This is a genomic window from Kribbella rubisoli (assembly GCF_004217145.1).
GTDB classification, from domain to species: Bacteria; Actinomycetota; Actinomycetes; order Propionibacteriales; family Kribbellaceae; genus Kribbella; species Kribbella rubisoli.
Genome location: NZ_SHKR01000011.1, coordinates 1694996 through 1749746 on the forward strand (window position 1 = coordinate 1694996; position 54751 = coordinate 1749746).

Below are 54751 nucleotides of genomic sequence, written 5' to 3' on the forward strand. Positions count from 1 at the left end.
ATCGGCCGTCCAGCGCCGCTCGACACGTGCGTCCGAGGGCCCGTCGTTCTCACCGGCGGTCGACACCATCCGCCGGACGATCTCGCGAACCTGCTCCGCAGCCGGCTGCGCGGACTCCCGCACGCCGGGCGCGATCGCGTGCTCGATCCAGTCGCTGTAGACACCCAAGTGTGTGGAGCTCATCCCCGCAGGCTCTCACGACCTGGGTGGCGTGAAACGGTGTATTTGTGTGTGACACACTGTTTTAGTGCGAGAAGCGGATCGGCGATCGGCGCTGGGATCGGTGTGGCTGCGGGACGAGCCGGAGCCGACGCGGGCGCGGCTGAGCCGGGACGACATCGTCAAGACCGCGGTCCGGGTGCTGGACCGCGAGGGCCTCGACAAGTTCTCGATGCGGATGATGGCGGCGGAACTGGAGGCCGCCGCGACGTCGGCGCTGTACTGGCGGATCGCGACCAAGGACGACCTGCTCGAGCTCGTGGTCGACGAGATCTTCGCGGACGCGCTCGTACCGCCGCCCGCGCGCGGCGACTGGCGAGACCACGTCACGGTCGTCGTCCAAGCGGCGTACGACGCGCTGTGGGAGCACCCGTGGGCGGCGCGGCTACTCGCATCCCACGGCGGACTCGGGCCGAACTACAACGCGCTCATCGACCGGGTCGAGTCCGTCCTGGACGCGGCCGGCTTCAAGGGAACGCACCTGGACGCCGCGGTGTCCGCGATCTTCCACTACTTGGTCGGCTCCGCAGTCACCGACGCGGCCTGGCTCTCCGTCGTACGCCGCAGCGGCATGAACGACTCCCGCTGGGCCACCGAGTCGGCGGGCCGGATGGGCGTCGACGCCGGCCACCTCGCCGCCTACCTCAACCGCACCAGCCGGTCCGGCCCGGAGGCCCGCTTCGCCTCCGGACTCCGGGTCATCCTGGTCGGCCTGAGACCGCGGCAACTCTCCTAGGACTCGTGCGCGACGTTGAGCTCCGCGTCGTACCTTGCATCGAACAGGGCGACCTTGTCGGCCGGGGCTTTGGCCATGCCGTCACCGTAGGACGTGTCTACAGATCTGCGAAGACCGAGGCCGGGTTCTCGAAGGCGTCGGCGACGAAGCGGAGGAAGGCGGCTGCTGTGCCGCCGTCGCAGACGCGGTGGTCGAAGACGAGGGACAGTTGGGTGAGTTTGCGGATGGCGAGCTCGCCGTCCACCACCCACGGGCGATCGATGATCCGGCCGACGCCGAGAATCGCGACCTGCGGATGGTTGATGATCGCCGCGCTGCCGTCGACACCGAAGCTGCCGTAGTTGTTCAGCGTGAACGTCCCGGACGTCAGCTCCTGCTGGGTGAGCTTGCCGTCCCGTGCCGATTCGGTCAGCCTTCGGATCTCGACATCGAGCCCGCGGGTGGTCATGGTGTGCGCGTTGGCGACGGCCGGTACGACGAGACCGCGGTCTGTCTGCGCGGCGAGGCCGAGGTTCACGCCGTCGTACTGCACGAGTTCCTCGCGCTCGGTGTCGACGTACCCGTTGAGCTCCGGGTATTTGAGCAGGCCGGCGACGACGAAGCGCGCCATCAGGGCGAGCAAGCCCGGTCCGGCATCTATTGCTGAGCGCAACGATGCACGGAGGTCCATGAGTGCGGTCGCGTCTACGTCGACCCAGGTGGTGGCCTCGGGGATCTCGGCGCGGCTGCGGGTGAGCGTTGCGACGACGGCCTTGCGGAAGCCGCTCATCGGCGTACGACGCAGCTCGGGGAGCCCTGTCCGTGGGGCAGGCTGGACTGCAGTCTGGGACGCTGCCGGCGCGTGCTCGGGCTGGACCCGGTGCGCGATCGCCAGCTCGACGTCGCGGCGGACGATCAGCCCATCCGGACCGGATCCGGCCAGCTCGCGCAGATCCACCTCGGCGTCCCGCGCCAACCTCCGGACCAGCGGCGAGATCACCAACGGCACGCGGCGCTGCGCGGGGCCATCGCTCTGCGGAACATTTTTCGCAGCAGGCGGCAGACTGTTTCCGGAAACCGCCGACCGCGGCCTCCGCCGACGCCCCGCTCCAGGGATCTCGCTGGTCCCGTAGCCCACCAGGACGTTCCCCGAGCCGGCGCGCTCTTCCTCGCGGTACGCCTCTCCCGCGGGATCAGCGACCGTGATGAGCGGCTTGCCGACCGGGATCGTCGTACCGGGTTCGCCGTGGAGCTCTTCGATCACACCGGCGTACGGCGACGGCAGCTCGACGATCGACTTGGCCGTCTCGACCTCCGCGACCGGCGTGTCGACGACGACCACGTCACCGACCTTCACCAGCCAGCGAACGATCTCCGCCTCGGTCAGCCCTTCACCGAGGTCGGGGAGAAGGAACGTGTTCACGAGTCCTCCCACTGCAGGTCGTCCACCGCGTCGAGGATCCGGTCGACGCTCGGCAGCTGGTACTTCTCCAGCTTCGGTGGCGGGAACGGGATGTCGAACGCGGTCACCCGCCGTACCGGAGCCGCCAGTGAGTGGAAGCACTTCTCGGTGACCCGGGCAACGATCTCGGACGACACACTCGCGAATCCGCTCGCCTCGGCGACCACGACCGCCCGGCCGGTACGCCGTACCGCCGCGCACACCGTCTCGTCGTCGAACGGCACCACCGAACGCAGATCCACCACGGTCAGCTGACGCCCTTCGGCCGCCGCAACCTCGGCCGCTTCGAGCGCGACCGGCAATGCGGGGCCATAGGCAATCAACGTCGCGTCCGCACCTTCTCGCCGTACGACGGCCTTGCCGATACCTGGCTGGTCCTCGGCGAGGTCGACCTCTTCCTTTGCCCAGTAGAGCTTCTTCGGCTCCATGAACACCACGGGATCGGGAAACTCGATTGCCTTGCGCAACAACCCGTAGGCGTCCGCGACCGTTGCCGGAGTCACCACAGTCAGCCCGGGCGTGTGCGCGAAGTAGCTCTCCGACGAGTCGCTGTGGTGTTCGACGCCGCCGATACCGCCGCCGTACGGGATCCGGATGACCATCGGCAGCTGGACGCGTCCGCGGGTCCGGTTGCGCATCTTGGCGACGTGCGAGACAACCTGCTCGAACGCCGGGTACCCGAACGCGTCGAACTGCATCTCGACCACTGGGCGCATCCCGTTCATCGCCATCCCGACCGCCATGCCGACGATGCCGGCCTCGGCCAACGGGGTGTCGAAGCAACGATTCTCGCCGAACTCAGCAGTCAGCCCGTCGGTGATCCGGAAGACGCCGCCGAGCGCGCCGACGTCCTCGCCGAACATCACGACCGTGTCGTCCGCGTGCATGGCGTCCCGCAGTGCCTGGTTGAGCGCCTGCGCCATCGAGATCTTCGTGTGCGTCATGGCGTCAGGCCTCCTCTCGCGCCAGCTCGTCGCGCAGGAACGCCGCCTGCTCGCGCAGTTGCTGGGTCTCCTCGGCGTACAGGTGCTTGAACAGGTCCGCCGGGTCCACCTCGGGCTCCGGCATCAGTCCGTCGCGCAACTGTCCGGCCACCTCGACAGCTTTGGCTTCTGCTCGCTCACGGGTTTGGTCGTCCAGCCAGTCCTGCTGCTCGAGGTACGTCGTCAGCCGCTGGATCGGGTCGCGGTCCAGCCATGGCGTGACCTCGTCGTCCTGGCGGTACCGCGTCGCGTCGTCGGCGTTGGTGTGCGCCTGCACGCGGTACGTGTGCGCCTCGACCAGCTGCGGTCCTTCGCCGTTGCGAGCCTTGTCCACCGCGTTCTGCAGGACCGCGAGCAGGCCGGCGAGATCGTTGCCGTCGACCCGTTCGCCCGGTACGCCGTACCCGATGCCCTTGTGTGCAAGGGACGGCGCAGCGCTCTGCTTGGCGAGCGGGACGGAGATCGCGTACTCGTTGTTCTGGACGAAGAACACGACCGGTGCGTGGAACACGGCCGCGAAGTTCAGCGCTTCGTGGAAGTCACCCTCGCTCGTACCGCCGTCACCGACGAGCGCCATCACTACCGTGTCCTCGCCCTTCAGCCGGGCGGCGTGCGCGACGCCGACCGCATGCGGAAGTTGCGTTGCGAGCGGGGTCGACTGCGGCGCGACCTTGTGCGCGTACGGGTCGTAGCCCGAGTGCCAGTCGCCGCGGAGCAGCGTCAACGTCTCGATCGGGTCGACGCCGCGGCTCACGATCGAGACCGAATCGCGGTACGTCGGGAACAGCCAGTCCCCCTCTTTGAGGACCATCGTCGCCGCGACCTGGCAGGCCTCCTGGCCGTGCGAGGACGGGTAGACCGCAAGCCGGCCCTGGCGGACGAGCGCACTCGCCTGGTCGTTGAAGCGGCGGCCGCGGATCAACTCTGTGTAGCCGTCGAGCAGAGCTTCCTTGGTGGGCAGCTCGTACGACGGGTGTTCGTGCGGCAGACCGTTCTGACCGATCAGACAGACGGGCTCCGCGGAGGGGAGCAATTGCTCCTCGACGGTGGTCATGGACCCTCCAGCGCAGGAGACGGACGGTAGCCACATCGTCCTGCCTCCTGGCCAAGTGGATCTATAGCTGGAAGAATTGAGAGACGTTTGGCCCGAGTCGTCGCCGTGGGAGGTCGCATAATGTCCGACGAGGTGATGGTCCACCGGGCCGGTCCTGGACAGATTGTCGTCGCTCCCGCGCTCGACGAGATCGATCGGCAGATCATCGAGGCCCTCGGACGCGACGGACGGCTGTCGATCCGGGCCCTGGCAGACGAGGTGCACATCTCCCGGGCGAACGCCTACGCGCGGGTCGAGCGCCTCACGAACACCGGCGTGATCACCGGCTTCACGGTGACCGTCGACCCGCTGCGGCTGGGGCTGGCGACGTCGGCGTACGTCACGCTCAGTCTGCGCCAGAGCTCCTGGCGAACCCTCCGCAAACAGCTCCAGGCGATCCCCGAGATCAAACACATGGCCCTCGTCGGCGGCGACTTCGACGCCATCCTGCTGGTCCGAGCCGCCGACAACGAAGGCCTACGCCGCCTGGTCCTGGAAAAACTCCAAGCCATCCCCGAAGTACTGGCCACCCGCACAGCCCTCATCTTCGAAGACGTCGGAACCCTCTAACACCCGCAGGATCTGCGGAGGATCAGGTCTGTTGGGAAAGTGATGGCCTCGACGGCCTCTTCGCCGTCGATCAATCGGCTGACGGCCGCGTGGGCCATGCGTTCCAGGGGCTGGCGGACGACTGTCAGCGGGGGCCAGCTGTACTCGGTCTCCGCCGTGCCGTCGAAGGCGACGACGGCTACGTCTTCGGGGACTCGCAGACCGGCCTCGTGGAGTGCTGCGAGGACCCCCACAGCTTGGAGGTCTGAGCTGGCAAAGATGGCGGTGGGGCGGTTTGTTGCTTCGAGCAAAGTGTTGGCGGCGGCTCGGCCACCTGCGCGGCTGAAGGTGGTGCGAGCGATTGGGCCAGGCTGCAGGCCGGCTGCCTCGAGGGCGTCTTGCCAACCGAGTTCGCGTTCTGGGTGGCCGGTGCCGCCGATGACCAGGCCTATTACCCGGTGGCCGTGTTCCAACAGGTGCTCGACGCCGTGTCGGGCGCCTTCGCGGTACGCGGGGCGGACCGAGCTGACCGTCGGCAACACGCGGTTTATTGCGATTGCCGGCACCTCGGCGTCGGTCAGGTCTGGGTCTTCGTGCGGCGCGACCAGCAACAGCCCGCTGACCTGGCGCGTGAGGAGTTCCGCGATCTTGGCGCGTTCGGTGGCCGGATCGCCGTCCGCGCTCGTCTGCAGTACGACGTACCCGCGGGACGCCGCCTCCCGGTCGATCGCCTTGGCCAGCTCCGCGAACAGCGGATTCCCGCCGTCCGGAGTGATCAGCCCGAACGTCCGCGTCGTACCCATCCTCAGCGCCCGCGCGGTCGCATTCGGGCGGTACCCGAGCGCGCGGATCGCCTCCAGCACCCGCTCGCGCGTCTCGGGCGCGACCTTGCGTGGGCCCTCGTTGACGACATAGCTGACGACGGCCGAGCTGACCCGGGCGTACTCCGCCACGTCGTTGCGCGTGACCGGTTCCTTCGGCATGCAGTGATGGTACGACGGTTGACCGCGCCGGAAAGCGATTGCTAGCGTGTGTCATCTACACGAGTAGAAGGAGACCGCCGTGGCCAGACGCTATGCCGTCGCCGGGACCGGATCGCGGGCGCAGTCGTATATCCGCGCGATGTTCCAGGCACACCCCGAGGAAGCCGAGCTCGTCGCCCTGCTCGACCCGAACCCCGGGCGGCTCGCGTTCCACCAGCGACTCGTCACGGAGCTCGGCGGCCCGGAGCTCCCGCAGTACGGCGCTGACGACCTGGAGCGGATGGTGAAGGAGCAGTCCGTGGACCGGGTCGTGGTGACGAGCCCCGACTACACGCACGCATCGGTCGTGTCGCAGCTGCTGCGCGCCGGCGCTGACGTGATCGTGGAGAAGCCGCTGACGATCAACGCCGAGGGGACGCGGCAGATCGTCGACGCGATGAACGAGTCGGGCAAGTCCGTCGTCGTCACGTTCAACTACCGCTACTCGCCGCGGAACAGCGCGCTCCGTCAGGTGATCGCGGACGGCGAGATCGGCAAGGTCACGAGCGTCGAGTTCCAGTGGGTGCTCGACACGCGGCACGGCGCGGACTACTTCCGCCGCTGGCACCGCGAGAAGCTGAACTCGGGTGGTCTGCTGGTCCACAAGGCGTCGCACCACTTCGACCTGGTGAACTGGTGGATCGCGTCCTCGCCGACGCGGGTGTTCGCATCCGGCGGGCTGGCCTTCTACGGCGACGAGAACGCCGCCGCTCGGGGCCTCGGGCAACGACCGGATCGCGGCACGATCGATGGTTCGGCCAACGATCCGTGGTTGCTTGACCTGCGCAACGATGACACGAACCGGCAGTTGTACTACGAGAGCGAGAAGTACGACGGGTACCTGCGCGACCAGGACGTGTTCGGTCCGGGGATCACGATCGAGGACAACATGTCCGTGATCGCGGAGTACGCGAACGGCGCGCGGCTGAGCTACTCACTCAACGCCCACTCGCCGTGGGAGGGGTATCGCGTCTCGGTCAACGGCACGCTCGGCCGCGCCGAGCTCGAAGTCGTCGAGCGCGCTGCGGTCGTCGACGACCAGATCGACCCGAGCTACCCGTCCGATCGCGTGATCGCCGGTGACGTTCGCACCAACGGCGAGCGCCTGGTCCTGCAGAAGCACTGGGCCACGGCGGTCGAGGTGGAGATCCCCCGCGGCGAAGGCGGTCACGGCGGCGGCGACCGTCTCCTCTACACCGACCTCTTCGTAGGACCTACCAACGACCCGCTCGCTCGCGCCGCCGACGTCAACGACGGCGTACGAGCCGTTGCCGTAGGCATCGCCGCCAACCAGTCCCTCGCGACCGGCCAGCCGGTCACGATCACCGACCTGAACCTAGGCGGCTGGCAGCAGTCGTAACCGGAGACCTGAAACCGTGGGCTGGGACCTGAAATATCAGGTCTCAGCTCACACCTTCTGGTCTCCGGTTACGGCTGTTCCACCCGCGCGGTCTACCAGTTGGCCGGTTGACCGGGGCGGTGCGTGCCGAAGGTCCACTCGTACTCCTCCGGGTCCGCGACGCGGCAGCGGTAGTTGCCCCACTCCGACAGCTCCGGCATCCAGACCGACTCCGCGCCGGCTGCGGTCGCCGTCGCGTACACCGCGTCGACCTCGTCCTGCGTGTCGAACGCGACGTACATCCCGTGACCGACGGTGTCGCCCTTGCGGGTCGGCCGGTCGTACCCCGGCTCGTCGGTGAAGAGCGTGAACGCGACGCCGCCGTACCGCATCTCGGCGTGCATGATCCCGCCCTTGTCGTCCGGGACCTCCATGGTCGTCTCGAACCCGAAGGCCTTCTCCAGCCAGCGCAGTGCGGCCGGCGCGTCGCGGTAGCCGAAGTACGCGTGGAACGTTGCAGTGTTGGTCATGCATCCAGCATTTCGGAGGTAGCGGACAGGGATCGTCCGCTACCTCCTGCGATTACTTCCGGAACTGTCCCGGGCCGAGGACCGACCAGCCCTTGGCTGTCGGGGTCTTGATCGAGCTGATCGGCATCGAGAACGTGTGCACCAGCCGGTTCGGCCGGCTGATCGCCCAGAACGTCGGGTGCCGCGGGTCCGAGCGATCCCACGCGATGCCCTGGCCCTGTACGTCCGGCAGGTTGACCGTCGCGATCCAGCGCAGCTCCGAGCCTGCCGTCGGCAGCTCCATCACGTACGCCTCGCCGAGGTCGTGACCGGTCAGCCAGAGACGACCGTCCGGACCCCACGAGCCGCCCGAGTTCGACATCGGCTTGAAGCGGTCGAGGATCTGCTTCGGGATCGTGTACGACGCCAGCGGCTCGAACTTGTCGTTGAGCTTCACGATCTGGGTGTTGTACGTCTGACCGTACGGCTCGCCGGTCTCGTCGGAGACGTCGTCGTAGTTGGCGAATCCGGCCCACCACGCACCGTCATGGCGGTCGAGCCAGGTGAGCGAGCCGCGGTAGATGCCGAACGAGTACGAGTCGATGTGGCGCATCGTCTTCGTGTCGAACACCTCGATCGAGCTCTCCATCGGCCAGTCGGAGTAGTTCGAGTGGACGGCGTACAGCTTGTTGCCGAGGACCATGCCGCTGTCCATGTGGATGATCGGGCCGTCCTTGTCGCCGGCGAACTGCAGCAGCGGCTCACCGGTACGACGGTCGTGCTTGGTGATCGTCTGGTTGTTGACCGCATAGAAGTACTTCGAGTCGACGGCGATCGCCTGATTCGCGTCGAACGCGGCGTACGACTTCAGCGGGGTGGCGTCGTACGTCGGCGGCTCAGCAACGACCGCAGCCACGGCGTCAGCCGTACCCGCAGCGTCAGCCGTAGCCGCAGCCGGGGCGTCAGCCGTAGCCGTAGCCGTAGCCGTCGTACCAGACGGTTTGGTATGGACGGGGTTCGCCGCCATACCAAACGGTTTGGTATGGGCCTGGGTCGCCGGACGAGCGGCCGAGGCGGGTGGGAGGGCGACCGCGGCGAGGACAGTCGTCGCGACGATGAGGGCGGGGAGCTTTCGCATCACAACCTCCGAGGGGATGGATCCTGCTCCCCCGACCCTCGTTTCGCCGTCGGAACACCGAATGAATCTGATGCGTCAGACAGCTTGCCGTCGGGCTGTTCGTTGGCGGCGGAACCACATCGCCAGCGCGATACACGGCACCACCAGCCCGCCGATGCCCAGCACGAGGAAGTCCCACTCGGCGTTGATGTGGTCGACCAGCCAACCGAAGTTCTGTCCGAAGAACCCGGTCAGGAAGGTCAGCGGCAGGAAGACCGTGGCCAGCTTGGTGAGCTGTTCCATGGACGCGTTCTGCCGGACGCTGACCTTGGTCTGCTCGACGCCGATCACCGCCATGTTCGCCTCGAGGACCGTGGCGAGCAGGTCCCGTTGGGCGGCGACCTCCTCGTTCACCAGGACGAGGTGATCGTGTACGTCGCGGAAGTACGGCAGGAGGGCGGTGTCGCGGGCGCCACGCTCGATCGTCGCGAGTACGGCGAGCAGCGGGTGAACGGCCCGGTAGAAGTCGGTGACCTCGCGGCGGAGGAAGTAGATCTGTTCGGTCGGCGCGACGGCGCCGGCAAAGACCGTCTGCTCGACGCGCTCGATGTCGCGTTCGAGCTCGGCGACGACCGGCCCGTAGCTGTCGACGACCTGATCGAGGATCGCCCACAGCACTGAACTCGTGCCGCACTCCAGCAGCTCAGGGCGCTGCTCGAGTCGGATCCGAGCGCCGTGCAGATCGCTGGCCACACCTTGACGGACGGTGATCACGAACGACGGCCCGACGAAGACGCTCACCTCGCCGAAGTCCACTTCCTTGCGGTCATCGTCGTACCGGGCGGTGCGGAGGATGACCAGCTCGACCTCACCGGCGTACGGCTCGACCTTGGGCCGGAGGTGGAAGGTCTGCGCGTCCTCGACGGCCAGCTCGTGCAGGCCGAAACTCTCTCTGGCTTGGGCGAGTTCCTCGGCCGTGGGCTCGAACATGCCCAGCCAGACGAACCCGCCCTGCTGACAGTGGGCAGCAGCTTCCTCGACCGACATCGCCTCGACGTGCTGGCGGCGTCCGTCCCGGTAGTACGCGCAGTCGATGATCATGGTGACCTCCTCCCCCGATCGTCGTACTCGCAGCCGATAGGAAATAGGGTTGGCCGGGAAAGCAGTGGTGAACATCCGTGAGGAGCTGCCGTGGGACTGCCAGTCGTACTGATGCCCGGCCCGATGCACCCGGCCGTCGCCGAGGGCCTCGCTGACCACTGCGAGCTGATCCGGCTCTGGGAGGAGAGCGACCCGGACGCCGTACTCGCGGCCCGCCGGGACGAGATCGTTGCCGTCGCCACCGGTGGTACGACGATCGACGGCGCCTTCCTCGACGACCTCCCAGCCGTACGGCTGGTCGCGAGCTTCGGCGTCGGGTACGACCGCATCGACGCGACCGCCGCCGCCGCGCGTGGAGTCGTGGTCACGAACACGCCTGGCGTTCTGGACGACGAGGTTGCCGACACGGCGCTCGGTCTGCTGCTGATGACCGTGCGCGAACTGGGGCGCGCCGAGCAGTACCTCCGCGAAGGTAAGTGGGCCGCGGGCCGCCCGTACCCGTTGACCCCCGCAACGTTGCACGGCCGCCGCATGGGCATCCTCGGCCTCGGCCGCATCGGCCAAGCCATCGCCGACCGCGTCCAGCCCTTCGGCGTCTCCGTTGCCTACCACAACCGCCGCCCGAAGGACGTCTCCTACCAGTACTACTCGTCGCTGACCGAAATGGCCGCCGACGTGGACATCCTGATGATCGTCATCCCCGGCGGCGACGACACCCACCACCTGGTCGACGCCTCAGTCCTCAAAGCGCTGGGCCCCGACGGCATCCTCATCAACGTCGCCCGCGGCACAGTCGTCGACGAACAAGCCCTCGTCGACGCCCTCCGCACCAACACGATCCTCTCCGCCGGTCTCGACGTCTTCGAACACGAACCAAAGGTCCACCCCGACCTCCTGACCCTCCCCAACGCCGTCCTCCTCCCGCACGTAGGCTCCGCCACCATCCCCACCCGCACCGCCATGGCCAACCTAGTCGTCTCCAACATCCGCCAATGGCTAACCGACGGCACCCCCCTCACCCCCGTCCCCGAATCCACCGACCTCCCGAAGTAGCCCCGCGCCCCGACGTACGGCGCTCACCCCGGCCTGCCGACGTACTGCGGTCACCCCCGCGCGCGCCGACGTACAGCCGCCAACCCCTACGCGCAACTGTGGGGCGCTCAACCCCGCCCGCCGACGTACGGCCGTCACCCCCGCGCCGACGTACGAGTCAGTCTCGCGCGCTACGCAGCCGATACTCCCGTCGCTCTGCTCCTCGACGGGACCGCTACGCTCCCTCCTCCTCGGCTCATCGCCGGTGCCTCCCTTCCGGGTCCCATCGAGCAGATCAGGACCCTCCTCGTCTGCGGAGCGAACGTGCCAGCACGTTGGCGCTTGATGTGGCCCACGACGGACGCGGCTCGTTAGATGAGTGCTGTATCGGCCCAAGGATCCGGGTGAATCGGATCGCTTGAGTTCGATGGCGTCTCTCGAGTGCGCGCGACGCTGTCAGGGGCATCGGTCGCCGCGGACTCGCCCCAGACCGCGAAATGGGCGGCTTCATGCATCAACGTTTCGTCGGCCGACCAGCGACTGGCACGCCGACCTGAACGCCCTTCGGTACGGCGCCTCCGCGTGGCAGGTCCCGTGGCAGGTCCCGTGGCAGGTGCTGCGGCGGTGCGGTCGTCTGGTGGCTGGGCAGGGGTGTCTGGTCGCAGGGTGGGTGACGCGAGGAGAATTGAGATGGGTGGTGTTGGTTGGGGTGGTGGGTCGGCCCAGGTGGGGCGGGATACCTGGACGTGTCCGTTGGTGATGGTGATGACCCAGTGGCCGTCGTGGAGGGCGCGATGGTGTGCCCGGCAGAGGAGTACCAGGTTGTGGATCGCGGTTTCGCCGCCGTCGATCCATGATCGGAGATGATGGGCGTCGCAGTGGATCGGCGGAGCGCCGCACACCACGCAGCCTTTGTCGCGGACGTTCAGGGCGCGCCGCATCGCCCGGGTCACCAGGCGTTCGGCCCGCCCGACGTCGAGAGGCTCGGAGTTGACGCCGAGCACCAGCGGGATGATCTTCGCGTCGCACGCCAGGCGACGGATCGCTGCAGCCGACAACCCGTCGCCGTACACGAGCTCGCCGGTCGCGTCGGCGGCGGCAGACTTCAGGTCTTCGAAATCGATCGTGACAGTGATGTTCGCCTTGGCGCCGAACCCAGGCACCCAGCAACCCGCACCACCCACCACCGAGCCGCCGGCTACACCATCGACTACGCCGTCGCCGGCCGGACGACCAAGCGAAATCTCCTCGGCGCCTACATCCGCAGGACGAGCACCACCGCTCGCTTCCCCGGCACGCGAACCGTCGCCCGCTTCCCCGGCACGGGAACCGGGGCTCGCCTCCCCAGCCCCAGAATCGCTGCCCGCGTCCCCGGCACGCGAACCGGGGCTCGTCTCCGCGGCACGGGAACCGGGGCTCGCGTCCGCGGTACGGGGACCGGGGCTTGCGTTCGCGGTGCGGGAGTTGGCGGGTGCGGGGTTGGGATGGCTGGCGGGGTTGGCGTTGGTGGGGTGGGTAGCGGGCGTGGGTGGCTTGTAGCCGGTCTCGGTGGCTGCGGCGGCGACGGTCAGGGTGGCGGTGAGGGCGTCGGCTTGGCGCTTTTCGCGGGAGCGCGGGTCGAGTTCGCCGTCTAGGGTCTTGTGGGGGCGGGCGGCGGCGTGGATGCGGGATCGGAGCAGCTCGGCGTTCTCGTTCGCCAGGTAGCCGCGAAACTTCACGCCGTTCTCGGCCTCGACCAGGGTCAGCGATTCGCGGGCATAGGCGGCGTTCTCGTCGGGCTCGGGACCGTCGGAGTCCAGCAAGTCACAGATCTGGCGTGCGGCCTTGGCAAGGTCGCCTGGCGACAGGTGCGCGGCCAGGTTGACCAACTGCTCCTCCGCCACCTCGAGGTCTTCCACCGCGACCCGGGACCTGACGCGCTCCAGCGCCGTGACGATCGCGCTCGCCTGGGCCGGACGCAGCGGCCGAGTCTCATCGGCGAGGGCCGTCGACACCGCCTCGTACTTCGCCAAACTGCCAGACAGCTTGACGTCGCGATGCGCGTCACGGCGGTCGATGCGGTGGCGCATGGCAAGCAACTCAGCGGTGTCGCGGGCACCGAGCTCCGGAGCCAGACCGACCTCGTCGACACGCGCGATCAGCAGCAAACGGTAGGTCAACAACCGAGTGACCGCAGCCTCCACCTGGTCGATGGTCGGCAGCAGCTCGCTGTCGCTCATCGACCAGATCGGCCGCTCACCCAGAAGTTCCATGCCCACAACGATAGACACACCCACCGACAGTTCTCAAACCAGAATTCCCTTGTTTTAAAGGCGATCCGGTTATCCACAGCCACAAAGATCACCCCCGCCGAGGTGCTTCCCACAGGTATGCCACCAACTCGATCTGGTTCTGCAAGTCGAGTGCGTCTACCTGGATTCGGTGGTCGGCGTCCGGAGGGTTTGCCGCGTCCGCCTCGTGCAGCAGCCGGAACTCATCGTCGGTCAGCCAGACCTTGCGGGACGCCGCACGCCGCATCGCCTCTGGCAGGTCGACCGTCATGTGCACGATCAGCCACCCGGGAAGCTCTCGTCTGTACAAGTCGCAGGTCTCTGGCGTGAGCACGTCTGCGACGACGACTTCAACGCCCGTGGCCAGGAAATTGCGAGCCAGGCTGCAGGCGTTCGTCACACCGAGCCTTTGCTGTTGCCGGCCTTCCCTTCCCTTCCACGGAGCGGCGGCGCCGGTGACGACGAGCTGGCGTACGTCATCCACATCGATGAACGCACACCGTGGACGACCTTCCGCCAGGGCACGCGCTGTCACGCTTTTTCCCACCGCGGGCCCACCCGTGAGGATCAATGGTGGAAGAGTCATCGCTTCTCCGGGGGATGCCCGAGGGACCGCTGGTAGCGAGACGGGTTCACTCGACTGCCGAACAGCAGGAGGCCACCGATGTCTTCGCCCTCGGCACTCAGCACACGGCCCTCAACGTCAGTAGGGCGCGCTCAAGTGGTGACAGACGTCGCTGATCGGCAACTCCCATTGAGCGAACTTACCGCGCCCAGCCCGGCTGTGGATGGTGAGCTGGTGACGGCGTAAGTGTGGCCCGAGCACCACGACGGCCGGCCGGCTGCCGGGGTGGGCGTAGGACTGCGGCGGTTACGCGGTTCAGGAGCCAGTCGTCGGAGCGGGGTAGGGACCAGCCGAAGGTGTCGCGCGGGCGTCTACATCTTCTTGTGGGGCGTTGGGTTGTTCTAGGTGGCGGCAGGTTGCGGTGGGGCTGCGGTTGTGGCGTTGTTCGTAAAGAAGATCAGCGTGCCGGTGCTGGTCCTGCACGGCGAGGACGGCCAGGTCGTGAACCCGGCCACCGCCGCGCCGCGGTCAGCCGAACTCGTGGCGAGCGGCACGCTCAAGACGTACCCCGGCTACCCGCACGGGATGCCCACCACCCACGCGGACGTGATCAACGCAGACCTACTCACGCTCATCAAGTCCTACGCAGTACCGCGGGTGAGGGTGATTTCTTCCGCCAGGTGGGAGAGCTTCGCCGGGTTCCGGACGGAGTACATCCCGGCGATCAGCCCGTTGTCGACGTGGAGGACGGTGACCGTGTCGACCTCCTCGCCGAACCGGAGGATCAGGGCGGGTTGGCCATTGATGTGGGTTACTTCCAGGGAGGCGTTGGCCAGGCGGGTGATGGCCATGGCCAGGAGGCGGGCCACCTTGTCGGCGCCCACCACCGGACGTGGGAGGGCCTGTACGACGCCGCCGCCGTCGCCCAGGAAGACTACGTCGGGGGCGAGGATGTCGACCAAGCCTTGGAGATCCCCGGTGTTCACGGCGCGCTGAAACGCGGCGAGGGCGTCGCGCGTCTGGTCGGCCGAGACGACGCCCCGGGGACGCCGGGCGGCTACGTGGGAGCGGGCTCGGTGGGCTATCTGGCGGACGGCGTCCGGCTTCTTGTCGACGGCCTCGGCGATCTCGTCGTACTCGAGGCCGAAGACTTCACGGAGGACGAAGACGGCGCGTTCGGTGGGCTTGAGGGTCTCGAGGACCAGGAGCATTGCCATCGAGACGCTGTCGGCGAGTTCCACGTCCTCGGCCACGTCGGGCGCGGTGAGCAGCGGCTCGGGCAGCCACGGGCCGACGTACGACTCCTTGCGGCGACCCAGGGTGCGGAGGCGTTGGAGGGCCTGGCGGCTGGCGATGCGGACCAGGTACGCGCGGTGGTCCAGGACCGTGTCGAGGTCGACGCCGACCCAGCGCAGCCAGGTCTCCTGGAGGACGTCCTCGGCGTCCGCGGCCGAGCCGAGGAGCTCGTACGCGACCGTGAACAGGAGGTTGCGATGGGCAACGAAAGCCTCAGTGGCTTTGTCGGTACCGGTCATGGCTGGACTCCTTGTCCGCGCGGGTGTCGCCCAATAGATGCCGGCCGTCGGACTTCTGTGACACGACGGCCGGTATGGCGCTCGTCACGTTCCGGGACCGTCACGGCACACCCGCCGGCGGCATCTCGTGGTCATCCAGTAGATCTCACGAGTAAGGACGACGACGATGGAACCCCGTATCGACGTGATGCAGAGCGAGTTCGGCGCCAAGCTGGCCAAGCGGCTGTTCGCAGTACACGGACTGTTGCAGCAGACGGCGCTGCCGCACGCGACGCAGAACCTGGTGATGCTGCGCGCCAGCCAGATCAACGGCTGCGGGCACTGCATCGACATCCACTCCAAGGAGGCCGCGGCGGAGGGTGAGACCGCGACCCGCCTGAACCTGGTCGCCGGGTGGAGGCACTCGACGGTCTTCACCGAGGAGGAGCAGGCCGCGCTGGCGCTCACCGAGGAGGCGACCCGGCTGGCTGACGCGTCCGAGGGTGTCTCCGACGAGACGTGGGCCCGGGCTGCGAAGTACTACGACGAGAACCAGCTGATCGCGCTGGTGACGCTGATCGCGATGATCAACGCCACCAACCGGATGGCCGTGACATTCAACCAGCTCGGCGGCTCCTACGAGCCGGGCCTGATGGCAGCCGCGATCAGCCAGTAACCCCGCCGGCAGGCAGGTCCCAGATCCGCTCGGACTCCCAGGCGTACTCCCACGCCTGGATGTCCGGCGGCTCGATGCCGAGGCCGGTGAGGATGGCGCAGACCTGTTCGCGGTGGTGGTTGGCGTGGTTGATCGCCTGGGCGATGAAGATGCCGACCCGGGTACCGCGGGTGTTGTTGTCGACGATGATCACGCGTTCGACGTCGATCGGCTGGGTCAGGAACACCTCCCACAGCGCGCCGGCGTCGGCGTTCCAGCCCTCGATGGTCTCGAGATCGGTCGCGGTGTCGCTGTCGACATAGTCGAGCGGCCGGTCCACGATCCGGCGCAGGTAGCTGCCGTCGCACCGGACGATGTGGTCGAGGGTCGCGAGAATGCCGCCGTACGTGCCGACGCCGGTGATCTCCAGCTGCTCGGCCGTGAGTTTCTGGTCCAGGCAGAACCTGGTCAGGCTCCCGGTCGCCCAGTTGTTGTGCCGAATGGGGTCGTACAGCAGGTCGTTGAGTCCCATGCAGGCCAAGCTAGCCGTGCCCGCCCGGCCCGGGGTACTGGATTTCGCCCCGGGCGAGGCGCGCGTACGGCGAAGTCAGCTCGCGGCGATGTTGACCATCCAACTGATGCCGAACTTGTCGGTCACCATGCCGAACTCGTCGCCCCACATCTGCTTCTCCAGCGGGACCGTCACCTTGCCGCCGTCGGCGGACAGCTTCTCGTAGTACCCGCGCAGCTCGTCGCCGTCGCCGCTGAGGCTGATCGAGATGTTGTCGCCCGGGTTGTACGGCATGCCCTGCGGGGTGTCGGCCGCCATCAGCGTGAACCCGCTCGGGGTCTCGAGCTGGGCGTGCATCAGCAGGTCGTCGTCCTGCGGGCCGTGGCCCGAGCCGAACTCCTTGAAGGTGTTCTTGGCGACCTCGCCGCCGAATACCCCCTGGTAGAACTCCATCGCCGGACGCGCTTCGCTCTTGAACTGAATGTACGGATTGAGCCGGGATGCCATCGATCGTTCCTTCCCCCAACAGGCCGAACCCTCTGGTACGGCGCCTATGCCCGCACAGTAAACCCGGCCGCCGACAGTCCGCGACACCTCGAACCCACCCGTCCGGTTAAGGTCTCGGGATGATCGTTCGACATATCACCATCGATGCGGCCAACCCCTACGAGCTGGCCCAATTCTGGAGTACCGTGACCGGCTGGCCGCTCGCCGACGGCGACGTACCGGGCGACGACGAGGTGCTGCTGGTGGCGCCCACACCGGTTCCCGCGCTGCTTTTCATCGCAGTACCGGAAGGCAAGACGGTCAAGAACCGGGTGCACCTCGACTGGGGTCCGACCGAGCGCACCCGCAACGAAGAGGTCGAGCGCATCCTGTCCCTCGGCGGCACGATCCACGAAGACCACCGGGCACCCGACGGCCGCGGCTGGGTCACGATGCGAGACCCGGAAGGCAACGAATTCTGCGTCGAACGCAGCGAAGCGGAACGCGTCGGCTGATCCGGCATGGCCGAAAACCCTATGCGTGGGTCGGGTCTTCGGGGATGCTTGGGGGGTGAAGTGGTGGTGGCGGAAGAAGAAGAAAGCTGCCGAGGAGGGGGAACCTCGGCAGCGGGGGACGCGACGGGACGAGGTCAAGGACCTGCGGGCTCGTCTGACGGGTGAGGGGTACACGCTGAAGCACTGACCGCTCGATGCAACCAAACGGGCGGGCTGGAGCGTTTAGTAAGTGGGGGGCCGGGGGGATGCACCAGGTTCGGGGCGCGCCGCGTCATGTCGCGGCGCGCAGACGACTCACGCTGGGGGGTGTCGGCACGCTGAAACAGGTCCGCGTCCACCCGCAGCACGAGCGCGTATCGACCCTCCGGGCATTCCTGGGATCAGTCGCCTCGATCTTCGTCACGTTGGTGGTACTCGCGGTGCTCGCCGGCGCGCTCGTCGTACTCGAGCCGCGGACCACCGACGCAGACACCACCGCCGACGGCACCGGTTCGTACAGCGTGCCGACGAAAGGCCCCGGCCTGTACGGATCGGGCACGCTCGGCTCCTGGCAGGACCTGATCCGGCGGATCTCCCCCGAGGACCAGATCCGCGACGTACTCACCTTCGACGGCATCGTCCTGTTCGGCGACAGCATCGCCGTACAGGACAGCGCGGCGCTCGAACGTCGACTGGCCGACAGCACCGGCGACTCGATCGCCTTCCACGACTGGTCCGGTCAACCCACCTCGGCGGCGGTCGATGCACTCGAGGAGTGGTCGCGTGACTACGGTCTGCCCCGGCGGATCGTGATGGCCGTCGGTACGAACGACATCTTCGACCCGCCCGCGTTCGCCGCACAGGTGGAGCGCGCGATGAAGCTCGCCGGGCCGGACCGGACGGTGTACTGGGTGAACGTGTACGTCAGCCGCACCAAGCAGCCGCCCGCCGTACGAGATGCCGATCTCGCGAACAGCGCATGGGTCAACGACGAGCTCTACCACGCTGCGCTCAAGTACCCGAACCTGCGGATCATCGACTGGTCGACGTTCCTCACGTCGCGGCCGGACGGGCCCACGCCGTACCTGCGCGACGGCGTACACACCAGCGAGCCGCTCGGCGGCAGCGCCCGCAACGAGCTGATCGCCGAGGCGATCAAAGCCGGCCGCTAGGACAACCGCTCGACCTCCCTGCGCGTCCGCAGTACGGGAAGGACGAGCCATGTCACGTATCCGGAGTTGGTCGGCGTCGGCCGCGATCATCGTGGTTCTGACCGCGTTCCTCCTGGCGCTCCTGCATTTCGACGCTCCGGCCGCACACGCGAAGACGACCACGTCCGCCATCAGCACAGGAAGCTACGGATCCGGCACGCTCGGTTCCTGGCAGGGGAACAACCGGGTCATCTCCAGCGGCGCCCACGTCCGCCACGTCGTCTCGACGAACGGCGTGGTGCTGTTCGGCGACAGCATCGCCGTACAGGACGGCGAAGCGCTGGGCCGGCTCCTCGGACAGCAGTTGGGTACGACGTTCGCGGAGTACAGCTGGTCCGGCCAGCCGACCTCGGCCGCTGTCGACGCGATGGCTTCGTGGGCTCGGGCGTACGGCCTGCCGAAGCGGATCGTGATGGCGGTCGGGTCGAACGACATCTTCGATCCGCCCGCGTTCGCCGCACAGGTCGAGCGAGCGCTCCGGATCGCCGGGCCGAGCCGAACCGTGTACTGGGTGAACGTGCAGGTCTCGCGCACCGATGAGCCGACCTCGGTGCAGGTCGCCGATCAGCGCAACAGCGAATGGATCAACCTGCAACTGGAGCAGGCGTTATCGGATCATGCGAACCTGCGGATCGTGCCGTGGGCGGAGTTCCTTGCAGCACGACCCGAACGCATCCACACCGAGCTGCGCGACGGCCGGCACACCACTGTGCCCGCCGGCCAGAACGCGCGGAATGCCCTGATTCTGCAGGCGATCCGGCGCGGCTGACGCTGCCCTTCCGGGCAACGGCCAACCGGAGTGGCCGATCCGATGCAACCTTTTGCCGCCTCAAAACATCTATATGGCAGAGGAACAAATCTGAACCTCGGGGGGAACCGATGGCGACGCAACTGACCGGAGCGTGACCGGCAGCACATCCGATGCCGACAGCAACCTTTGATGGTCCGCCGAACGTTTCTCGAGTACAACCGCGACGTAGCAGCAAACACCATCCTGACCACTTTCCCGGGGACCGCCCTACCCGAATTCAGGTCTAGGCCAGAAGAGTCATGCGTGAAGCATGTGGGGAGGACCAACGATGCCCGCCAGACATCTGCGCACGACCAGAACGACGCTCCGACTCATGATCCCGCTGCTCGTGAGCGCCGCCGTCCTGGCCGCCGTACTGGTGATCCCGTGGGGCGGCTCCGAGCCGGAGGCGGCCCCGGACCCGACCGTGAGCCACACTCCCGAACCGCCGACAGCACCGCCGACCCCGGCGAAGCAGAACACCTACGCCTGCCCGGCGTACAGCGGGATCGACCACACGAACCCGGTCGCGAACCTCTACCAGGACGAGTTCACCTGGGGTACGACGCCGCCGACGAAGGTGGGCGACGGCAAGGGGAACATCAACTGGCGGATCAACCCGGACAAGAACCCGAGCTGGTACATGTGGCTGCACTCGCTTCGTTGGCTGGGGCAAGGAATCAATGCCGGCGCGAAGGGCGACAAGCGCGCCCTGCAACGGGTCAGCAACATCGCGCGCGACTGGGTCAACGACAACCCGTACTCGTGGAAGTCCGACGTCGGCGCGTACGAGTCGACCATGCACCGCACCAACGTGCTGATCTGTCTGCGGCAGGCGGTGCTGTCCGGGTTGCATGTGGTGAAGCTGCCGCTGACCTACACCTGGCTGGACGATGCGCTGATGGAGCACGCGTGGTTCCTGCAGAAGAACTACAGCGGCGACTGGAACCACGGCACCGATGAGAGCCTCGCGCTGTTCGGCATCGGGTGCACGCTGCAGCGCAACGACCTCAAGAAGATCGCGTCCGATCGGCTGACGAGTGCGATCAAGACCTCCATCGATACGCAGGGGTCCACGAATGAGCAGTCGACGGCGTACGCGCAGTTCAACTACGCGCTCTGGGGACGGGCCATCGACGTACTGCGCAAGTGCGGGGTCGATCCCGGTACGACGATCATCGCGCGCCGCCGGGAGCTCGCGAAATGGCTCGCACTCGCGACCAACTCGCTCGGGAACCTGCCGCAACTGGGCGACTCGGAGGTCGTGCGCACGGTGCCCGTTCCCGGGACCGTTCTCGAGTACGCCGGGACGCACGGCCAGCAGGGGATCCGGCCGACGCAGCGGGTCGGGATCTTCGACGCCGGGTACATCTTCGGGCGCACCGGGTGGGGCGAGAAGCGGCCGTTCACGCAGGAGTCGACGTACAGCATCCGGTTCGGGCCGTCGCAGAAGCTGCACGGGCACAACGACCACACGTCGATCACGTACACGTCGCACGGGCGCGACATCCTGATCGACGGCGGGCATGCCGGGTACAAGATCGACGACTGGCGGTTCTGGGCGAAGAGCCAGTTCGCGCACAACGAGCTGACGGTGAAGTCGGCGACCGGGCACCCGGAGACTCGCCTGACGCGGTCGTCGATCGGCGCGACGTCGGAGTTCTACGAGTTGCAGGACTCGCCGGGGGCCGGGATCGATCGGACGCGCGACGTACTAGTGCTGAAGGATCCCGATCTGATGGTCGTGCTGGACCGCGGGACGTCTTCTTCGGATGAGGATTACTCTACGCTCTGGCACCTGCCGTCGGATCAGAAGGTAGTTGTCAGCGGCAACGACCGCGCGGTGGCCGCCAAGCCGGGCGACCGGGTGAAGACGACGCTGCTGCAGATCCCGTTCCAGCAGCAGACGACGCCGATCGAGGTCGTCTCCGGTTCACAGGATCCGATCCAGGGGTGGCACTACAAGACGATCGACAAGCGGGTGGCGGCGCCGGTGGTGAAGTTCAACCGGTCCGGGAACAGCGCGAAGATCCTCTCGGTCATCGCGCCGACCCGGACCAATGCGGTCGTCAGCTACTCCACTTCGCAGCAGGGCTCGCGGATGCTGGTCAACCTGAAGGTCGACGGCGTGACCACGGTCATCGCCGTGTCCGCAGACGGGACCCTGCAGCGGATCAAGTAGGTGCCGGATCTGCAGCCCATCACAATCGCGGAACCCGGTCGGCGCTGAGCGTGGCGTCGTGCCCGGTGCCGCGATTGTGATGGCGTGGCGATCCGGATCAACTGGTCTTCGCAGCGATCGGCTTCCACTCCCGCGGCGGGTCCTCGCCGACCCGGCCGTCGACGGCCTCGCGGATGAGGTCGGCGTGGCCGGTGTGGCGGCCATACTCCTCGATCAGGTCGCAGACGAGGCGGCGCAGGCTCGCGTGCTGCCCGTCCGGCCAGGAGATGTCGGCCGGCTGGTCGAGCCCGCCGTCCGCGATGGCCGTGGCCAGCGTCTGGCGGGAACGCTCAACCGCGCCGTCCCACAGGGCGTACAGCTCCTCCGGGGTGTTGTCGGCCGCGGAGTTGAACTCCCAGTCGTTGTCGTCCCGCCAGCCGTTCTCCACCCATGGCCCGTCCATCGGCAGCCCACGGAACTTCACGTTGAACATGTAGTCCTCGTTCGCCGCGAGATGCTTCATCAGCCCGCCGAGCGTGATCGACGACTTCCCGATCCGCGTGTCCAGTCCGGCGGCATCCAGCCCGTCCACCTTGTACCTGAACGTCGTACGCAACCGATCCAGCGCCCCGACCAGATGCTCCGAATCGCTCCCCGCAATCGGCGGCTCCCACCAAGGCGAAACCCACTCATTCTCAGCCATGCCAGCACCGTAAACCCCATTCCGGACACTCCCCTTCCGGAACCAGGAGCCATACTTCTGGGCATGTCAGTCGACACCTGCCCGAGCTGCGGCCGGGCCCTGGACGCCCACGATCGGCACGTCCGATTCACCCTGCCGGACCCGGTCCTGGACCTGCCCGACCAGGAGCGCACTCCCGGCGCCTGGCTCAGCCATCAGACGCCTCGCGAGTCGGTGATGATGCAGGTGCCCGGAGCCGGCGCGTTCGTCCGGGTCCTACTGCCGGTGCAACTCGACGGCGGTTACCACGTGACGTTCGGCGCATGGCTCGGCATCCATCCCGCCGAGCTGCAGCCCACGTTCGCAGTCTGGTGGGAGCCGGAGTACACCAACCTCCGCCTCGAGGGCTTCCTGGCCAACAAGATCTCCCCCTGGAGCCTGCTCGCCACTCCCGCCATCGCCACCGTCCGCAACCCCGACGAAACGCCGTACGTGACCGAGTCGCCCCATCCGGCGTTGGCCGCCGTACTCACCAAGTCCTGGCCCCACGACGAGATTCTCCCCCACCTGCCCGATTAGGCTCCGGCGGATGGGACGGTATGCGGGTGTGATTGCGCGGTACGGCGGGCAGGTGGCGCTGGTGTGGGAGCGGTACGAGGCGTGGGATGCGCCGTACTGGAATCTGCCGAGCGGTGCGGTCGAGGAGGGCGAAACGCCTACCGCCGGCGCGATTCGCGAGCTGCGGGAGGAGTCTGGGTTGCTGGCTGTCGAGGCGGACCTTGCGCTTGTCTGGACCACCGAGGTGTTGATCGGCGGTCGTGTGACGTCGCGGTCGTGGAACTACGCGGTGGACGTGCAGGACCCGGCGTTCGCGATCGACGATCCGGATGGGTCGGTGATGGAGGTGCGCTGGTTCTCGGCGGAGGACGCAGTACGACGGCTCGGCCAGCTGCCGTATCCGCCCATCGCGGTGCCGGCGATCGACTACCTGACCTACGGCGTACGACGGCAGGACTGGACCTTCACGTTGGACGGCGAGGACTGGAGCTGGGACTCATAGGTCTCGGCGTACGACGATGTTGCGTCTGGCCTGGGTGCGGTGTTCGGCGTACGGCGTGAAGCCGGCGTCCAGGAATGTGGTGAGGACGCCGCGGCCTGGGTCGCCGGGCATCGTCTTGACTGGGTAGGCCTCCACGAGGCGGGCGCCCGAGGTGCGGGCGTAGTCGACGGCTGCTTCGATCATCGGGAGAGTCAGACCGCGGCCTCGGTAGCCGGCCTTGACGAAGAGGCAGTTGATGGCCCAGATCGTGTCGTCGTCGGGGTCGTCGATGGGCAGCGTTCGCGAGTGGACGATCGCGTAGTACTCCGGTCGCGGCGCCACGGCACACCAGGCGGCCGGGCACACGTCGACGTACCCGATGAGGCCGACCGGCATCCCTGCCTGGACGAAGCTCTCGAGAGCTGCGCGGTTCTCCTCGCTTCCGTTTCGGGCGACGTCGCGACTGGGCAGGCGGCGCGCCATGCACCAGCATCCGCGCGTCCCGCCGCTCGGCCCGAACAGCTCGACCAGGTCGTCCCATCGCGTCTGGTCAACGGGGTGGACCTCCATCGGCGCATTCAACCATGAGAATCCGGTCGCGTTTGCTGTCCGCGCGTGGAAAGGTCGGGCATCATGAGCGCCTCCGACCTGACCGGCTTCCTTCGCGGGCGAGGCGTTGATCCCGTCAGTGTCGTACCGCTCCTCGGCGGCGAGAAGAACCGCAGCTGGCTGGTCGACGGCGCGTTCGTTGCCCGGAGCTACAGCACCAGCACGCCGGCCGAGGTGGAGTACGAGCTCCACGCGACGGAGTTCCTGGCGCAGCGAGGCTTTCCGACGCCCGCTCCGGTGCGCGCCGACGACGGATCGGTCTGGGGCACGATCGATGACCGCCCGGCAGCGCTCTTCACGTACGCCGCTGGCGCGCATCCGACCGACCTGCTGGACGGGTACTTCTCGACCGATCTGCGACTCGGCCGCGCCGCCGCGGGACTGGCGGCCCAGCTGCACGTCCTCACTGCGGACCAGAGCTTCCCCGGCCGACGGAACACCCGGCTCGATCCTCTCGAGCGCATTGGGACTTTCCTGCGATCGCCGTACGCCGATGTCCCCGTACTCCGGGAAGCAACCCGTCGCCTGACCGCGCTGCACGAGAAGATCGCCGACGTCTACGCCAACGCGACAGGTCTGCGACAAGGCCTCGTCCACAACGACATCAGCGCGGTCAATCTCCTGCTCGACGAGGTCACCGGCGACATCACAGCCCTCATCGACTTCGACGACTGCATGACGTCGTTCCAGCTGTACGACCTCGGCCGCATCGCCGAAACCTGGGGCCGCACCCCCGACCGCCACGCAGACCTCACCCGCATCAAGGAACTGATCGAGGCGTACGACGCAACGCGCCCGCTGAGCGACCGTGAAGCTGAGCTCGCGGTCGACCTGATCGCGACGTACGCCGCCGCAACCGGGGTCGACATCCTGACGAACATGCTCCGCGCCGGCGCCGACGTACAAAGCCCCGCGGACAGCTACTCCATGCTCTTCTTCCTGGACCTGACCGCATGAGACACATCTACCTCGTCACGCATCCAGAGGCACAGCACCACGTCGACGGCATCGTGGGCGGCTGGCACGACTCGGTTTTGACCGCCCGCGGACACCAGCAGGCCGAACGCATCGCCGACGTACTGGCGAGCCGAGTCGGCCCCGAGCCGGTCGAGGTCCACTCCTCCGACCTACGCCGAGCCAGCCAAGCAGCGGAGCGGATCGCTCGGAGGTTCTCCGTCGAGGTCCACACCGACGCACGCCTCCGCGAAAGATCCAACGGCGAGGCCGACGGCCGTCCCCAGGCGTGGCTAGCCGAACGCCGCATCCCCCTCCCGGAGTACGGCGACCGCCTTGCCCACAACGATGGACCCGCCGGCGCGGAGACCCGACTCGCCTTGGTCGAACGCCTCTACCCCGCCCTCGACGACATCCTCAGCCGCCCAGCCACGACCCAGATAATCGTCTCCCACGGCTCCGCCTCCAGCTACCTGATCGCCGCCTGGATCGGCATGCCGATGACGTCCACAGACCGCGTCTTCTTCCCCCTGACCTCAGGCAGCATCACCACCCTGGTCCGCAACGACTCCCACTTCAGCCACCAGGTAGTAACCCTGAACGAAACCCACCACCTGAAGGACCCCGAGGCTGAAGCAGGTGAATGACGGGGTGTGGACGGCCACGAAGAGCGCACCGCGCGGCACAATGCGTCGCGTGGACCGCCCTGCCCTGACCTCGCTGACTTATGCGAGCACGAACACCCTGACGAACGTTGCTGACCTGCTCACCCGCACCCTCGGGCTGGCGTTCGAGCAGCGGTTGACGTGGCCTCGCACGAGAAACCGTTGACGCCAGAAGCCCGAACCCCTGCCCTGGCCGCCTGGCGGAATCCGGGTCACTCTCCGAAGAGCAGTGGGGCCGTGCCGGGCTCTCCGGCGCGGCGGAAGTAGACCGGGTCGGCGAAGGTGGCAGGCACCTTGCCAAGTCCCTGGATGACTGTGGCGGTGCCGTTCGCGTGGCCGACGGCGTACAAGTAGGCGGACCGGGTGTCCCTGTCGATGCCGAGCAGCAGAGTGCCGTACACGCCGCACTTCTCGGCGATCAGCGCGTCGAAGCCCTGCCAGGTGGAGTCGCGGACCCGCTTCACGATCGGCTTCATCGGCGAGGTCAGGGGAAGCCGGATCGTGTACAGCGCGCCGCCGCGGGTGTTGGCCAGGAAGGTGTCGTACGTCGCGGTCTGGCTGATCAGCGTCATGGTCTTCACCGCCGAGAAACCACCCGCGGACTGCGGGTTGGTCCAGCCGAACCCGCCCTTGGAGTCCCACCGCGTGAGCGTGCCGTTTCCATGCAGCGCGTAGTGGTTGACCAGCGCGAACGGGTTCGTATCGTGCGGGTAGCTCGTCTCGAGGAACGTGGCGTCCCCCCAGCCCCCACCGATCCGGAAGTTGTGCGACTGCGTCCGATCGACCTCGCCGGCTGTTGTGAGGAAGTAGGTGCTGCTGTACAGCCCGGAGCCGATCACCACATGGCCGGCGTACGCGCCACCGAAACCAGGCACGACCGGGTCGTTGAAGAACAGAGTGCTCAACCTGGGCAGGCCCTCGGGAAAGAGGTCGGCGTACCCCGCCTTCTCCTGCACCGTCAGCGGCGAGCCGGCAATGACCACCCTGTCCGTATGACCCCGACCCGCGGTCACCGACCCGGTCTCAATCCGGCACCCCGCAGCAGCGGTTGAGCCAGCAGCCACTGCCTCGCCCACACCCCCAGACAACATCCCCGCCACCAGCACCGCGGCAGCCGCCACCCGGCCGACACTCCCAAGCCGTCCCAACATCTCCACCACTCCCCAACAGCATCTGGGCGCCACCGCCCCAGAACCGGCACCAGGCAGTATCAGAACCCCTACCTACATCGATACGCCGCAGCCCCGAAAAGTTACACCGCCCAACCGCGGGAACTCGCACCACGAACCGCACCACGGAGTCCGGGAAGACGAGAACCCCAGAGTCAGGAGCCAACCTCTGACCTGGGGTTCTGTGTGGAGCCGCCTGTCGGAATCGAACCGACGACCTTCTCATTACGAGTCGTCCGAGACAAGTACACGGCCGTCTGAGCTGGCCGCTCTGCAAGCAGGACTCCACCGGCCGACGACCCGATTAGTACAGGTCCGTCCAGACCGATCGAGGGATCCTGTTAGCAAAGTTGTTAGCAACCGTTCGGACGGCGAGCCCCTCATTACGAGTCCGTTGCCCGAGCCTCAACTGCGCGACGTCCCCCAACATTGAGCAGTGATCGTGCTCAGTGATCGGGGGTCGTTGGCGGCTGTTCGGGGTCCTTCGGGGGCACCTCGGGGGCACGCCGTTTGGTAGAAAGTCCGCGCCGACGCCTACGACTGTTGCGGTCCCCCAGCCACGACGCACAGGCTCGATTCAGATCATTGATCTGGAGCATCGTTGCGTTCAACATCTCGATCGCTTCACTGACGGCCGCCATCACCACCTCGGGGTCGGGTACTGGCTCGACCTCCATCGCCTCGGCCGCCGTCTCCACGCGCTTCTCTGTCTCGTCGAACGACTTGTCGATCTCGTTGACGAGCGGGGACATGGTGTCCAAGACAAAAGCCTCATCTACCAGCGCGATCGTGGGAAAGTTGATGTTGAATGCCGTACCAAAGCGCATCCGACACAGCCTGACCTCGACTTGCAGTCGCCGAAGACGTTCGGCTACTTCCCCGATGGGCTGGTTGATCAGCTCCTGGACGTCCGCAAGTACCTTGAGCGAGTCGGCTGTGAGACTGCGAACCACGGAGCGTGCGTCCATCTCCGTGGCGACACGCATCTCTGATTTGTGGGTCCACCGAACCACCAGGTAGGCAGTCAGCGCAGCCACTAGGCCGCTGACGACCGCGCTTCCCAGCCCCTGGAGGAGATTCGACCACCCACCCAAGGTCTGAAACCACGTCGCAGCCACCACATCGCTAAGAGTCACCTGCGGATGATAGGGACCCTGTGCTCGCGCTACAACCCCGGACTTAGCGTCTTCCCGTCTGCCGTTCAGCCCACGCGTAGCGCGATCAGGAGACGCCAGAGGGGCCAAGATGGAGCGCCCCGCTGGACGAACGATCTTGGCCCCTCTGGTGGCTCCTGATAGGTCCTGACTGGGCTGAGCGGCAGGCGGGAAGACGCATCCCGGCCCCCTTCGAGCTAGCCAGGCCAAACCGGGCCGTCATCCCGGAGTCGTGAGGCCCCCGCCGGAGGCAGTGCTCTTGGCTCTCAGAAAGACACCGAGAGCGGGCGCGGCGGTGAACGGCCGGAGGCCGCATGCGCACGCCGCGCCGCGCGCCGAAGGCGCGCCTTGATCCATAAGAGCCAAATTCGGCAAGGGGATCGGCAGGAGGGTCAGGCGATAGACGGGACGAGCGTGATCCGAGTTCGGCGAGCCGAGGTGTCTGGCTGGCTCGGGGTTGGCAGGTCGTGCGTCAATTCGGTGATGACCGAGTCGGCCTGCGTCTGGTGCCGATCGGTGGCGTGCCGCTGGAACAGAGCGCCGGACGGGTAGTCGCTGAGGTCGAGCGTCCGGACGTGGCGGAAGCCGCGCTGCTCGTAGTACCGGTGGAGACCGATGTTGTCGGTCCAGACATCGATCCGGACCCAGTTGTTGCCGAGTTCTCCGGCTCGCTTGCACGCCCACTCGATCACATCGGTGCCGAGTCCGGAGTACTTGCGCCGGACGATGAGCCGGTGGAGGTACATGGAGGGCTGCTGCTGCTCCTCGGGCGTCCAGAGCTTGGGGTCGGAGAACGAGTCGAGCGCGACCGTGGCGGCGGTGGCCCCGGCGTCGTCGCGGACCATCCAGGTCTCTCCGGCCCGGATGCTGCTGAGGATCCGCTCGGACTGCGCCTCGGGCGTCGGCCACGCGGCAGCCCACTGGTCAATGCCCTGCTTGGCGAGCCAGTCGCTTGCCTCCTGGCGCATCGCGAGGATGACCGGCAGGTCGTCGATCGTGGCTTGCTCGATGATCACGACGCGTATCCGTTCTGGCCGTGGTAGCCGCTGATGTCGCCGAGCTCGTAGACGAGCCGGTTGCGATCACCCGCGAAGATCGTCAACGTCAGTCGGAGCGGTCGGGTGTCGCTGTAGGTCGTGCGGACGTAAACGAGTACCGGAGTGCCGATGCCAAGTCCAAGCTTCCGCGACTCGTCCGGCCTCGGCATCCGAGTCGTGACCTCGTCGACGTAGCCGATCTCAACGTGTCCCTTGGCCGCCATCGCTCGGATCGCTCCGCCTGCCACGTCATGCGGGGTGAGGAGGCCGCACTCCTGGGCGATGTCCATCGGGTAGTAGCTGTCCTGCAAGCTCGACGGCTCACCGTCGACCTGGCGGACGAAGGATCGGGAGACGAGCGAGTCGCCTTCGTCGACGGTCAACCGTTCCGCCAGTTCCGGCGATGCAGGGACGATCCGCATCTCGAAGTCGCGGTATGCCGACTTGTGACCCTGCGCCGCCTGCTCGGCGTGGAAGGCGTCGACCTGATCGCTTGACATCCGGTCGCGGCTCTCCGCCCAGCTCGCGTGGTAGGTCGTGATGACCTGCTCGCGCACGATGGTGCCGCGTCCCTGGGTGCTCGTGATCATGCCTTCGTTCTGGAGCTGGGCGAAGGCGAGTCGGACGGTATTGCGGGAGACGCCGTACTGCTCGCGCAACTCGGCCTCGGTTGGCAGCCGGTCCCCTGCCTTGAGCTGGCCGCCGCGAATCTGCTCGCGAAGGTCGGCCGCGATCTGCCGATAGAGCGGCTCTGACTGCGCCATGTGCATGCCTTCCAAAAGTTGTCCCAACAAATGGTCTCATCCCTCTTGACCTAGCACCAATCTGTACCTAAGGTCGGTGATGTACCAAAGGTTGGTACGAATCGAAGAGTGAAGGTGAGATCACACCATGGCGATGCCCCGCAAGATCAAGGTGAGCTTCGATGACGCTTTCCCGTACGGCGCGTACGCGGTCTCGGCCGTGACCGAGGTCAGGGACTTCGACCGCTCGACGAAGGACCGAGCAGTCTTCGCGACCGACGAAGAGACCGGTCTGCCGATCTGGTCGGTTGATGTCATCGATGGTGACCCCGACGCCCGCAAGGCGGACCGGACGGTGTCGATCAAGATCCTGTCCAAGGTGCAGCCGGTTCTGCCTGCCCACGCTCCGGGCAGCCCGTTCACTCAGGTGGTGTTCGAGGGCATGACGGCGACTCCGTACGTGTCGGAGACCGGCAATGGTCGGGCTCGTCTGGCGTGGTCGTTCCGAGCCACTGAGGTCCGGGCTCCGCGCAACTCCGCCGCCGCGAACAAGCCTGCGGCCTGAGAGCGGTGACCGCGATGCTCAACGAACTCAGCGCGCGCGTGTCGGTCGGAGTACATCTTCGGCCGACCACCGGCCTCAGGGTGGCGAGCTTTCACCGCGACACCACCGGTTCGCCGTTCGTGTCGATGCAGATCGGAGACGGTGCCGGAGAGGTTGCCGTGATGACTCATCAGCTTGCCGACCTGGACCGTCTTGGCGACCTGGTCGCAGAGGCTCGGCGGTCGCTGGCCTCGATGCTCGTCGACACCGCCTGGGAGCGGCATGACGACCCAACTGCTGAAGACAACCCACTCGACGATGACGACGCGGACGACTTCGAGGACGACGAAAACGACGATCAGGCGTCGAACCCACCCGGCTCACGGCTGCTCCACGCCGAGGGGTGGATCTGATGCCACTCTTCGCGACGCGGCGTGACTTGGATGTGTGGGCTGACTCGCTGGGGGTCGCCAACGATGACGAGGCGGTCGGGGTTCTCCAGCGGCTGTTGGGTCGGTTGCTGGATGGGCAGGACCGGGTTCGGTCTGCGGCCCGCGCCGTATCTGGTGCTCCGAGCAAGGACCTGCACAGCGAGCTGAGCAAAGCGTTGGGCCGGATCGACTTGTCGGTCGTCGCGGTCGAGGACGCCTTGCGCGGCTTCCAGATCCACGAGAGGCGGTGACACCGATGGCAGTCACTCGGAAGGGTCGGCTCCTGGTCGCCTGGGCCAAGGCGCTCGGTGTCGACAACGACCTAGACGCGATCGTCGAACTACACCGGCTGATGAACCAGCTCGACGACGCCAGATCCGTTCTCCAGAAGGCCAACGCGCTTCTCGTGAACGCACCCGACCCCGACGCGGCACGCGGCTGTGTCCTCGCGATGGGGTCCCTGCAGCGGGCAGGCGCCCAACTGCTGACGGTTGAACGGCGATTCCACAAACACGAACGAGGACGGGGCTGATGAACCCATGGTTACCAAACTGGCTCAAGTACTGGGGCGGCTGGTTAAGACCCTCGCGTACCTGGTGTTCGCGCTGCTGCGCCGTCCGGGGCTGACCGGTCCCCTCCTGGTCGCGGCTGTGCTGGCCGTGCAGGTGTCGCGGTGGGGCTGGCTCGTCCGCGTCTGCGTCCTAGTCTTGGTTTTGGCCGGCGGATTTGCCTGGCGGCTCAAGCACCGCTCGTCGTTCAACCGGCTGGTGTGGATCCCGGCCGTGCAGTGGTACCGCCGCTGGATCCGCTACGGCCTGGCCTGGCGGTTCTGGATGGGGCGCTGTGGCCTCGGGATCACCGACGAGACCACCGGCCGAGTAATGCGTCCCCGCATCGTGAAACTGCGCTACACCCCCAGCGTCGACCGGCTCCTCGTACAGCTCCCGGTCGGGCTCACCAGCAAGGAACTCGACGACAAACGAACCCACCTGGCCGAGTCGATGCGCGCCCTCGACGCCCGGACACGCAAGGACCGTCCCGGCCGGGTCTGGCTGGATCTGGAGATGCGCAATCCCTTGCAGGCAACGATTCCCGCCATCCCGATCGTCGAGTCACTCGACCCGGCGATCCTCGATGGACTGGTGATCGGGTACGCCGACGACGGCACCCCGTGGCGGCTGCGGGTCCGTGGCTCGCACGTCTTCATCGCTGGCGCGACCGGCTCGGGCAAAGGCTCGATCATCTGGTCGACGCTGCGGGCACTGGCACCGTTCATCCGGGCCGGGCTGGTCGAGATCTGGGCCGTCGACCCCAAGGGCGGGATGGAACTGGAGTTCGGCAAGGACCTGTTCACCCGCTACGAACGCGACGACTACCAAGCCATGGTGGCACTCCTCGAAGACGCCGCGACTGACATGGACGAGCGGTGCAGGCGTCTCCGCGGAACGACCCGGACGTTCAATCCGACCACCGCGACACCGCTGGTGATGGTGGTCGTCGACGAGCTGGCGACCCTCACCGCCTTGCAGCCTGACCGGCGTCTCCAGGGCCGCGCTGAAAACGCGCTCGGTCTCCTGCTGACCAAGGGCCGCGCGCCGGGCTTCCACGTCCTGGCCGCCGTCCAAGACGTCACCAAGCGCGTCTGTGAGTGGCGCGACCTGTTCCCCGACAAGATCGCGCTCCGGCTCGGTAAGGCGACCGAGGTCGACATGGTGCTCGGTGACGACGCCTGGGACAACGGCGCGCTCTGCGACTCGATCCCCCGATCCCTGCCCGGCATCGGCTACGTCCTGATGGAAGGCCAAGCCCACGCGACCCGAGTGCGCGCCGCCTACGTCACCGACGACGAGATCCGCGCCATGGCCCGCGACTACCGGCCGCGCCGCGTCCTCCACTCGATCGATGCCCCCGGCAACACGACCCAGAACCCGACCGACGACCCCGAGACGGGAGAGGCAGCATGAAGGTCCACGAGATTCCTGGCCAGCTCGAACTCGTCTTCGAGACCCCAACCCTGACCCTCGACCAGCGAGCCGAGATCAGTGCCTACATCGTCTCCGGCTGGCAGGGCATGGGCGAATGCCGCTCGGTGGCTGACGACTCCTGTTTCCCCGAACCCGGCCAAGCCACCTCCGCCGCTGTCGATCGGTGCGGGTTCTGCCCGGTCCGCCGTTCCTGCCTCGCATCCGCGCTGGCCAACGATGAGGAGTTCGGTGTCTGGGGTGGCACGACCGAGGTTCAGCGCGACGTGATTCGCACCGACATCGCTGCCGGTGTCCCGATCGTCGACGCGCTCGACCGGTCCACGCTCCTCCCAGAACTGCTGTGGAGGCAGGCCTCATGACCGTCCGACTCCGCGTCTCCGGCGACCCCGACGAGATCGAGATCATGCTCAAGGTCCTGGGCGTGGTGTTCGACCTGTCCGGCACCGGCCGCATGTACCCGAACAGCGGCTCGGCGGGCGTCCGCGTCTACCTCCTAGCGCGGATCCCGTGGGCCGGTGAACGAGACCACCCGCGCCGAGGAGATGGTCCCCAATGATCTCTACCCTCGGCCAGATCGCTCCGGACGTACTGCATGAGCTTGCCGTCCGCAACGGCGTCTGCGTCCGCCCGGTGCTGTCCCGGATGACCGACACGACGACCGGTGAACAGTCCGTCGTACCGATCCCCTGCGGCTCTACGCAACACCGTCAGTGCCCTCCGTGCGCTGACCGGGCTCGCAAGCTCCGCATGCAGCAATGCCGCGAGGGCTGGCACCGCGACGACGAGATCGCCACCGACGAGGACCAGGTCAACGAGCTCGGGGACGCCACGGATGACGACGAGGACCAGGTCGACGACGAACCAGCGCGCCGCATCCGATCCACCCGTCGCCGCCAGGACGCCCCCGACCTACCTCGGGTCCCGATGGAGAACCGCACCGTTGGCACGACCTTCACCGGCTCCAACGGCCAGACCTACCGGCCGTCGATGTTCCTCACTCTCACGCTCCCGTCGTACGGCAAGGTCGGGCCTGACGGCACACCGGCTGACTCGGAGTCGTACGACTACCACCAGGCCGCGATGGACGCGCTGCACTTCCCCAAGATCGTCGACCGGTTCTGGCAGAACCTACGCCGCTGCGCCGGGTACAAAGTCCAGTACTTCGCCACCGTCGAAGCACAACGCCGCCTCGCCCCACACCTGCACGCCGCCGTTCGGGGCGTCATCCCCCGCCAGACCGTCAAGGACGTTGCCGCCGCCACCTACCACCAACTGTGGTGGCCGCAATGCTCCCGGCCGGTCTACGTCGGCGACGAGCTGCCCCGGTGGGACGAGCTAGCCGGCCGATTTCTCGACCCGGTCAACGGTGCTCCCCTGCCCACCTGGGACGAAGCCTTGGACGCCATCGGCGACGACCCGGCCGCTGTTCCCGCGCACGTGGTCAAGCTCGGGACCCAGCTCGACTACCAAGGCATCCTCGGCACCGCTGACGACAAGGTCGGCAAAGCGATCGGCTACCTCACCAAGTACCTCGCCAAGTCCATCGCCGACACCTACGGCGACGACGACGAGATCACCACCCCACAAGCGATCCACCTCGACCGCTTGCATCGCGAGGTCCGCTGGCTGCCCTGCTCGCCGAGCTGCTCGAACTGGCTCCGGTTCGGCGTACAGCCCCACGGCGCGGAAGCTGGCATGCGGCCCGGCTGGTGCCCCTCAAAGGCCCACGACCGGCATCACCTGGGGCTCGGTGGCCGCCGCGTCCTGGTATCGCGCCAGTGGACCGGCAAGACCCTGTCAGACCACCGCGCCGACCGCGCCGAGGTCGTCCGTCAAACCCTGGCCGCTGCCGGTGTCGACATGCACGACACCAACCGCTACGCCACTACCGAATCCCTCGAGGACGGCACAGCCCGCTTCATCTGGGAACCCGTCGACCGGAACAACGACGACGACCTACCCACCTGGCACGGACTGATGACCCGAGGCATCAACGAACGGATCCGCTGGCGAACCGACTACGAGCAAGCCAAACGCGCCGGACCCAACCCCGGCGACACCAGTTCGGCAACCGACCACGACCCCGCCACCACGGCGGCATGACACGAGGGGATACGACGATGAACGACGGAAAGCTGCTGTACCGAGTCGCTGAGGTTGCTCCGATGCTGAGCCTCAGCCGGGCCAAGGTTTTCCAATTGATCAAGTCCGGCGCCCTGATCTCAGTGAAGGTCGACGGCTCGCGGCTGATCAAGGCGGACGACCTACGAGCCTACGTGTCTGCCCTCGGAGAGGCCGCCTGATGGCCAAGTTGAAGGACGGCGTGATGAAGCGCGGCAAGACCTGGTCGTATGTGATCCGCGTCGTCGACCCAGCGACCGGGCTCAGCAAGCCCAAATGGGTGGGTGGGTTCGCCACCGAGGACGACGCGAAGGAAGCCCGAGACGAGGCACGTCGGGCAGCACGCAGGGGCGAGTACGTGGATCGGAAGGCGATCACCGTTACCGAGTACCTCGGTGACTGGATCGACGCGCACACGATCGAGATCAAGCCCAAGACAGCGGACACCTACCGCTATCTCGTTCGGCAGTACGTCGATCCGCACATCGGCAAGATGCGGCTCCAGGCGGTCCGACCAACGACCCTCACCAGCCTCTACATCAAACTGATGAACGGCGGCGGGAAGAACGGCAGCAAGTTGTCTCGGGCAACGGTCGACTACGTGCACGCCATCCTGAGGAAGGCATTCAACGACGCCGTCCGATTTGAGCAGCTCCTATCGACCAATCCGGCTGAGCGGGCTAAGAGACCACGGCGTGAGGCTCGGGGGATCACCGAGGTCTGGACGGCCGACCAACTGCGCCTATTCCTCGGCCTAGTCAGTTCTCATCGCCTGGCAGCCTTCTACCGTCTCGCTGCCTATACCGGAGCACGTCGGGGCGAGTTGCTCAACCTCCGGTGGGCCGATGTTGACTGGAAGGCACCGGCTGTTCGCATCCGTGGGTCGGTCGGCGTCGTGGCTGGCGAGCGGGTGGAAGGATCGACCAAGGGCGGCCGCGAGCGAGTGGTCAGTCTCGACGCTGGGACCATCGATGCGCTGAAGGCCCACCGCAAGCTGCAAGCTGCTGATCAGCTCGTCGTGGGCGAGGCGTGGACAGACACCGGGCACATCTTCACAACCGGCCTCGGCCAACCGATCTACCCAGACACGGTCACCCAGCTATTCGGCAAAGTGTTGCGTGCGTACAACGAGCCTGAGGACCCGGCAGATCGTCCGGCCAAGCCGCTGCCACACGCTCGGCTGCACGATCTGCGCCACGTCCACGCGACGATGCTGCTCCTGGCCGGGGTGCCGGTTCATGTGGTCGCGGAACGGCTCGGGCACGCTGACCCGTCCATCACCCTGCGTGTCTACGCTCACGTGATCCGGAAGAACGCGGCCGGGGTCGCTGACATCTTTGCGACGGCCGCTGACGTCGAAGACACGGGCTCGGATGACGATGAGGGAGACGAGCCAGAGGCGGGAGTGCTGGTGCCGTGTTAGCAGATCTGTTAGCAAGGTCCGGCCCCGGACATATGGAACCCCAGGTCATGTACCACGTGACCTGGGGTTTCTCTGTGAGCCGCCTGTCGGAATCGAACCGACGACCTTCTCATTACGAGTGAGACGCTCTGCCGACTGAGCTAAGGCGGCGGGTGCCGAGGCAAGAGTGTAGCGGGAGTCGGGGGGTGATTCCGAATCGGTTCGCCGGCGGAGGGGTGGGGCTGTGGGCTGGATCACCCGGGGCGGGCGGACCAGGGAACCGGCGGGGGTCGGCGCACGTCGGACGGGCGAGGAATTGACCGGTGGAATAAATGATGCGGGAAATGCGTTGACTGGGCCGAGTGGGATGCGACAGACTATTTCCCGCAAGGACCAGACCCTGAGGAGACATCGTGTACGGCGCAAGCACCCTGACAAAAGCCTGGCGGCCCGGCCGCATGGTTTTGTCGGCATGCCTGCGACCGGTTAGCGACAACGCCTTCGACTACCACCAGCTCAGCATTGAGCGGAGCCCGCGTGTGGGCGGTTCGCCTGGGTGATCTCCGAGTGAGGAGAGCTCCAGGAGCCGTCTGAGCCGGGTACCGGCAGCAGGCGGCTCTTTTCTTTTGCCCGAACTTCGGGTCATCGCCGATGTGCAATGGTTGCGGACCGGATTCCAAAACCGCGTCATGAGGGTTCGATTCCCTCCATCGGTGCTTTCCGGTATTCACGAATACCGGCACGACCAATTGACAATTGCACAGCAATTTACCAGCTGTAGGCCAGCGGCGAGGCCACCTCATTTGGGTTGAGGAGATCGGGGGTTCGAGTCCTCCCAGCTGGACCCGGCGCCCGCAGGATGCTTGCTACCGGCCGAGCGGGCGCCACAGACGTGCCCTGCGACGGAAATCCGCAGTACATCCGGCGCAGGGCACTGAACGCCCGTGGCTCAACTGGAGAGAGCACCGGCCTACGAAGCCGGGGGGTGCAGGTTCGAATCCTGCCGGGCGTGCTGTGTCCGAAGCGGAAGTGGGCGATGCGCCGGGACGTGACCCCGGAGGAAGCGGGTTCGAGCCCCGCCGGACACCCTGAGTGAACATCTGTTGACCCGACACCGAGATCCCCGACCTGCCGACCGCAGGTCGGGCACACTGGATGGGAGGAGGTACCTGATGAGCGGTGTGATCGTCCTGAACGCCTCGTACGAGCAGCTGCACGTCGTGTCGATCCCGCACGCCATCCGGATGCTCGTCCGCGAGGTCGCCGTCGTCGAGGAAGCCCACGACGGCGCCAGCATCGGACCGTTCCCCCTCCCCCGCGTACTGCGTCTGGTCCGCTACGTCGTGATGAAGTGGCGGTACGCGTCCGGCCGGCTTCAGTACACGCGCGCCGGCGTACTCAAGCGCGACAAGTACCTCTGCGCGTACTGCGGTCAGCCCGGCGCGAGCACGATGGATCACGTGATCCCACGATCACGGGGCGGCCGCGGTGAGTGGCTGAACGCCGTCGCCGCGCACTCCGGGTGCAACGAGAAGAAGGGCTCGCGAACACCGGAAGAGGCCGGCATGCCACTGCTGTGGCAGCCCTGGATCCCTTCCCGTGCCGAGTTAGCGCTCTGACGCGACACCCACCCGGTGTCGCGGCAGAGCGCGATGCCAGGTGGGCGCCGGCGACCCACCCTCGGTTCTGACCCGAGGCCCCGCAGGTTCGACTCCTGCCCTGGCAGCTGCATGCCTCATCAGGGTTCAAGTTCTGCTCGAAGTCGCCATTTGCGGGTCGAGACGCTGGAGATGCTTCGCCCGAGTATCTGTGCGGCATCGGCCTGGCGGTGGGTCAGGACGATCAAGTCATCAGATTCCGTCCAAGGCTTACGGACGACCCGGTATCTGCGGGCCTTCTCGGCAGGCGGCAGCCACGCGGCAACTTTCCGAGCAGCGTCGACCTTCCGCTCAATCCCCAGTACGTCAGGGGCATACCAAACCCAGTCGGCAAGACGTGCAGCCGCGAGGTGCCGTCCGTCTGGAGCAAGCCGATGGCGTAGGCGACGTCGGGACGGTCCACGTCATCGAACACCGGAGTAGTCAATCACTTCGTGCAACAAGGTGAGATCCGCCTGTAGGCAGGGGCAGCGGTTTGCTGAACCGTCGGTCGGCTGACATGTCGACCCGTGAGTTCGAATCTCACTCTCACCGCTGGGCGGCCGGGATGGACCGGCCGCCCTGCCAACAATCAGAAAGAGAGGAGGACCGGCTATGGCCGACCTCAGGAACAGGAAGCGGGTGCCCGGCGGTAGGACCGGTGCTCCGGTGAAGCAGGGGCATGCGTTGCGGCGGGTGCAGCTCGCCTGTGGGCATGTGCAGCGGGACCGGATCGCCCATGCGGGTGATCACGTGTGGTGTGAAGCCGACTGCTCGGACTGGATCCGCGTGGTTTCCGTCGAAGAGTAGTCACTCGGTTACGCCGCCCGCCGTCGTCAGGGGAGACGGCGGGCGGCTCATCGAGATCACCAGAAACTCATCGCAACTTTCTTCACCAACTCACCATCGTGGCGGTTGTACAGGTCTGTCACCGCCGGCCGGGGGGCCGCGGGCGAGTGGGTGGGGAAATGCATGACGAGATGGTTACTGGTGCTCGGGCTCGTTACCGCGGGCCTCGCGGGCACTACCGGTGTCGCGACGGCTCAGACCGGGCCAGGAATCGCGATCGCCGCTGATCTGCCGGAGCCTGAGGCAGCGCAGTTCGTGCCCGGGGCAACGAACGTGGTTCCGGCGACCGCGGTGGCTGCGAAGAGTGCCCAAGCGATCACCACAGCAACAGGTGGCACCTACACCTGCCCGGGTTTCAGCACGGTCGACGACGCGACGCCGCTCTCGTCCGTGATGCAGGACACCTACACCTGGGGCGGCTTCAAGCCGTACAAGGTTGGTGACGGCAAGGGAAACATCAACTGGAAGCTGAACCCGTACAGCAATCCCAGCTGGTACATGTGGTTCCACTCACTTCGTTGGCTCGGCCAAGGGATCACCGCGGCCAGCCTGGGCGACACCGCCGCGATCGACCGCGTGACGACGATCGTCCACGACTGGGTCCGCGACAATCCGTACTCCTGGAAGGGTGACGTCGGCGCCTGGGAGTCGACGATGCACCGCACCAACGTAATCATTTGCACCCGGCAAGCAGTCCTCGCCGGGTTGAACGTCACCACGCTCCCGACGCAGTACGCATGGCTCGACGCGGCGCTGCTGGACCACGCCACGTTCCTGGTCAACAACTGGAGCGGTGCCTGGAACCACGGAACCGACGAGAGCATCGCGCTGTTCGGCGTCGGCTGCACGCTCGACCGCACCGACTACATGACACTCGCGCAGCAGCGCCTGAACGCCGGCATCACGACCTCGATCGATGCCGAGGGTTCGACCAACGAACAGTCGACGGCGTACGCGCAGTTCAACTACTCCCTCTGGGGCCGTGCCGTCGACGTACTGCGGGCCTGCGGCGCCGACCCCGGTACGACGATCTCCGCCCGCCGCGGGCTGCTGGCCAACTGGCTCGCGCTGGCAACGAACTCGCTCGGCAACCTGCACCAGATCGGCGACTCCGAGGTCGTCCGTACGGCGCCCGTCGCCGGCACACCGCTCGAGTACGCCGGCAGCCAAGGCGCGACCGGGGTTGCTCCGACGGACCGTGTCGGCATGTTCTCCGCGGGCTACGTCTTCGGCCGCTCGGGATGGGGCAACTTCGCGGGGCAGTCGTCGTACAGCATCAGGTATGGGCCGACGCGGCAACTACACGGTCACAGTGACCACACGTCGCTCACCTACACCGCCCGCGGGCGGGACATCCTGATCGACGGCGGCCACGCCGGCTACCAGAACGACGTCTGGCGGGCGTGGGCGAAGAGCCCGTTCGCCAGCAGCACGATGACGACGCCGCTCTCGGCCGACACGTTGCCCGCGACCAAGCTGACCCGGTCGCAGGTGAAGCCGGGCGCCGACTTCTTCGAGTTCTCCGACGTACCCGGACCCGGTATCAGCCGCGTCCGCGCCGTACTCGTGCTGAACAACCCGGACCTGGTCGTCACGCTCGACCGCGCGTCGTCGAAGACTGCGCAGCAGTTCCAGACGCTGTGGCACCTGCCCGCGGACCAGAAGGCGACCGTGTACTCGCGGACCACCGCCCTGGCGTCGAAGGCGGGTGAGGACACCCGGACGATCCTGTTCCAGGTGCCGTACCGGCAGGCGCTGCCGCCCGGCGCGATCCTCCTCAAGCAGGCGCAGACGAAGCCGATCCAGGGCTGGACCTACCCGAACATCAACACCCGCCTCTCGGCGCCGACCCTGATGTTCGCACGCTCCGGCACCACGGCGTCGGTCCTGTCGTTCATCGCCCCCGTCAAGGCCACCGGCGCCGTCACGTACGCGACCCGCTGGTCCGGTACGACGTTCGTCGTCGACCTGAGCGTGGCCGGCGTCCGCACGTCGATCGGCATCACCGCGGGCGGCTCCCTGGTCCGCCTGACCTGATGCGGTTCAGAAGGCCTGGAGGACCTTCCCGGGGTTGAGGAGGTTGTCGGGGTCGAAGGCTCGTTTGATGCGGCGGTGGAGCTCGAGGCCGACCGGACCGAGTTCGGTCTCGAGCCAGCCGGCTTTCAGGGTGCCGATGCCGTGTTCGCCGGTGATCGTCCCGCCGAGGCGGAGGCCTAGCTCCATCACGGCGCCGAACGCCTCCAGGGCTCGCTCCTCGGCCGCCGGGTCGTTGCGGTCGAAGACCACGGTCGGGTGCATGTTGCCGTCGCCTACATGCCCTGGGCAACAAATCAGCACCTGGTACTTGTCACCGATCGCGGCGATCCCGCGCAGCAACGCGACCAGCTGCGAACGCGGTACGGACACGTCGTCGATCAGCGTCGTGCCGAGCGGCTCCAGTGCGGAGTTCACCAGGCGGCGCGCCTCGAGCAACATCCGTGACTCCTCGACGTCCGAGGCCTCGGCGACCTCGATCGCGCCGTGCTCCGTGCAGATCGCCGCGATGCGTGCCACGTCCTCGGCCGCGCGTGGTCCGCGGTCGGACTGCGCGAGCAGCATCGAGCCGACGTCGCCCGGAAGACCCATGTCGCGGTAGTCCTGGATCGCCCGCAGCGTCGGTTGGTCGAGGAACTCCAGCAACGACGGCCGCAGCCCGGACGCCATCACCGCCGCGGCAGCCGCGATCCCGTCCTCGATCGAGCGGAAGGTCGCCGCCGCGGTCAGCCCGGCCTCGGGGGCCGGACGCAACGCGAGCGTCGCCTCGGTGACCACGCCCAGCGTGCCTTCCGACCCCACGATCAGTCGCGTCAGGTCGTATCCGGCAACGCCCTTCGCCGCACGCCGCCCGGTGCGGACGATCTCACCCGACGCCAGCACCACCTCGACAGCGCGCACGAAGTCCGACGTCACGCCGTACTTCACACAACACAACCCGCCGGCGTTGGTCGCGATGTTGCCGCCGATCGTCGACATCTCCCACGACGACGGGTCCGGCGGGTAGAACAGATCCTTCCCCAGCACAGCCCGCGACAGGTCGGCGTTCACCACACCCGGTTGTACGACGGCGACCTGGTCCTCGACGGAGATGTCGAGGATCCGATCGAGACGCGAGGTCGACAGCAACAGACACCCATCGATCGCGTTCGCCGCGCCCGACAGCCCGGTCCGCGCACCTTGCGTGACAACCGGTACGCCGAAACTGCCGGCGGCTCGCAGTACCTCAGCGACCTCGGAGGTCGAGGTCGGTCGCGCCAGCACCCGCGGCACACCCGCCGGCGAGAACGTCGCGTGGTCGTGCCGATGGCTGTCCAGCACATCGGGATCATCGACAACCGCCGCGTCCCCCAATGCGGACCGGAGCCGGGTTACGAGCGCATCACTCATGCTTCATCCTGCTCGGCAAGCAGCCGCAGGATCAACTCCGCCCGCCGGACACGCTCCCGTCCGAGGGCTTCCGCCGTACCGGCCAGGTGTGCGCCGACCGGGTAGATGTTCGGCGCGTTGCGCAGGCCCATCTTCAAATAAACGGGCGCCGCGACGCGGACGACCTCCGGTACGTCGTAGAAGCGGACGTGGCCGCCCTGGTCGTCGGGGACCTCGATGTACATGTCGATCGGTACCGTCGTCACCGAGCGGATCTCCGCGAGCACCGGCACCGGCAGGTCGGTCGACACGTTCAGGCTGGTCGCACCGAGACGCTCGTACAGCTGGGCGGTCGGTGCGTTCGGCAACGGCATCAGCACCGAGGTCTTCAGCACGAGGTCCGCAGGCAGCTCGCCCTCGACCTTCAACCGGCCCATGATCTCCAGTACGCCGATGTCTCCGACCAGCAGACTCCGTACGCCGAGCTCCACCGCGCGGAAGGCGTCGCACAACGACGCCGCGACCTGCTCGTTGCCCCGCGCAACACCACCGACCGCCGCCGAGACCTTGGCCTGACCACCGATGTCCCACGAGCCGCGGGGTCCGAGGAACAGGCAGACCTCGACGCCGGAGGAAGCGCCGAGCGAGAGCATCTCCTCGATCTCGCCGTCGGTCAGCATCATCACGCCGCTGCCCTGCGACACCCGGTCGATCGTGATCCCGCGCGACTTGGCCTCCTCCAGTACCGCGGTCATCACCCGCGGCCCTTCACAGGAAGGGATCTCGACCTTGTACGGCGACCCGTCCGGGAACGTCCGGGTCGAGGTGTCCCCCGGCGCGAAACCGCGATCGGCGAGCAGGGCACGTGCTTCGCGAAGGTTCATCACTCGCTCCAAGGTCCGAGGCTCCCGCCCGACGTCAGGTCGCGCGCCGTACCGGTGATCTCCAGGTCGAAACGCTCAGCCGCCTCGTCGAGCAGTGCCGGCGTCACCATCAGCTCGTGCGGGGACAGCGTGTCCTTGATCCGGGCCAGCCTCAGCTCGGACCAGTGCCGTCGTCCGCACATCGTCACAGCCGCGAGTACGGCGGCCTCGTCGTCCTCCATCACCATCGGCAATCGGGAACGCCGCGCACCGCCGGCACCGGAGGTCAACGCGTTCACGTAGCTCGCCCGCAGGTCGATCTGCTCCAGCAACCGCGCCGGGATGACGTCGGCGAGCCCGAGACCGGATGCGTTCCCGTGCGAGGCCGGCGTCAACGAGTGCACGCTGATCGCCGCGATCGACGGCGACTCGAACTCCGGGATCCCGTGCACCCAGCAACGACCGATCACGTTGGTGTCCATGCCGGCGCCGGACTTGTCCTTGCCCAGTTCATCGATCACCAGCACGTCGAGCTCATCGAACGGCAACCGGCCGAGCATGCTGGAAGCCCTTTGCAGCAAGGCATTCTCGGCCGCTCCGGCGATTCCGTCGGACTCGACAAGCTCGACCGACGCGGTCTGATCGAGCGAGTTCTCCAGGATCGCGAGACCGCCGATAATCTTGCCCTGCGCAACGACCATCCGGGCCGCGGCCTCGATGTTGCCGCCGAGCGACGGGATGCCGCCGGCGTGCAGCGAGGCAGCCCCGCGGTGGTTGCCGAGGCCGATCGCGAGAACCTTCGCGATCCCGCTCTCGATCTGTCCGTGGAAGTCCGTGTGCGGTTTGACCCGGTTCACCAGGAGTACGCCGTCGGCCTTGGCGGCGATCGCATCGTGATGGATCTCGGTGCCGTCGTCGAGCGTGCCGACGACCACGGTCTCCATCGTCGCCTCGATCGGGCAGCCGACGGACTCCGGCGTGATGCCGAGCCCTTCGAGCATCTCGCGCTGCCCATCCGCGGTCGCACCACCGTGCGAGCCCATCGCCGGGATCACGAACGGCGCCGCGCCGGCGTCACGAAGCCAGTCGACGGCGGCCTTCACCACCGGCACGAGATCGCGGATCCCACGACTGCCTGCAGTCACCGCTATCCGGGCGTCGGGCCGGATCCGTTCGCGCAGCGGCTCGAGCGCAGCGCGCGCTTCGGCGTACGGATCGGCCGAGGTCGGCACCTCCGACAGGATCCGCCTGATCGGCGTCACCTGCGGGAGCGTGCCGGACGGCCGAAGTCCTCGAACCGCCTCGAAGGGTCCCCAGCTCATCAGTGACTCTGCCGTCCGACGGCTGAACCTGTGCGGCCGACCAGGAAGTCAAGGTCGCAGCCCTGGTTCGCCTGCGTGACATGGTCGACGTACAGGCGGGCCCAGCCGCGATCGGTCGGCGGCGTCGGCGGTTGCCAGTCGGCTCGTCGCTTTTCCAGCTCTTCGTCCGGCACATCCAGGTGCAACCGCCGCGCCGGTACGTCGAGCTCGATCCAGTCACCGGTCCGCACCAACGCCAGCGGCCCACCGACAGCCGCCTCCGGCGTGACGTGCAGTACGACGGTCCCGTACGCCGTACCGCTCATCCGGGCGTCCGAGATCCGCACCATGTCGTCGACGCCGATCTCGGCGAGCTTGCGCGGGATCGTCATGTTGCCGACCTCGGGCATCCCCGGATACCCGCGCGGGCCGGCGTTCTGAAGCACCAGCACGGTGTCCTCGTCGACGTCCAGGTCCGGGTCTTCGACCGCCTTGTCGTACTCCTCGATGCTGCTGAACACCAGCGCCTTGCCGCGGTGCCGGGACAGCCGCTCGGACGCGGCCGACTGCTTGATGACCGCACCGTCCGGCGCGAGATTCCCCTTCAGTACGGCGGTTCCCGCGCCGCTTCCGAGCGGATCGCCGACGGGCCGGATCACGGCGTACGTCGGGTCGCCCGGAGCACCACCGGGGTACGTCGCCTCGATCCGCTCCGCGTTCGCGACGTTCTCGCCGATGGACTTGCCGGTGACCGTGATCGCGTCGGTCTTGAGCAGCGGCAGGATCTCCTTCAGCACCGCGGGCAGGCCGCCGGCGTAGTAGAAGTCCTCCATCAGGTACTTGCCCGACGGCTGCAGGTCGACCAGCCATGGGACGCCGCGCGCCCACTCGTCGATGTCGTCCAGCGTCACGTCGACGCCGACCCGGCCGGCGATCGCGAGCAGGTGGATGACGAAGTTCGTCGAGCCGCCGATCGCGGCGTTCGACCGGACGGCGTTCGCGAAGGCATCCCGGGTCAGGATGTCGCTGATCTTGAGGTCTTCCTTCACCATCTCGACGATCCGCTGCCCGGACTTCTGGGCGACCACGTACCGGCGGGAGTCGACGGCGGGGATGGCCGCGCCGCCGGTGAGCTGCAGACCGAGCGCTTCGGCCATGCACGCCATCGTCGACGCCGTGCCCATCGTCATGCAGTGGCCGTTGCTCCGCGACTGGCCGCCCTCGGCCGCGGCGAAGTCCTCGGCCGACATCCGGCCGGCGTTGAGGTCCTGCGTGAACCGCCAGACCGCCGTACCGGAGCCGATGTCGCAGCCACGGAATTTACCGTTCAACATCGGACCGCCGGTGACGACGATCGTCGGCAGGTCGACGCTGGCGGCGCCCATGATCGAGCCCGGCGTCGTCTTGTCGCAGCCGGTCAGCAGCACCACGCCGTCCAGCGGGTTGCCGCGCAGCGACTCCTCGACGTCCATGCTGAGCAGGTTGCGGAACAGCATGGCGGTCGGCCGCAGCAGTGTCTCTCCGAGCGACATGACCGGGAACTCCAGCGGGAATCCGCCGGCCTGCCAGACGCCGCGCTTGACCGACTCGGCGAGCCGGCGCAGGTGCGCGTTGCACGGCGTGAGCTCGGACCAGGTGTTGCAGATCCCGATCACCGGGCGGCCGTCGAAGGCCTCCTCGGAGAAGCCCTGCGACTTCATCCACGATCGGTGGATGAACCCGTTGCGGCCCTTCTCGCCGAACCAGTGGTCGTAGCTCCGCCGTCCGGTCGATGCCGGCTCGGACTCACCGGCGAGGACTTCGCCCTCGGCCGGGTCGTTGGTCGGAGGTAGATCAGTCATCGCGACACCTCACCTGTGGTCACGGTTCCGTTCACCCGGCGGCTGATGCCGGCCGGGTTCGAGTCCTTGAGTACGTCGGGGAGCACCGCGTCGGGCGTGTCCTGGTACGCCACCGGGCGCTGGAACCGGCGGGCCGCCGTCACGCCGACGCTGGTGTGGATCGAGCCGACCGTGGACGGGAAGGGACCGCCGTGGTGCTGCGCCCAACTCACCGCGACGCCGGTCGGCCAGCCGTTCCACAGGACGCGGCCGGCGCGGGCGGTCAGCTGCGGGAGAAGTTCACGGGCAAGGTCGGCGTCTTCGTCCTCGGCGTGCAGCGTCGCGGTCAGATTGCCTTCGAACGCTTCGACGGCTGCCTTCAGCTCGGCGATGCCGTCGTACTCGACGACAATCGAGACGGGGCCGAAGCATTCCTCCAAGATCTCGTCGCGGCGGGCGAGCAGCTCGGTGACCGTGGTCTGCAGAAGGGTTGCGGCGCCGGTGGACCAGACCCGGAGGCCGTCGACCTTTTCGAGGCGGTCGAGGCCGGAGCTGAAGCCGTCCTTGATCCGGTCGTTGAGCATCGGCGCCTCGGCCACTCCCCCGACTGCCTCGACGAGCTGGTCCTGCAGGCTGTGGCCGGTCGGCAGGAACAGCAGTCCGGGCTTGGTGCAGAACTGTCCGACGCCGAGCGTGAACGAACCGACGTACCCGCCGGCAATGTCCTTGCCGCGGGCATCGATCGCGGCCTGCGTGACGAAGACCGGGTTCAGGCTGCCGAGCTCGCCGTAGAACGGGATCGGCTCCGGGCGGGTGACGGCGATCTCGTGCAGAGCCTTGCCTGCGGGGACCGAGCCGGTGAAGCCGGCCGCGGTGATGCGCGGGTCCTTCAGCGCGGTGACGCCGACGTCGAAGCCCGCGATCAGGCCGAACGTTCCGTCCGGTGCTCCGGCAGTCTTCAGCGCCTCGATCATCACCTCGGCGGTCCGCGCGGACAGCTCCGGGTGTCCTGGGTGTGCCTTGACGATCACCGGGCACCCGGCCGCCAGCGCGGAGGCGGTGTCGCCGCCGCAGACGCTGAACGCGAACGGGAAGTTGCTGGCGGCAAACACCAGGACCGGACCGAGCGGGACGAGTATGCGCCGAAGATCCGGCCGCGGCACCGGCTTGGCCTGCGCGTCGGCGGTGTCGATGACGACTTCCAGCAACGAGCCCTCTTCGAGCACGTCGGCGAACATCCGCAGCTGTCCGGTACTGCGGGCAACCTCGCCGGTCAACCGGGCCTGAGGCAACGAGCTCTCGCGCATCGCGATCGGCACCAGCTCGTCGGACGCCGCATCCAACGCGTCCGCGACGGCGCGGATCCACCCGGCCCGCACGGCCGGCTCGGACGAACCGAACGCGGGCGCAGCAGCCGTCGCGGCGGCCAGCGCCTGCTCGAGCTCGGCGGGTGTGGTGTCCTGCGTCATCGGATTCCCTCCAGGTTGTCGGTTGCGAGGAACGCGAACGGTTCCCGGCCTACCGCCACGGTATTCGTGAGCGTGCCGACCTCGTCGATCGTGATCGTGATGACGTCCCCTTCGGCGAGCGCGAAGTCCAGCTCGGGGACGATCCCGGTGCCGGTCGCGAGGATCACACCGTCGGGGAAGTCGTTCGGCAGGAACAGTACGTCGATCAGGTCCTGCAGCTCCCGGACCAGCTTCGCCGTCGATGTGGTGTCCGAGAACACCTCCGCGCCGTCCCGCTCGATCACCAGCCGGATGCCGAGGTTCTTCGGATCGGAGACCTCCCACGCCGGGCGGATCCCCGACGCCAGCGCACAACCGCCCGCGAACAGCTTCGCCTGCGGCACGTACAGCGGGTTGACGCCCTCGATCGAGCGCGAGCTCATGTCGTTGCAGACCGTGAACCCGACGATCTGACCGTGGCTGTTGGCAACCACCGCGAGCTCCGGCTCCGGTACGTCGTGACCGGAGTCGGACCGGATCCCGACCGGCTCGCCGTCCACGACCACCCGCCAAGCGGGCGCCTTCTGGAACAGCTCAGGCCGGTCGGCGCTGTAGACCTTGTCGTACACCGACTGCTCGGTGCTCTCCTCCATCCGGGCGCCGCGGGACCGCTCGTACGTCACGCCCGCGCACCACACCTCACCACGCCCGTCGAGCGGCGGCAGGAACTTCAGGCCCTCGGCCGGCTCGCCCTCCCCGACCTTACCGACCGCGGCCCGCAGGTCCTCGAGCGAGAGTTGCAGCAGCTCCGCGAAGGTGTTGATGCCGGCAAGGGAAGCCACCGTGTCACCGGTGCGCACACCGGGGATCGGGCGACCGTCTACGGGAGACAGATAGCGGACAAGGTGCATTGACAGGCCTTTCATTTATAAAAGCACAGTTACATCGAGGTGCCGAGCAGACCACGGGTGATCTGGAAACCAACATTGCCGGAGGCAACAGCTTTGGGAACGAGTCGACCGCTGGCGACCGCGGCGATGGTGTCCAGCCCGATCCGCGCCTGCTCGGCCGCGTTGCCGGTGGCGACCGCATCCAGGTCGTCGCCGTACGTCGCAACCGTCTCAGGATCGTTGCTGAACTCGACAACCGGCACGAACCGCTGCGCCGACAAGGTGCCGCCGGCAACATGCGCGAGGATCTGCTGGACACCGGTCGCACCGAACCCGGTCGCGGTCTCCATCCAGTCGGTCCCCGGCATCCGCATCACCTGCCACCCCGGCTCGGCGAGCCGCTGCCCATGCGCGACAGTCGGCCCGGCCGGATCGGCCGACCCGAACGCCGCAGTACGGAACCGGTCATCCGCAAGCAGTGCGCCACGCGACGACAGTACGACGGAACCGCCCGAGCCCACGATCTCGCGGCCGATCAGCGCGAACGCCTCGGCGGTCGCCTCCGAGAGCGGACCCCGTGCTTCGAGGCCGACGGTGAGCGCACCGAGGTCTCCACGCTCGTCAGCCGGAGCGGCCAACTGGAAGCTGCTGAACCAGGCCTTCACCTTGTCGCCGACCGCTTCGAGACCGCCGTCGGCCTGGATGCTCGCCCAGCCGAAACGGGACGGATCCTTGCCGGCCTCGACGAGTCGCGAGCGGAAGTAGTCGTTGTGGGTCTTCTCGCAGCCGTGTTCGAGCAGCAGCGCCATCCGGGTGTTCGGGTGGAGCAAGTACCCGAGCATGATCCGCGCGAAGGTCTCCTCGGACGCACCACCGCTGCTGCCGCAGCCCTCGGTGTGCGGCAGCGCGACCATCCGCGTGACCGCGTCACCGGCCCACTTCTCCAGCTCCGCCTGGGCTGCGATCCGCAGAGCGATCTGGCCGGAGCAGAGGCTGGTCGGCAGGATCAGGCCGACCGCCTCGGGCACCAACCGGTCGTCGACTCGCAGAAGCTCCGTGGGGGTCCGGCTGTCGGCGGTGAGGCCGTGGTGCGGCAGGCCGTCGAGCGGAGCGTCGCGATCCTCGGCCGGGAGGTCGGTGAGCTTGCGGCTCATCCGGCCGTCGGTGGTGATCGAGATCCCCTCGACCGGGCCGACCTGCTTCCAGTTCCGCCAGATCGACACCTGGCTGTGGCCGGCGCGTTCGCCCGCGCTCTTCTCGCCGGATGCGACCCGGATCGTGAGGTCGAAGGTCTCCGCGGTCAGGTCCGGCATCGGCGTACCGGTCAGATACTTGCCCGCGTCAACGTCCATCTCGGCGTGCAACCGCTCGTACCGGGCGCTCGTCGTGACGAACTTGAGCGTAGGAACGAACGGGAAGTTGGTGATCGAGCCGTTGCCGGTGGTGAAGAAGATCAGGTTGCAGCCGCTGCCGATCTGGCCGGCCACCGACTCCAGGTCGTTGCCCGGACTGTCCATGAAGATGTAGCCGCTGCCCGGCAGCGGTTCGCCGTACTCGATGACGTGGTCGAGCCGGACCTCGCGCGGAAGCTTGCGCGCGGCGCCGATCGACTTCAGCACGATGTTGTACAGGCCGCGGTACACGTTGCCACCGGACGGGTTGCCCTCGGCGGTGTGGCCGTGCCAGCCGACGCGCTCCTTGAACGACTTGATGATCGCGAGGAAGTTCTTCGCGGTCGCGAGGTCGCGGACGTTCTTCAGGACGTACGGCTCGGCGCCGATCAGCTCGTCGGTCTCCGCGAGGACCGCCGTACCTCCGTGCCGGATCAGCTCGGAGCTGACCTGACCGGCCAGCGGGTTCGCCGAGATGCCGGAGAACGCGTCGGAGCCGCCGCACTGCAGCGCGATCTTGAGATCCGCCAGCGGGACCTCCTCGCGCTGCTGCGCGTCGACGACCGGCAGCCACGGCTCGATCAGCGCGCCGGCGATCGTCAGGTCGTGTTCGAAGCCGGCCTTCCGGGTGAAGTACGCGTGCGGCACCTTGATCGACGGGTAGCCGTTCTCGGCCATGAAGTTCTTGATCGCCTCACCCGAGACGACGTCGCCCTCGGTGTCGACGATCAGGACCGCGCCGACGTTCGGGTTCAGTGTGAAGCCGGCCAGCGTGGCGAGCAGGAAATGCAGGTTGTTCGGTACTTCGTCCTCGCCGCCCTCGGTGTGCGCCACCGGTACGACTCCGTCGCCGGCCTTTGAGCCGTCGAAGCGCCGGGCGAGCTCGGTGACGAATCCGCTGCTGCGCGAGCTGGTCGCCATCAGTACGACGTGGTTGCGCGTACCGGCCGGGCCCTGTTCCCGCGGGTAGCCGAGGAACGTGCCGGGCTGCTCGACGCTGGTCACCTGGGCGCCGAAGTTCACCGCAGACTCGTCCAGCTCGTACGGGTCGAGCGGCTCGTTGGTCGCGCTCGGCACCTCGGGCAGACCGTCGACGCCGCGGGCGGTCACGGCGGCGAGGCTGGTCGGCGTACACACATAGTCACCGGGGACGAGGTCGCGGGATGCGCGGGCGAACGCGGTGTTCCACGAGGTCAGCGCGTCACCGGTGCTCGCCGGGGTGACTACGAAGCGGTGCCCCTCGAGCACGGTGTGTGGCAGCGTCACCGTCGTACCGTCCAGGTCGACCTCGGTGCCGGCCTCCAGCCGCCGGGAGGCGATCGCCACGTTGTCCCCGGGCTCGGGCAGAACGCCGATCTCTTCGAACCTCACCATCGTTCGCGCCTTCCCATAGCTACCTCGAGCCAGAATCGTGCATGATGCATGATTACCAGTGTTACCCTGCCGAAACCTGACCGGTGGGGTCAAGGGCGCGACCAGATTCCGGAGACAGCTGATGGCTGACGCGTTGGGGCCGATGGAGCCGGTTTCGCCGGTGGACCGGCGGGTGCTGCGGCGGCAGATGCTCGCCGACGACGTGTACGAAGCCATCAAGACGATGCTGATGGACCACGTCATCCGCCCCGGCGCCCGGATCTCGATCGACGGTCTGGCACGCGAGTTCCAGGTGTCGTCGACGCCCGTCCGGGAGGCGCTGGCGCGGCTCGAGTCGGAGGGTTTGGCGGTCAAAGAGCCGCTGAAGGGCTACCGCGCGACGCCGCTGCTGACGCTGGAGGAGTTCGACGACCTGTACCGCTTCCGCCTGCTGCTGGAGCCGTGGGCGGCGCGGCGGGCGGCCGAGCTGATCTCTTCCTCGGGGCGCGAACAGTTGCGGTCCGAGCTGGCGAACGCAGTCGAGCCGACGTCGATCGACTATGCCGGCTACAAGTCGCTCACCGCGCACGACAACCGGTTCCACTCACTGATCGCGTCACTGTCGGGGAGCGAGCAGGTCCGGCTCGCCTTCGAACGCACCCACTGCCACCTACACATCTTCCGCCTCCACTACAACCGCGACATCGGCCCAGAGGTGCTGACCGAGCACCGCATGCTGGTCGAGGCAATCACGTCCGGCGATCCAGCCGGAGCTGAGGCGGCGATGACCCGGCACATCGAAAACTCGATGACCCTACGGTTGCGCCGCATCTACGAGTGATGCGCTTCCCACTGGAAATCCCTCCAGCGCTAGCGGCGTACATCCTCGACTTGCACTGGGACCTCGAGCTGCTGCACGCCCTCGACCTGCCGGTGATCGAGCTCCCCGTGGCCGACTTCGCCGACCACCTCGACCTCCCGTTCTGGGCGTACGACGACCGTCCGTTCCAGATCACTGCACACCAGGTCGCGGCCGATCCGGTCACCTATCGCTCCCAGTACGAACGCACCCTCACCGCAGACCTCCGCCACCCAATAGACGCCGTACGCCGCCCCGACAACCGTCTCACCATCCTCGACGGCATTCACCGCCTACTCCGCGCCGAACTCGAAGACCGCACCGTTGTCGCCGTACGCATCCTGCCGTGGGCAGAGCTGGACCAGATCGCCGTCCGTGGGGGCGGACTTCTGCCGCCCCCGCGTGACTGACAACTACTTCGTGATTACCAGTGCGTCTCCGACGGGGCGCTCGCCGGTTGCGTCCGATGGTGTGTTCAATACCTTGCCGTCAGCAACCATCGTTGTGGAGCCGCCGCCGTCCAGGTTGATTGCTTCGGTCAGGTGGAAGGACTTGGCTACTGCGGCAGCTTCGGAGATCGACAGGCCGAGGCTGTTGACGTTGCGTCCATCAGCCGTGATCAGCACCGTGCGGCCGTGGTCGTCTACGCCTGCGATTGTGCGCGGGTTCCGCTTGTGGACCCAGCCGTAGTAGAAGCTCGCCGTGTCCTGCACCATCCCGTCGGCCGCCGCGGTCGCGTGGATCCGCCCGTCGCGGACCAGTTCCGGTCCGCCGTTGACGATCGTCGTACGGCGGGACAGCGGGACCGGCCGGCCGCGCTCGTCGAGCAAGGTCGAGCGGACCGTCAACGGCCTGCCAACTCGAGCTGCAGCCAGCAACGGCGCCACGAGGTTGCCGATCGCCTGCACGGTCCGCCCGCCCTCAGGGATCGCCCCACCGCGAGTCGCCGTACGGATCGCCGTAACGACCCCGCGCCGATCGAGCACCACCTCGGCACCGGGTCCGCTTGGCGTGGCAACGCCGTACGACTCGTCGAACGCAATCAGTTCATCCGCGTCCGTGCAGGTCGTGTCGTGCATCGGCTTCGCGGTCGGCAGGTCATCCGCCGTACCTCCACAGTTGCGGATCAAGCCGGGCACGCGGTTCAGGCCGTCGAGCGGAAGCGCCTTGCCGGCGCCCTGGACGGAACCACGCCAGGTGAACCGGTCGACGGACGTGCCGCGCGGGCCGAGCACGAGGGCCGGGCGGCCGTTGGTCGGCTCGCTGACCAGGCGCCCGTCGTACACACCGACGCCGGCCGGATCGCCAGGCGCTCCGGATTTCGGATCGAGGACGAAGAAGCCGGCGTTGATCGCGGCGGTCGCGCCGGTCAGGGTTGCGAGCGTGCTGGTCGTCTCGCGCTGTTCGATGTCCGAGCCGTACGTCGCGTCGAGCGTGCCGCGGAACTTCTTCGGGTCGATCGTCAGCACCTGGACGTGCCACGGACCGGTCGAGCCGGCGATGTCGTCGGGCTCACCGTCCCAGCCTGTGTAGATGCTCGATCCGCTGAGCCCGGCCGCAATCACCTTGGTACGCAGGGCGTCGGCGTCCGCCTTGTTCGCGAACAGTCCGAGCCGAACGCGGTACCCGAGGCTGCCTCCGCCCGCGTCAGCAAGTCGCGGCGTCGGCACATCCTCGACGCGTGGCTCGAGACCCGCGGCGCGGAGCTTGTCGGCGGCCTTGTTCGCGCCGGCCTGGTCGGAGATCGCGGCGGCGGGCGCGTCCGGATCGGGCGAGGAGGAGGGAATCGCGATCTCGACGGTCCAGCCGGCCTTGGTGTCGGTCTGGCCGCGGACGATCGTCGTCAGCGTGACGCCCGGCTGGAGCGCGCGGGTATCGCGGGTCTCGGTGAGATTGTCAGGGCCGAGCGGAAGATGCTGCGTCGGCGGGGTGGCAACAGCGGTCGTGCCACCGAGGGTCAGGGAAAGACAGAGGGCGGACAGGCCCAGACGTCGCAGGGTCATAGAACGTTCCTACGTTCCCCCCACCCCTGTCGCAACCTGACCGGAGCGTCGCCTTTCTGAACAATAAACGTCACTCCACCTGCCCAGGCCAGATCGGATGCTATTGCCAGTAGAGGTTGCCGGCGGTGGTGAGGCTCAGGCGTACTTCGTCGGGGCTGGCGAAGATGACGCGGCAGGTTTGGAAGCGGGAGCCTGGGGCGGTCCAGCCGGCTGGTGGGGAGCTGTAATCGGTGCAACTCGGTAGGGCGAGATCTCCACCCAGGAGGCGGAGCGCGCCGGCGTCGCCGCCGCCTCTGAAGTCGCCGGTCAGGTTCGGCCCGCTGTAACCGCTGAACGCGCTGTCGCCCTTGTCGCCGTCCTCGTTGATGAGCACGGCCCGGATCAGGTAGGCCCAGCCTGAGACCTGGTCTGGATACGTCGATCGCAGGAAAGCCATGTCTTTGTCCGACGCCTTGTCGACGCCGGTGACGATCACGCCGACCCGGCTCGGGCGGTCCGCCCGGCCGATCGTGATCACCGCCTTGGCGCCGAACTTCAGCCGCGTTCCCGCCCGCGTGGAACCGGGCAACGGCGACGGCGGGGCGAGATTCTGCGACGTCGTC

Annotated in this window: 58 protein-coding genes and 6 tRNA genes (2 of these 64 cut by a window edge); 35 read left to right on the plus strand and 29 right to left on the minus strand. The window is 67.4% G+C overall.

Annotated features, from left to right (window positions below; translation table 11 throughout):
- On the minus strand, positions 1–183 hold the start of the coding sequence (locus tag EV645_RS11055) for a dienelactone hydrolase family protein (RefSeq protein ID WP_130442315.1). 918 nt of this gene lie to the left of the window's left edge; the window shows 183 of its 1101 coding nt (coding positions 1–183); it begins with the start codon at positions 181–183; its stop codon lies off the left edge, out of view.
- 64 nt (positions 184–247) lie between these two features.
- Here EV645_RS11055 and EV645_RS11060 point away from each other — a divergent pair, with 64 nt between their 5' ends.
- Positions 248–955: a TetR/AcrR family transcriptional regulator gene (locus EV645_RS11060; protein ID WP_130442317.1), complete on the plus strand. Its 708-nt coding sequence runs from the start codon at positions 248–250 to the stop codon at positions 953–955.
- A 97-nt stretch (positions 956–1052) separates the two neighbouring features.
- Here the strand turns inward: EV645_RS11060 and EV645_RS11065 are convergent, their stop codons facing one another.
- The 3 genes from EV645_RS11065 to EV645_RS11075 are packed head-to-tail and all read right to left on the minus strand — an operon-like array spanning position 1053 to position 4433.
- The gene (locus EV645_RS11065) at positions 1053–2357 is read right to left on the minus strand and encodes a dihydrolipoamide acetyltransferase family protein (protein ID WP_130442319.1); all 1305 of its coding nucleotides are present in this window, start codon (positions 2355–2357) and stop codon (positions 1053–1055) included.
- A complete protein-coding gene (locus tag EV645_RS11070; RefSeq protein WP_130442321.1) occupies positions 2354–3340 on the minus strand; it encodes an alpha-ketoacid dehydrogenase subunit beta in 987 nt (328 codons plus the stop codon). The genes EV645_RS11065 and EV645_RS11070 overlap by 4 nt, the downstream gene beginning before the upstream one ends.
- Before the next feature lie 4 nt (positions 3341–3344).
- Entirely contained in the window at positions 3345–4433 is a 1089-nt protein-coding gene (locus EV645_RS11075; RefSeq protein ID WP_130442323.1) for a thiamine pyrophosphate-dependent dehydrogenase E1 component subunit alpha, read from the minus strand.
- 120 nt (positions 4434–4553) lie between these two features.
- Between EV645_RS11075 and EV645_RS11080 the strand changes: the two genes are divergently transcribed.
- The gene (locus EV645_RS11080; protein WP_130387870.1) at positions 4554–5042 is read left to right on the plus strand and encodes an Lrp/AsnC family transcriptional regulator; all 489 of its coding nucleotides are present in this window, start codon (positions 4554–4556) and stop codon (positions 5040–5042) included.
- Here the strand turns inward: EV645_RS11080 and EV645_RS11085 are convergent.
- Positions 5039–6004 carry a LacI family DNA-binding transcriptional regulator gene (locus tag EV645_RS11085; RefSeq protein WP_130442325.1) on the minus strand — a complete coding sequence of 322 codons (966 nt, stop codon included), beginning with the start codon at positions 6002–6004 and terminating at the stop codon, positions 5039–5041. The two genes, EV645_RS11080 and EV645_RS11085, sit on opposite strands and share 4 nt — an antisense overlap.
- A 79-nt stretch (positions 6005–6083) precedes the next feature.
- Between EV645_RS11085 and EV645_RS11090 the strand changes: the two genes are divergently transcribed.
- Positions 6084–7403, plus strand: coding sequence for a Gfo/Idh/MocA family protein (locus EV645_RS11090; protein WP_242000327.1), 1320 nt, complete (start codon positions 6084–6086; stop codon positions 7401–7403).
- Between the two features lie 92 nt (positions 7404–7495).
- Here the strand turns inward: EV645_RS11090 and EV645_RS11095 are convergent, their stop codons facing one another.
- The 3 genes from EV645_RS11095 to EV645_RS11105 all read right to left on the minus strand — a co-directional run bounded on the left by EV645_RS11095 (position 7496) and on the right by EV645_RS11105 (position 10109).
- The gene (locus tag EV645_RS11095; RefSeq protein WP_130442327.1) at positions 7496–7912 is read right to left on the minus strand and encodes a VOC family protein; all 417 of its coding nucleotides are present in this window, start codon (positions 7910–7912) and stop codon (positions 7496–7498) included.
- A 52-nt stretch (positions 7913–7964) separates the two neighbouring features.
- Positions 7965–9029, minus strand: coding sequence for a hypothetical protein (locus EV645_RS11100; protein ID WP_157997044.1), 1065 nt, complete (start codon positions 9027–9029; stop codon positions 7965–7967).
- Between the two features lie 75 nt (positions 9030–9104).
- A complete protein-coding gene (locus tag EV645_RS11105) occupies positions 9105–10109 on the minus strand; it encodes a magnesium and cobalt transport protein CorA (protein ID WP_130442331.1) in 1005 nt (334 codons plus the stop codon).
- 90 nt (positions 10110–10199) lie between these two features.
- Between EV645_RS11105 and EV645_RS11110 the strand changes: the two genes are divergently transcribed.
- Positions 10200–11162, plus strand: a complete 963-nt coding sequence (locus EV645_RS11110) for a 2-hydroxyacid dehydrogenase (protein ID WP_242000328.1) — start codon at positions 10200–10202, stop codon at positions 11160–11162.
- A gap of 350 nt (positions 11163–11512) precedes the next feature.
- Here the strand turns inward: EV645_RS11110 and EV645_RS43130 are convergent, their stop codons facing one another.
- The 3 genes from EV645_RS43130 to EV645_RS11125 form a co-directional block, all read right to left on the minus strand.
- The gene (locus tag EV645_RS43130; protein WP_130442333.1) at positions 11513–13393 is read right to left on the minus strand and encodes an HNH endonuclease signature motif containing protein; all 1881 of its coding nucleotides are present in this window, start codon (positions 13391–13393) and stop codon (positions 11513–11515) included.
- Between the two features lie 88 nt (positions 13394–13481).
- Positions 13482–13946 (minus strand): hypothetical protein, encoded by a 465-nt coding sequence (locus EV645_RS11120; RefSeq protein ID WP_130442335.1) that lies wholly within the window; start codon positions 13944–13946, stop codon positions 13482–13484.
- Between the two features lie 671 nt (positions 13947–14617).
- Positions 14618–15511, minus strand: coding sequence for an RNA polymerase sigma-70 factor (locus tag EV645_RS11125; RefSeq protein ID WP_130442337.1), 894 nt, complete (start codon positions 15509–15511; stop codon positions 14618–14620).
- 166 nt (positions 15512–15677) lie between these two features.
- Here EV645_RS11125 and EV645_RS11130 point away from each other — a divergent pair, with 166 nt between their 5' ends.
- Positions 15678–16166: a carboxymuconolactone decarboxylase family protein gene (locus tag EV645_RS11130; protein ID WP_130442339.1), complete on the plus strand. Its 489-nt coding sequence runs from the start codon at positions 15678–15680 to the stop codon at positions 16164–16166.
- Here EV645_RS11130 and EV645_RS11135 read toward each other — a convergent pair.
- Together EV645_RS11135 and EV645_RS11140 are read right to left on the minus strand one after the other, a co-directional pair.
- A complete protein-coding gene (locus EV645_RS11135) occupies positions 16156–16677 on the minus strand; it encodes a DinB family protein (protein WP_130442341.1) in 522 nt (173 codons plus the stop codon). The genes EV645_RS11130 and EV645_RS11135 overlap by 11 nt on opposite strands.
- A 75-nt stretch (positions 16678–16752) precedes the next feature.
- Positions 16753–17163 (minus strand): VOC family protein, encoded by a 411-nt coding sequence (locus tag EV645_RS11140; RefSeq protein WP_130442343.1) that lies wholly within the window; start codon positions 17161–17163, stop codon positions 16753–16755.
- A 119-nt stretch (positions 17164–17282) separates the two neighbouring features.
- On the opposite strand from EV645_RS11140, the gene EV645_RS41815 reads away from it, so the two are divergent.
- From EV645_RS41815 to EV645_RS11160, 5 genes are all read left to right on the plus strand, one after another.
- Positions 17283–17657 carry a VOC family protein gene (locus EV645_RS41815; protein ID WP_157997045.1) on the plus strand — a complete coding sequence of 125 codons (375 nt, stop codon included), beginning with the start codon at positions 17283–17285 and terminating at the stop codon, positions 17655–17657.
- Between the two features lie 55 nt (positions 17658–17712).
- Positions 17713–17844 (plus strand): hypothetical protein, encoded by a 132-nt coding sequence (locus tag EV645_RS43135; RefSeq protein WP_277877005.1) that lies wholly within the window; start codon positions 17713–17715, stop codon positions 17842–17844.
- A 58-nt stretch (positions 17845–17902) separates the two neighbouring features.
- Positions 17903–18808, plus strand: a complete 906-nt coding sequence (locus EV645_RS11150) for an SGNH/GDSL hydrolase family protein (RefSeq protein ID WP_242000329.1) — start codon at positions 17903–17905, stop codon at positions 18806–18808.
- A gap of 49 nt (positions 18809–18857) precedes the next feature.
- On the plus strand, positions 18858–19616 hold the full coding sequence (locus tag EV645_RS11155; protein WP_242000330.1) for an SGNH/GDSL hydrolase family protein: 759 nt from the start codon (positions 18858–18860) through the stop codon (positions 19614–19616).
- A gap of 310 nt (positions 19617–19926) precedes the next feature.
- On the plus strand, positions 19927–21819 hold the full coding sequence (locus tag EV645_RS11160; protein WP_242000331.1) for a heparinase II/III domain-containing protein: 1893 nt from the start codon (positions 19927–19929) through the stop codon (positions 21817–21819).
- A gap of 97 nt (positions 21820–21916) precedes the next feature.
- Here the strand turns inward: EV645_RS11160 and EV645_RS11165 are convergent, their stop codons facing one another.
- Positions 21917–22501 carry a mycothiol transferase gene (locus EV645_RS11165; protein WP_130442349.1) on the minus strand — a complete coding sequence of 195 codons (585 nt, stop codon included), beginning with the start codon at positions 22499–22501 and terminating at the stop codon, positions 21917–21919.
- A gap of 63 nt (positions 22502–22564) precedes the next feature.
- On the opposite strand from EV645_RS11165, the gene EV645_RS11170 reads away from it, so the two are divergent.
- Both EV645_RS11170 and EV645_RS11175 read left to right on the plus strand, forming a co-directional pair.
- Positions 22565–23059, plus strand: coding sequence for a hypothetical protein (locus tag EV645_RS11170; RefSeq protein WP_130442351.1), 495 nt, complete (start codon positions 22565–22567; stop codon positions 23057–23059).
- Positions 23060–23069: 10 nt separating this feature from the next.
- Entirely contained in the window at positions 23070–23540 is a 471-nt protein-coding gene (locus EV645_RS11175) for an NUDIX hydrolase (protein WP_130442353.1), read from the plus strand.
- On the opposite strand, the gene EV645_RS11180 is transcribed toward EV645_RS11175, so the two are convergent.
- Entirely contained in the window at positions 23535–24089 is a 555-nt protein-coding gene (locus EV645_RS11180) for a GNAT family N-acetyltransferase (RefSeq protein WP_130442355.1), read from the minus strand. The two genes, EV645_RS11175 and EV645_RS11180, sit on opposite strands and share 6 nt — an antisense overlap.
- 63 nt (positions 24090–24152) lie before the next feature.
- Here EV645_RS11180 and EV645_RS11185 point away from each other — a divergent pair, with 63 nt between their 5' ends.
- The 3 genes from EV645_RS11185 to EV645_RS43140 are packed head-to-tail and all read left to right on the plus strand — an operon-like array spanning position 24153 to position 25913.
- Positions 24153–25085 (plus strand): phosphotransferase, encoded by a 933-nt coding sequence (locus EV645_RS11185; protein WP_130442357.1) that lies wholly within the window; start codon positions 24153–24155, stop codon positions 25083–25085.
- The gene (locus EV645_RS11190) at positions 25082–25729 is read left to right on the plus strand and encodes a histidine phosphatase family protein (protein ID WP_130442359.1); all 648 of its coding nucleotides are present in this window, start codon (positions 25082–25084) and stop codon (positions 25727–25729) included. Before EV645_RS11185 ends, EV645_RS11190 begins: the two co-directional genes overlap by 4 nt.
- A gap of 49 nt (positions 25730–25778) precedes the next feature.
- Positions 25779–25913 (plus strand): hypothetical protein, encoded by a 135-nt coding sequence (locus tag EV645_RS43140; RefSeq protein WP_277877006.1) that lies wholly within the window; start codon positions 25779–25781, stop codon positions 25911–25913.
- Positions 25914–25959: 46 nt separating this feature from the next.
- Here the strand turns inward: EV645_RS43140 and EV645_RS11195 are convergent, their stop codons facing one another.
- The 4 genes from EV645_RS11195 to EV645_RS11210 all read right to left on the minus strand — a co-directional run bounded on the left by EV645_RS11195 (position 25960) and on the right by EV645_RS11210 (position 29871).
- Positions 25960–26730: a hypothetical protein gene (locus EV645_RS11195; RefSeq protein WP_242000332.1), complete on the minus strand. Its 771-nt coding sequence runs from the start codon at positions 26728–26730 to the stop codon at positions 25960–25962.
- 632 nt (positions 26731–27362) lie between these two features.
- The gene (locus EV645_RS11200) at positions 27363–28052 is read right to left on the minus strand and encodes a hypothetical protein (RefSeq protein WP_130442361.1); all 690 of its coding nucleotides are present in this window, start codon (positions 28050–28052) and stop codon (positions 27363–27365) included.
- 410 nt (positions 28053–28462) lie between these two features.
- On the minus strand, positions 28463–29086 hold the full coding sequence (locus EV645_RS11205) for a GNAT family N-acetyltransferase (RefSeq protein ID WP_242000333.1): 624 nt from the start codon (positions 29084–29086) through the stop codon (positions 28463–28465).
- Complete coding sequence (locus EV645_RS11210) at positions 29083–29871, minus strand: GntR family transcriptional regulator (protein WP_198681541.1); 789 nt, start codon at positions 29869–29871, stop codon at positions 29083–29085. Before EV645_RS11210 ends, EV645_RS11205 begins: the two co-directional genes overlap by 4 nt.
- Before the next feature lie 127 nt (positions 29872–29998).
- On the opposite strand from EV645_RS11210, the gene EV645_RS11215 reads away from it, so the two are divergent.
- Genes EV645_RS11215 through EV645_RS11260 form a run of 10 tightly spaced genes read left to right on the plus strand, consistent with a single transcriptional unit; the run spans position 29999 to position 36354 of the window.
- Positions 29999–30415, plus strand: a complete 417-nt coding sequence (locus EV645_RS11215) for a plasmid replication, integration and excision activator (protein ID WP_130442365.1) — start codon at positions 29999–30001, stop codon at positions 30413–30415.
- A 14-nt stretch (positions 30416–30429) separates the two neighbouring features.
- Positions 30430–30807, plus strand: a complete 378-nt coding sequence (locus EV645_RS11220) for a hypothetical protein (protein ID WP_130442367.1) — start codon at positions 30430–30432, stop codon at positions 30805–30807.
- Positions 30807–31076 carry a hypothetical protein gene (locus EV645_RS11225; RefSeq protein WP_130442369.1) on the plus strand — a complete coding sequence of 90 codons (270 nt, stop codon included), beginning with the start codon at positions 30807–30809 and terminating at the stop codon, positions 31074–31076. The genes EV645_RS11220 and EV645_RS11225 overlap by 1 nt, the downstream gene beginning before the upstream one ends.
- 5 nt (positions 31077–31081) lie before the next feature.
- Positions 31082–31357 (plus strand): hypothetical protein, encoded by a 276-nt coding sequence (locus EV645_RS11230; RefSeq protein WP_130442371.1) that lies wholly within the window; start codon positions 31082–31084, stop codon positions 31355–31357.
- Positions 31358–31364: 7 nt separating this feature from the next.
- Positions 31365–32789 (plus strand): FtsK/SpoIIIE domain-containing protein, encoded by a 1425-nt coding sequence (locus EV645_RS11235; protein WP_130442373.1) that lies wholly within the window; start codon positions 31365–31367, stop codon positions 32787–32789.
- Positions 32786–33169: a WhiB family transcriptional regulator gene (locus EV645_RS11240; RefSeq protein ID WP_198681542.1), complete on the plus strand. Its 384-nt coding sequence runs from the start codon at positions 32786–32788 to the stop codon at positions 33167–33169. The genes EV645_RS11235 and EV645_RS11240 overlap by 4 nt, the downstream gene beginning before the upstream one ends.
- A complete protein-coding gene (locus tag EV645_RS11245) occupies positions 33166–33366 on the plus strand; it encodes a hypothetical protein (protein WP_130442375.1) in 201 nt (66 codons plus the stop codon). The genes EV645_RS11240 and EV645_RS11245 overlap by 4 nt, the downstream gene beginning before the upstream one ends.
- Positions 33363–34913 (plus strand): replication initiator, encoded by a 1551-nt coding sequence (locus EV645_RS11250; protein ID WP_130442377.1) that lies wholly within the window; start codon positions 33363–33365, stop codon positions 34911–34913. Before EV645_RS11245 ends, EV645_RS11250 begins: the two co-directional genes overlap by 4 nt.
- A gap of 17 nt (positions 34914–34930) precedes the next feature.
- Positions 34931–35113: a helix-turn-helix domain-containing protein gene (locus tag EV645_RS11255; protein WP_198681543.1), complete on the plus strand. Its 183-nt coding sequence runs from the start codon at positions 34931–34933 to the stop codon at positions 35111–35113.
- Positions 35113–36354: a tyrosine-type recombinase/integrase gene (locus tag EV645_RS11260; protein WP_198681544.1), complete on the plus strand. Its 1242-nt coding sequence runs from the start codon at positions 35113–35115 to the stop codon at positions 36352–36354. Before EV645_RS11255 ends, EV645_RS11260 begins: the two co-directional genes overlap by 1 nt.
- A gap of 77 nt (positions 36355–36431) precedes the next feature.
- Here the strand turns inward: EV645_RS11260 and EV645_RS11265 are convergent.
- Positions 36432–36504 (minus strand) — tRNA-Thr (locus EV645_RS11265).
- Between the two features lie 600 nt (positions 36505–37104).
- Here EV645_RS11265 and EV645_RS11275 point away from each other — a divergent pair.
- The 8 genes from EV645_RS11275 to EV645_RS11300 all read left to right on the plus strand — a co-directional run bounded on the left by EV645_RS11275 (position 37105) and on the right by EV645_RS11300 (position 40856).
- Positions 37105–37177 (plus strand) — tRNA-Pro (locus EV645_RS11275).
- Positions 37178–37271: 94 nt separating this feature from the next.
- Positions 37272–37345: transfer RNA gene (locus EV645_RS11280), tRNA-Arg, on the plus strand.
- 2 nt (positions 37346–37347) lie between these two features.
- Positions 37348–37421, plus strand: a tRNA-His gene (locus EV645_RS41820).
- Between the two features lie 84 nt (positions 37422–37505).
- Positions 37506–37952, plus strand: a complete 447-nt coding sequence (locus EV645_RS11285; protein ID WP_130442381.1) for an HNH endonuclease — start codon at positions 37506–37508, stop codon at positions 37950–37952.
- Positions 37953–37986: 34 nt separating this feature from the next.
- Positions 37987–38059 (plus strand) — tRNA-Gln (locus tag EV645_RS41825).
- A gap of 375 nt (positions 38060–38434) precedes the next feature.
- Positions 38435–38525, plus strand: a tRNA-Ser gene (locus tag EV645_RS11290).
- 60 nt (positions 38526–38585) lie between these two features.
- Positions 38586–38780, plus strand: a complete 195-nt coding sequence (locus tag EV645_RS11295) for a hypothetical protein (RefSeq protein ID WP_130442383.1) — start codon at positions 38586–38588, stop codon at positions 38778–38780.
- A 162-nt stretch (positions 38781–38942) separates the two neighbouring features.
- The gene (locus EV645_RS11300; protein WP_130442385.1) at positions 38943–40856 is read left to right on the plus strand and encodes a heparinase II/III domain-containing protein; all 1914 of its coding nucleotides are present in this window, start codon (positions 38943–38945) and stop codon (positions 40854–40856) included.
- A gap of 6 nt (positions 40857–40862) precedes the next feature.
- Here EV645_RS11300 and EV645_RS11305 read toward each other — a convergent pair whose 3' ends face one another.
- The 7 genes from EV645_RS11305 to EV645_RS11335 form a co-directional block, all read right to left on the minus strand.
- Complete coding sequence (locus tag EV645_RS11305; RefSeq protein ID WP_130442387.1) at positions 40863–42242, minus strand: FAD-binding oxidoreductase; 1380 nt, start codon at positions 42240–42242, stop codon at positions 40863–40865.
- Positions 42239–43105, minus strand: coding sequence for a U32 family peptidase (locus EV645_RS11310; RefSeq protein WP_130442389.1), 867 nt, complete (start codon positions 43103–43105; stop codon positions 42239–42241). Before EV645_RS11310 ends, EV645_RS11305 begins: the two co-directional genes overlap by 4 nt.
- On the minus strand, positions 43105–44406 hold the full coding sequence (locus EV645_RS11315; protein WP_130442391.1) for a nickel pincer cofactor-dependent isomerase, group 22: 1302 nt from the start codon (positions 44404–44406) through the stop codon (positions 43105–43107). Before EV645_RS11315 ends, EV645_RS11310 begins: the two co-directional genes overlap by 1 nt.
- The gene (locus EV645_RS11320; protein WP_130442393.1) at positions 44406–46226 is read right to left on the minus strand and encodes an IlvD/Edd family dehydratase; all 1821 of its coding nucleotides are present in this window, start codon (positions 46224–46226) and stop codon (positions 44406–44408) included. The genes EV645_RS11315 and EV645_RS11320 overlap by 1 nt, the downstream gene beginning before the upstream one ends.
- The gene (locus tag EV645_RS11325) at positions 46223–47674 is read right to left on the minus strand and encodes an aldehyde dehydrogenase (NADP(+)) (protein WP_130442395.1); all 1452 of its coding nucleotides are present in this window, start codon (positions 47672–47674) and stop codon (positions 46223–46225) included. Before EV645_RS11325 ends, EV645_RS11320 begins: the two co-directional genes overlap by 4 nt.
- Entirely contained in the window at positions 47671–48495 is an 825-nt protein-coding gene (locus EV645_RS11330) for a fumarylacetoacetate hydrolase family protein (protein WP_242000334.1), read from the minus strand. Before EV645_RS11330 ends, EV645_RS11325 begins: the two co-directional genes overlap by 4 nt.
- A gap of 98 nt (positions 48496–48593) precedes the next feature.
- Entirely contained in the window at positions 48594–51308 is a 2715-nt protein-coding gene (locus EV645_RS11335) for a UxaA family hydrolase (protein ID WP_130442399.1), read from the minus strand.
- 121 nt (positions 51309–51429) lie between these two features.
- Between EV645_RS11335 and EV645_RS11340 the strand changes: the two genes are divergently transcribed.
- Both EV645_RS11340 and EV645_RS11345 read left to right on the plus strand, forming a co-directional pair.
- Positions 51430–52128 (plus strand): GntR family transcriptional regulator, encoded by a 699-nt coding sequence (locus EV645_RS11340; protein WP_242000335.1) that lies wholly within the window; start codon positions 51430–51432, stop codon positions 52126–52128.
- Positions 52128–52556, plus strand: coding sequence for a hypothetical protein (locus EV645_RS11345; RefSeq protein WP_130442401.1), 429 nt, complete (start codon positions 52128–52130; stop codon positions 52554–52556). Before EV645_RS11340 ends, EV645_RS11345 begins: the two co-directional genes overlap by 1 nt.
- A gap of 3 nt (positions 52557–52559) precedes the next feature.
- Here the strand turns inward: EV645_RS11345 and EV645_RS11350 are convergent, their stop codons facing one another.
- Both EV645_RS11350 and EV645_RS11355 read right to left on the minus strand, forming a co-directional pair.
- Positions 52560–54149, minus strand: a complete 1590-nt coding sequence (locus tag EV645_RS11350; protein ID WP_130442403.1) for a phosphodiester glycosidase family protein — start codon at positions 54147–54149, stop codon at positions 52560–52562.
- 100 nt (positions 54150–54249) lie between these two features.
- Positions 54250–54751: the 3' portion of a hypothetical protein gene (locus EV645_RS11355; protein ID WP_130442405.1), read on the minus strand. Its footprint extends 95 nt past the window's final position; 502 of the gene's 597 nt are visible here — the last part of the coding sequence; its start codon lies off the right edge, out of view — the gene reads right to left on this strand; its stop codon occupies positions 54250–54252.

What these genes read in the sequence shown, in the direction of transcription:
- EV645_RS11070 (WP_130442321.1), bottom strand. Translation starts at nt 3,340, where the DNA reads ATGACGCACACGAAGATCTCGATGGCGCAGGCGCTCAACCAGGCACTG.
- EV645_RS11075 (WP_130442323.1), bottom strand. Translation starts at nt 4,433, where the DNA reads ATGACCACCGTCGAGGAGCAATTGCTCCCCTCCGCGGAGCCCGTCTGT.
- EV645_RS11080 (WP_130387870.1), top strand. Translation starts at nt 4,554, where the DNA reads ATGTCCGACGAGGTGATGGTCCACCGGGCCGGTCCTGGACAGATTGTC.
- EV645_RS11085 (WP_130442325.1), bottom strand. Translation starts at nt 6,004, where the DNA reads ATGCCGAAGGAACCGGTCACGCGCAACGACGTGGCGGAGTACGCCCGG.
- EV645_RS11095 (WP_130442327.1), bottom strand. Translation starts at nt 7,912, where the DNA reads ATGACCAACACTGCAACGTTCCACGCGTACTTCGGCTACCGCGACGCG.
- EV645_RS11100 (WP_157997044.1), bottom strand. Translation starts at nt 9,029, where the DNA reads ATGCGAAAGCTCCCCGCCCTCATCGTCGCGACGACTGTCCTCGCCGCG.
- EV645_RS11105 (WP_130442331.1), bottom strand. Translation starts at nt 10,109, where the DNA reads ATGATCATCGACTGCGCGTACTACCGGGACGGACGCCGCCAGCACGTC.
- EV645_RS43130 (WP_130442333.1), bottom strand. Translation starts at nt 13,393, where the DNA reads ATGGAACTTCTGGGTGAGCGGCCGATCTGGTCGATGAGCGACAGCGAG.
- EV645_RS11125 (WP_130442337.1), bottom strand. Translation starts at nt 15,511, where the DNA reads ATGACCGGTACCGACAAAGCCACTGAGGCTTTCGTTGCCCATCGCAAC.
- EV645_RS11130 (WP_130442339.1), top strand. Translation starts at nt 15,678, where the DNA reads ATGGAACCCCGTATCGACGTGATGCAGAGCGAGTTCGGCGCCAAGCTG.
- EV645_RS11135 (WP_130442341.1), bottom strand. Translation starts at nt 16,677, where the DNA reads ATGGGACTCAACGACCTGCTGTACGACCCCATTCGGCACAACAACTGG.
- EV645_RS11140 (WP_130442343.1), bottom strand. Translation starts at nt 17,163, where the DNA reads ATGGCATCCCGGCTCAATCCGTACATTCAGTTCAAGAGCGAAGCGCGT.
- EV645_RS41815 (WP_157997045.1), top strand. Translation starts at nt 17,283, where the DNA reads ATGATCGTTCGACATATCACCATCGATGCGGCCAACCCCTACGAGCTG.
- EV645_RS11150 (WP_242000329.1), top strand. Translation starts at nt 17,903, where the DNA reads ATGCACCAGGTTCGGGGCGCGCCGCGTCATGTCGCGGCGCGCAGACGA.
- EV645_RS11155 (WP_242000330.1), top strand. Translation starts at nt 18,858, where the DNA reads ATGTCACGTATCCGGAGTTGGTCGGCGTCGGCCGCGATCATCGTGGTT.
- EV645_RS11160 (WP_242000331.1), top strand. Translation starts at nt 19,927, where the DNA reads ATGCCCGCCAGACATCTGCGCACGACCAGAACGACGCTCCGACTCATG.
- EV645_RS11165 (WP_130442349.1), bottom strand. Translation starts at nt 22,501, where the DNA reads ATGGCTGAGAATGAGTGGGTTTCGCCTTGGTGGGAGCCGCCGATTGCG.
- EV645_RS11170 (WP_130442351.1), top strand. Translation starts at nt 22,565, where the DNA reads ATGTCAGTCGACACCTGCCCGAGCTGCGGCCGGGCCCTGGACGCCCAC.
- EV645_RS11175 (WP_130442353.1), top strand. Translation starts at nt 23,070, where the DNA reads ATGGGACGGTATGCGGGTGTGATTGCGCGGTACGGCGGGCAGGTGGCG.
- EV645_RS11180 (WP_130442355.1), bottom strand. Translation starts at nt 24,089, where the DNA reads ATGGAGGTCCACCCCGTTGACCAGACGCGATGGGACGACCTGGTCGAG.
- EV645_RS11185 (WP_130442357.1), top strand. Translation starts at nt 24,153, where the DNA reads ATGAGCGCCTCCGACCTGACCGGCTTCCTTCGCGGGCGAGGCGTTGAT.
- EV645_RS11190 (WP_130442359.1), top strand. Translation starts at nt 25,082, where the DNA reads ATGAGACACATCTACCTCGTCACGCATCCAGAGGCACAGCACCACGTC.
- EV645_RS11210 (WP_198681541.1), bottom strand. Translation starts at nt 29,871, where the DNA reads ATGGCGCAGTCAGAGCCGCTCTATCGGCAGATCGCGGCCGACCTTCGC.
- EV645_RS11215 (WP_130442365.1), top strand. Translation starts at nt 29,999, where the DNA reads ATGGCGATGCCCCGCAAGATCAAGGTGAGCTTCGATGACGCTTTCCCG.
- EV645_RS11220 (WP_130442367.1), top strand. Translation starts at nt 30,430, where the DNA reads ATGCTCAACGAACTCAGCGCGCGCGTGTCGGTCGGAGTACATCTTCGG.
- EV645_RS11225 (WP_130442369.1), top strand. Translation starts at nt 30,807, where the DNA reads ATGCCACTCTTCGCGACGCGGCGTGACTTGGATGTGTGGGCTGACTCG.
- EV645_RS11230 (WP_130442371.1), top strand. Translation starts at nt 31,082, where the DNA reads ATGGCAGTCACTCGGAAGGGTCGGCTCCTGGTCGCCTGGGCCAAGGCG.
- EV645_RS11235 (WP_130442373.1), top strand. Translation starts at nt 31,365, where the DNA reads ATGGTTACCAAACTGGCTCAAGTACTGGGGCGGCTGGTTAAGACCCTC.
- EV645_RS11240 (WP_198681542.1), top strand. Translation starts at nt 32,786, where the DNA reads ATGAAGGTCCACGAGATTCCTGGCCAGCTCGAACTCGTCTTCGAGACC.
- EV645_RS11245 (WP_130442375.1), top strand. Translation starts at nt 33,166, where the DNA reads ATGACCGTCCGACTCCGCGTCTCCGGCGACCCCGACGAGATCGAGATC.
- EV645_RS11250 (WP_130442377.1), top strand. Translation starts at nt 33,363, where the DNA reads ATGATCTCTACCCTCGGCCAGATCGCTCCGGACGTACTGCATGAGCTT.
- EV645_RS11255 (WP_198681543.1), top strand. Translation starts at nt 34,931, where the DNA reads ATGAACGACGGAAAGCTGCTGTACCGAGTCGCTGAGGTTGCTCCGATG.
- EV645_RS11260 (WP_198681544.1), top strand. Translation starts at nt 35,113, where the DNA reads ATGGCCAAGTTGAAGGACGGCGTGATGAAGCGCGGCAAGACCTGGTCG.
- EV645_RS11285 (WP_130442381.1), top strand. Translation starts at nt 37,506, where the DNA reads ATGAGCGGTGTGATCGTCCTGAACGCCTCGTACGAGCAGCTGCACGTC.
- EV645_RS11295 (WP_130442383.1), top strand. Translation starts at nt 38,586, where the DNA reads ATGGCCGACCTCAGGAACAGGAAGCGGGTGCCCGGCGGTAGGACCGGT.
- EV645_RS11300 (WP_130442385.1), top strand. Translation starts at nt 38,943, where the DNA reads ATGACGAGATGGTTACTGGTGCTCGGGCTCGTTACCGCGGGCCTCGCG.
- EV645_RS11305 (WP_130442387.1), bottom strand. Translation starts at nt 42,242, where the DNA reads ATGAGTGATGCGCTCGTAACCCGGCTCCGGTCCGCATTGGGGGACGCG.
- EV645_RS11310 (WP_130442389.1), bottom strand. Translation starts at nt 43,105, where the DNA reads ATGAACCTTCGCGAAGCACGTGCCCTGCTCGCCGATCGCGGTTTCGCG.
- EV645_RS11315 (WP_130442391.1), bottom strand. Translation starts at nt 44,406, where the DNA reads ATGAGCTGGGGACCCTTCGAGGCGGTTCGAGGACTTCGGCCGTCCGGC.
- EV645_RS11320 (WP_130442393.1), bottom strand. Translation starts at nt 46,226, where the DNA reads ATGACTGATCTACCTCCGACCAACGACCCGGCCGAGGGCGAAGTCCTC.
- EV645_RS11325 (WP_130442395.1), bottom strand. Translation starts at nt 47,674, where the DNA reads ATGACGCAGGACACCACACCCGCCGAGCTCGAGCAGGCGCTGGCCGCC.
- EV645_RS11335 (WP_130442399.1), bottom strand. Translation starts at nt 51,308, where the DNA reads ATGGTGAGGTTCGAAGAGATCGGCGTTCTGCCCGAGCCCGGGGACAAC.
- EV645_RS11340 (WP_242000335.1), top strand. Translation starts at nt 51,430, where the DNA reads ATGGCTGACGCGTTGGGGCCGATGGAGCCGGTTTCGCCGGTGGACCGG.
- EV645_RS11345 (WP_130442401.1), top strand. Translation starts at nt 52,128, where the DNA reads ATGCGCTTCCCACTGGAAATCCCTCCAGCGCTAGCGGCGTACATCCTC.
- EV645_RS11350 (WP_130442403.1), bottom strand. Translation starts at nt 54,149, where the DNA reads ATGACCCTGCGACGTCTGGGCCTGTCCGCCCTCTGTCTTTCCCTGACC.